Here is a 57,248-nt window from a genome sequence, read left to right on the forward strand (position 1 = left end):
CTCGGCACCGCCAAAGGTACAGTTGAATGTGCCGTCATCTTCTATGATCACACTTTCCAGTGGTGTATGGAAAACACATTGTCCACCCTGATTTTCAAGGTCGCCCTGCAGGGCCAGCATCAGGCCGTGGCTGTCTATAATTCCGGTGGAAGGCGAGAGCAGGGCTGCCTCGCAGTGCAGGCCGGGCTCCAGGGCCAGGACTTCCTGCCGGTTCAGTCTTTGAAGGTCATTCACCTGATTCGCTTTTGCCTGGGCCTGTATTTTGTCCAGTTGGTGCAGCTGCTCGCTGGAGGTGGCCACCAGCAGCTTGCCAATACGTTGGTGGGCAATACCGCGTTCTTCGCAATAGCGGTACAGCATTTCTTTGCCCTGTACGCATAAGCGGGCTTTCAGACTGTTGGTGGGATAATAAATGCCGGCATGGATCACTTCCGAGTTGCGCGAGCTGATGCCCATGCCAATGGCTTCCTCGGCCTCAACCAGCAATACTTCCTTGCCGGCCATGGCCAGTTTACGGGCCGCGGCAAGACCGACCACGCCGGCACCAATCACAATACACTCGATATCTACACTCATGGTCATTCCTTGTTGAGAATGGCTTGTGGGGTCAGGTCGAAACTGCCGGCATGGTAAACCAGGGGCAGGCTATGAGTATGACCGCAGCGCTCTACTTCACCAATCAGGATCATGTGATCGCCTTCGTGGTAACGGTTGCGGCTGTAGCATTCAAACCAGGCCGCGCAGCTTTCGTTGGCCAGTTTGGGCAGCCCGTATTCATTAAGCGTGTAATTGGCATCGGCAAAACGTTCTTGGGCTGTGCCTTTGGAAAAGCGGCGGGCCAGTTCAAGCTGATCGGCAGCCAAAACGTGAATGATATAGCGTTCGGTTTGCTCAAATGCCCTGAGATTGGAAGAGTCCTGGGTAAGACTCCACAATACCAGGGGTGGATTGAGCGATACCGAGTTGAAAGAGCTGACGGTTAATCCGACAGGATTGCCCGTTTCGGGATGCGTGGTGGTGACGATGGTAACACCGGTGGCAAAGCGGCCCAATGCCGTTCTAAATGCGGGAGAATCAAAATCGGGAGCGCGTAAGCTCATGGGTAAACCTTGTGAATCAGAAAAAAACGGTACTTCAGGGTGACAGGCGTGTGAACGTCCAGTTTCCATCATTGCCTTTGCTGTATTTGATGCGATCGTGCAGGCGTGAAGGCCGGCCTTGCCAGAATTCGATGGTTTCAGGAACAATCAGGTACCCGCCCCAGTAGGGAGGCTTGGGAATATCACTGCCGAACTTTTCCTTGAAATGCAGTTCCCGGGCCTCGAGTTCGGCACGGGTAATGGGCTGGCTTTGAATGGAGGCCCAGGCGCCAATGCGTGAATCTTCCGGACGGCTGTTGAAATACTCGGTGGATGCCTCTTCGGACAGCTTGACGACATGACCGTTGATATGGACCTGCCTTTGAAGGGGAAGCCAGCAGAAAAGGGCACTGATATTGGGGTTGCCGCTTAAGTCTTTGCCTTTGCGGGATTCGTAGCTGGTGAAAAACACCAGGCCCTCTTGGTCAAAACCCTTTAACAGGACGGTGCGGGAAGATGGCTTGCCTTCTGCCGAAACCGTGGAAACGATCATGGCATTGGGCTCGAGGATTTCCCCCTGGCGCGCCTCTTCAAACCAGTTTGAAAACTGGGTTATGGGGTCGGAGGCCAGCTGGGATTCGAGTAAAACGTTTCTTTCGTACTTTTGGCGCAAATCGGCAATAGACATGGCAGTGAAATGGATACGTAAAAGGGTTAGTTTACAGCATGGCAGTCACCGTGCTTACGGTTTGGCAATGCGTTGCTTAATAAGTTCGGCCAGTTCAAACAGGTTTTCATCTTTGATGCTTGCCTGGGCCAGTGCATTGGCGGTTTCCAGCACGTATTCGGGGCAGGGGCCACAAGAGCCGGTGGCATTAAGCACGATATCAACCGTTTCTTCCCGGGTAAGCCCTTGCACGTAGGCATGGCTGTTGATGTCCATGACGAAGGCAAGCGCAGTAATGGGGCCCATCATGGTTTCACACCTGATCCATTTGGGAATGTAGGCACCAGAGGGCATTTCGCGTTTCCAGAGCAGACGGAACTGTTCATGGATATTGTCATCATGCAGTTTGTAAACCTTGCCCTGGCAGGTGCCACCCACATCAAGACCGAAAACCAGGCCCGGCTGCTCGGGGGTACCCCGGTTGACACTGGACCACAGGCAGAGGGAGCGGTGATAGCCCTGCAGCGTGGCCAGGCGATCTTCCTGAAAGTTGAATTCGGGGCGCCAGATTAAGGAACCGTAACCAAACACCCAGATTTCTTCGGGGGACGGATGTTCGGCAAGCGTTTGCAACATGGACAGTTCGCGTTCTTCATCGGTCCACAGGCGGAATTTCTGGATATGTTCAATAGCTTTGTGCAAGGCAGTAGGAAGAGGAGTCTTCACTTTGAATTCGATTTAAAAATGTAAGTTAAAATAGCCTGACTTCAGTATAGGACAAAAGAGACACAAATGAGTATGCAGGAAAGTAATAATGAGCGTCGTTTTGGGGGCTTGCGCCGGCTATATGGTGAAAAAGCAACGCAGACCTTTGCCAGTGCTCATGTTATGGTGGCTGGTATCGGTGGTGTCGGATCCTGGGTGGTCGAGGCGTTGGCCCGTTCCGGTATTGGCCAGCTTATGCTGGCTGACCTGGATCATGTGGCCGAGTCCAATGTCAACCGGCAGATTCATGCCTTAAGCCAAACCATGGGCATGGCCAAGGTACAGGCGATGGCAGAGCGGGTGGCAGGCATTAATCCTGAATGTCAGGTATATCCGTTTGATGATTTTGTGGATGCCACCAATATTGATGAATTGCTGGATGGCAGGCGTCCCGATGTTTTTATTGACTGCACCGACCAGGTGTCGGCCAAGGTCGCCATGGTGCTTGCCTGTCGCCAGCGTAAGATCCCTCTGGTCATGTGTGGTGGAGCGGGTGGAAAAACCGATCCTTTAAGTTTGCGGGCCGGTGATTTGTCACAGGCCCGCAATGATGCCTTGCTGGCCCGCCTGCGTAATATCCTGCGCAAGCAGCACGGTTTTGCGAAGGGTTCTGACCATAATGGCAAGGCCCTGAAGCGCGTTCCCAAAATGAATGTGGATTGTTTCTGGTTTGACCAGCCTGCCATTTTGCCCGATTTATGGCTGGCAGGGCGTACTGATGCCGAACCGCAGGGGGCTGCCTTGCAGGGCTTGTCCTGTGCCGGCTATGGCTCCTGTGTCACCGTGACGGCAACAATGGGCATGGCGGTGGCCAATGCAGGTATTGCGCGATTGTTGAAAAAGTCCCGTTACTAGGTGTGAGCCTCCCGTTGCTTTATGCAACTACCCATAAAATCAAACAACACCTGACCGGTATGGGAGTTGTGCCGGGTTGCCATCAAGTCTTCAGGGGTACCGGTAGCCACCACTTCACCTCCTTCGGTACCCCCTTCAGGGCCCATATCCACAATCCAGTCGGCTTCGGCCATGATATCCAGGTTGTGCTCAATCACGACCACGGTATTGCCGGCCTCTACCAGACGGTGTAAAACGTGGATCAGCTTTTCCACATCGGCCATGGACAGTCCTACCGTGGGCTCGTCCAGCACATACAGGGTATGCGGGCGACTTGAGGCACGGCCGGTTTTAATGACGCCTTCGTCCATGCGTGCCTTGACCAATTCGGTTACCAGCTTGATGCGCTGTGCCTCTCCACCCGACAGGGTGGGTGAAGGCTGTCCCAGGGTCAGGTAGCCCAGGCCAACGTCCTGCAGCAATTGCAGGCTGCGGAACACCTTGGGATGGGCGGCAAAATAGGGCAGTGCATCATCGACTTCCATGCGCAGCACGTCGCCCACGGTTTTATCACGCAGGCGTATGCCCAGGGTGTCGCTATTGAAGCGGTTGCCGTTGCAGGCTTCGCAGTGTACTTTGACATCAGGCAGAAAGCTCATTTCAATGGTGCGCATGCCCTGGCCTTCACAAATCGGGCAGCGACCTTCACCTGTATTGAAGGAGAAGCGCGAGGCGTTCCAGCCGCGGATTTTGGCATCCCGGGTTTCGGCAAACTGTTTGCGCACGTCGTCCCAGAAACCCACATAGGTGGCAGGGCAGGAGCGGGGTGTTTTGCCAATCGGGGTCTGGTCCACTTCCAGTACCCGATCCAGTGATTCCCAGCCTTCAATTTGTTCACAGCCCCTCCATTGTGGTTCGTTTTTGGTGCCAATGAAGGTTTTCAGGTTGTCCAGCAGGACATCCCGGGCCAGGGTGGACTTGCCAGAACCGGATACTCCGGTAATCACCGTCAACCGGTTTAGCGGAACGGCTGCCGTGACGTTCTTCAGGTTATGCAGACGGGCATTTTTAACGGTAAGGAAAGCGTTGTCTTCGTTGACTGGACGGCGTGCCTGCATGGGGTGCGCAATGGGGTGGGCCAGGTATTGGCCGGTTAATGAAGCCGGGTTGTTGGCAATGTCCTGGTAGCTGCCCTGGACAACCACGGTGCCGCCCCGTACGCCGGCACCGGGACCGATATCAATGATATGGCTGGCGCGGCGAATAGTGTCTTCATCGTGTTCAACCACCACCAGGGTATTGCCATTGCCTTCAAGACGGGACAGGGCATTGAGCAGGATGCGGTTGTCGCGCGGGTGCAGGCCAATGGTGGGTTCGTCCAGGATATAGCACACGCCCTGCAGGTTGGAACCCAGCTGGGCTGCCAGCCGGATGCGCTGGGCCTCGCCACCGGACAGGGTGGGAGCGGCACGGTCCAGACCCAGATAGCCCAGTCCTACTTCTTCCATGAAGGCCAGGCGGTTTCTGATTTCAGACAGGATATCTCTTGAAATATCCGTTTCCCGTTTATTCAAGCTTAAATTGTTGAAGAAGGCCAGGGCTTCTGATACCGGCAGGGTGGTCAGGTCGGTGATGGCCTTGTTCTGCCATTGCACGGCACGGGCATTGCGGTTCAGGCGCAGGCCATGGCAGGAAGGGCAGTCCTGCAAGGCTGCTTCCTCCTCTTGACTGGTGTTGACCCAGCTGCTTTCCTCACCGGTTTGTTCGGCATCAAAACCGGTGATTTTCAGGCCGGTACCAAAGCAATCGGGACACCAGCCATGTTTTGAGTTGAAAGAGAACAGGCGTGGATCGGGTTCGGGAAAGCTGGTGCCACAGCATGGGCAGGCACGTTTGATCGAGAACTGCTGCTGGTTCAGATGGCTGGTTTGGAGGGGATTGTCCCTGTCCAGTTCCCAGATAATGCTCATGCTGCCCTGGCCATGCTCGAGTGCTTTGTGCAGGGCCGCTTTCAGTTCGCTTTCATTGTTGGCGTCCACGATGAAATCGGCAATCGGCAGTTCGATGGTGTGTTCCTTATAGCGATCCAGCCGTGGCCAGGGTTGCACGGGAATGAAGTCGCCATCCACCCGCAAATGGGTGTAGCCTTTGGCTTGTGCCCATTTGGCCAGGTCGGTGTAATAGCCTTTGCGTGCCGTGACCAGGGGGGCCAGAATGCCGATGTGCTGGCCTTTGTGGGCCTGCAGGATACGGGCAAAAATCTGTTCGGGAGTTTGCGGTTCGACCGGTACCTGGCAGTCGGGGCAGAACTGGGTACCCAGCTTGACATACAGCAGGCGCAGGAAATGGTGGGTTTCAGTCATGGTGCCCACGGTGGACTTGCGTCCGCCCCGGCTGGTGCGCTGTTCAATCGCCACAGTGGGTGGAATGCCGTAAATGGCGTCCACATCGGGCTTGCCGGCCGGTTGCACCACGGCACGGGCATAGGCATTAAGCGATTCAAGGTAACGGCGCTGGCCTTCGTTGAACAGGATATCAAAGGCCAGGGTGGATTTGCCCGAACCCGATACGCCCGTAATGACGGTAAAGGTATTGTGAGGGATATGGACATTGATGCCTTTGAGGTTGTGTTCGCGGGCATTCATGATGTCGATGTGATCGGGCCTGACAACGTTGCGGCCGGCTGGCTGGCGCAGGGCGGTTCCCAAATAGGACGGAGAGGCCTCGTTCAGCTTGCCTGGCACCGTGCTGAGTATGTTTTGTTCATACTCGCGCAGGGCATGGCCGGTATGGGAGCTGGCATGTTGCATGATCTCGGCGGGAGAGCCCCGGGCCACAATCTGGCCACCGGCTTCACCCCCTTCGGGACCCAGATCAATGATCCAGTCGGCCGCCCTGATCACATCCAGATTATGTTCAATAATCAACAGGGAATGGCCGGCAGCCAGCAGCTTGCGGAAGGCGCGCATCAGGCGGGCCACATCATCAAAATGCAGCCCGGTGGTGGGTTCGTCAAACAGGAACAGGCTGCCTTTTTTGGCCACCTTGGCGCTGGAAATGCCGCTGCGGGCCGCCGTGGCCAGGTGTCCGGCCAGCTTCAGACGCTGGGCTTCGCCGCCCGAAAGGGTGGGTACCGGCTGACCCAGTGCCAGGTATTCCAGCCCCACATCCGACAGCGGCATCAGGCTGGTTTGTACATCTCGCAAGCCCTTAAAAAATTCCAGGGCCTCGTGCACGGTCATGGCCAGCACTTCATCAATGGAAGCCTGGCGTCCCAGGTGCTCAACCTTGACTTCCAGTATTTCAGGCCTGAAACGTTTGCCATCGCAATCGGGGCAGCGCAGATAAACGTCGGACAGGAACTGCATTTCCACATGCTCGAAACCGGTGCCGCCGCAGGTGGGGCAGCGTCCGTCACCGCTATTGAAACTGAACGTGCCTGCCGTGTAACCACGCTCGCGGGAGACCACGGCCTGGGCAAACAGCTTGCGGATGGCATCAAAAGCGCCCACATAACTGGCCGGGTTGGAGCGGGCGGTTTTGCCAATGGGAGACTGGTCTACCATGACCACATCGGCCAGCTGTTCGGCACCCAGCAGGCGGGTAAACGGCCCGGGGGCTTCGGTGGGTTTGCCAAAATGCTTGAGCAGGGCCGGATGCAGCACATCCTGGATCAGGGTGGATTTACCGGAACCGGATACTCCGGTAATGCAGACCAGTCGGCCCAGTGGAAATGACACATCGCAGTGCTTGAGGTTATTGGCTGTCACGCCTTCAAGAATCAGCCGGGGCGTATTGCCACTGACCGGCATGGGACGGGGTGACTCCACTTTCAGTTTGCCGCCCAGGTATTGGCCGGTCAGCGAAGAGGCCGAGCGCAATTGCCCGGGAGTACCGTCAAAAATGATTTCACCGCCCCGTTCGCCCGGGCCCGGGCCAATATCCAGAATCCGGTCGGCCGCCACCATCACTTGCGGGTCGTGTTCAACCACCACCAGGGTATTGCCGGCATCGCGCAGGCGCAGCATGACCTCGATAATGCGGTGCATGTCACGCGGATGCAGGCCAATGGAGGGTTCATCCAGCACAAACAGCGTATTCACCAGCGAAGTACCCAGGGCCGTGGTCAGGTTGATGCGCTGTACTTCGCCACCCGACAGGGTGCGGCTTTGACGGTCCAGGCTTAAATAACCCAGCCCGACATCGCACAGGAATTTCAGGCGCGTGCGGATTTCGGTCAGTACCAGGGTCATCGCGGCATCGTTGTCTGTCCCCAGCTCCAGTTGCTGGAACAGGGCATGTACCCGTTCGATAGGTAGCTGCATCAGGTCATGAATGGCCAGGCCGCCCAGCTGGTTCAGTTGTGCTTCGCGCCAGGTGGCTCCTACTGGCTTGAAGCGTTTGTAATTGCCAGTAATCGGGTCGTTCTGGCGGGTATTGCCCAGGCGCCACAGGTTGGCATCGGGTTTCAGGCGTGAGCCATGGCAGGCCGGGCAGGGCGTGTAGCTGCGGTACTTGGACAGCAGCACGCGCACGTGCATTTTGTAGGACTTGGTTTCCAGCCAGTCAAAAAACCGTTGCACCCCGTACCACTGGTGTTTCCAGGCCGAGGCGCCGCCCTTCCATTCGGGGTCGCCATACAGGACCCAGTTTTTTTCGGCCTGGTTGAGACTGTTCCAGGGAGTTGCCGTGCGGATGCCAATTTTTTTTGCATATTGCATCATTTCGGTTTGGCATTCTTTGTAGCTGGGCGTTTGCCAGGGTTTGACAGCACCTTCTTCCAGGGACTTGCTTTCATCGGGAATCACCAGGCCAAAATCAATCCCCATGGCCCGGCCAAAGCCCCTGCAGGTTTCGCAGGCTCCCAGGGGGGAGTTGAATGAAAACGTGCTGGGCAAGGGGGCGGAGTAGCTGATATCGCAGTGGGCGCAATGCAGCTGGTCACTGAATTTCCAGGTATGCAGGGGGGTGTTTTCAGTGTCAAGCACGTAAACCGAACAGTGTCCGTTGCCATATTTCAGACAGGCCTCAAGCGCCTCCATCACGCGGGATTTTTCCGCATTTGAAAAGCGCAGCCGGTCTTGCACCACATACAGTACGCGCTGGGTTTCAGAAACCGGCTTTTCTTTCTTTTTCTTGTCTTTCACCAGGCGGGTGACCGTGCGGGTTTCCTCGACATGAATTCGCGTGTAGCCCTGTTGCTCAAGATAGCTTTTGATTTCTTCTTCGGAGTAATTAAGGGGCACAATCACCGGGAAGGTAATAATCAAACGGGGATCAGCAGTGGCGGACAGGCTGGCCAGTGATTGGTAGATGCTTTCCGGATTGTCTTTTTTGACTTCACGCGCGCAACAGCGGCAGTACAGGCGGGCGGCACGGGCATACAGCAGTTTCAGATGGTCGTTCAACTCGGTCATGGTGCCTACCGAGCTGCGCGAATTGCGGACCGGATTGGTCTGGTCAATCGCAATGGCGGGCAAAATGCCTTCGATGCGTTCCACCTGGGGCTTGTCCATGCGGTCCAGGAACTGGCGCGCGTAAGGGGAAAAGGTTTCCACATACTTGCGTTGGCCTTCGGCATAAAGGGTATCAAACGCCAGGGAGCTTTTGCCGGACCCGGACACCCCGGTAATGACCGTGAACTCACCGGTGTTGAAAGTGACATCGAGGTTTTTAAGGTTGTTTTGTCGGGCGCCGACGATCTTGATTTGAGAGCTCATGTGTATGGATACCGTTATGCTTGAAGGCTTTTGGACGGGTGGAAAAAAATAAGGGGAAAGGGGAATACTGTTCAAACATCCAGATTCATTATATGACGGCTTTGCCACCAAAGCCATGAAACCCTGCCATTAATAGGTGTGAATTTGTGCCTGAATGGCAGGGCTGAACTGTTAAACTTGGAAGACGGAAATCTTATTAATATGTAATACTGGCAATCTTGTTTATTGGAAGGGCGGAGTATGTCAGGCGAATCATTACAACAGGCGGCTTTGCCGCTGGGCATTACCATGGGGGATGCGGCCGGCATTGGCCCCGAACTGGTTGTGAAACTGTTTGCAAACGGCTTGCCGGCACCGGCGGTGGTGTATGGTGATACGGGCAGTCTGGCCAGGGCGGCGGGTTTTCTGGCACTGCCGCAGGTGCATATCCGGGAATTTGCCAGCATGAATAATTATCTTCAGGAAAGTCTGACGGGACATGTTGCAACGCCAGCCACATCGGATGCTGTTGTTATTCCTGTCATTAACTGCGCACCGCCCATTCCGGCCAGCCTGCCTCTGGGGCAGGTTAGCAAAGAAGCCGGGCAGGGGGCTTATGCCTATCTTTGCCAGGCTATTGATGATGCCATGGCGGGGCAAATTGTCGCCATTGTGACCGCACCCTTGCACAAGGTTTCTTTGAAAATGGCGGGGGTGGATCATCCCGGCCATACTGAAATCCTGGCGCAACGTTCGGGTGCGGGGCAGGTGGGCATGATGCTGTTAAACGACGAATTGCGGGTGTTGCTGGTGACGATTCATATCCCGTTGTCGGCGGTGCCGCAACAGGTTACGTATGAAAATGAATGCACGGCCATTCGGCTGGCACACCAGGCCTGTCGCCAGCTGGGCATTGAGCATCCGCGTGTTGCCGTGGCAGGTTTAAACCCGCATGCCGGTGAAGAAGGGCGTTTTGGGCTGGAAGATGTCAATATTATTGCCCCCGCCATTGAGTATATGCGTGAACAGGGCGTGAACGTCAGCGGCCCTTATCCCGGCGACACCATATTCATGCGCGCCCGCAAGGGAGAGTTTGATATTGTCGTGGCCCAATACCATGACCAGGGCTTGATACCCGTGAAATACCTGGGCGTGGATAATGGCGTTAACGTAACTGTTGGCTTGCCTTTCATCCGCACCAGCGTTGACCATGGCACTGCTTTTGACATTGCCGGGCAGGGGGTTGCCGACGAATCTTCTTTGCGGGTGGCGTTTGAGCTGGCCATGAAAATGAGGGTGGTCCCTGAGTAAACAAGTGGGGCTGCGTGAGAATGCATGGAGATTTATTTAATTTCTGCATGATGGGCTATCGATTGATAAGCAGGCATATTTCAAGTACACTAACGGGCTAACCAATTTATTATCTGGAGAATCTCATGGCTGAAATCAAGCGCGTACGTCGCAATACTCTTGAGCGCCGTTGCTTGGGTAAAGCTTTCAAACGTTTGTTTGTTAGCTCACCAAAAGGCGTGTTCAAAATGCTGGAAAAAGTGAAACGTGTTTAATGCCGTCATGGCATTAACCGTGCTTTGCCCGTATGGCAAAAATTTAAGGCCGTTGTCCCAGACAGCGGCCTTTTTCATGTAAAGCTCTGGCTTTTAATGTCAATTACGCATTTTACGATTCACTACATGTTAAGCATTATTAACATGGCAAACTAACCATGTTGTTTGTGGGTTCAGCGGCCATTAATAAAGCAAAATCGTTATTTACTTTCAGCCATGACAGATAATCAGTTTTCTTTTACTGTATTGACTCCGACTTATAACCGTGCACATACCTTGTTGCGCGCTTATGAGTCGTTGTGCAATCAGCAATTCAGCGATTTTGAGTGGCTCATTATTGATGACGGCTCTACCGACAACACCCGTGAGTTGATAGAGAAATGGCAAGAGGACTCTCCCTTTCCCATTCGTTATGTCTGGCAAAGAAACCAGCACAAAAAAACGGCCTTCAATAATGGTGTGAATAATGCCTGGGGGCGCTTGCTGGTTGTCCTTGATAGCGATGATACGCTGACCCCGGATGCCCTTAACCAGATGTGGGCCTGCTGGCGCTCCATTCCTGCCGAGCAGCGTGAAGGCTATATCGCCGTAACCGGTCTGTGTGCCCGTCCTGATGGCAGTATCGTTGGCGATAAATATCCCGAAGATGTCATGGATATGACGTCCATGGATATGACTTTCCGGCATTCGGTCAAAGGTGAAAAATTTGGCTGTATGCAAACGGAAGTGCTGAAGTACTTTCCATTCCCCGAGAATATAGATGGGTTTGTACCGGAAAGCCTTGTTTGGCGTGCCATTGCCCGAGAAGGATATTTAACGCGTTTCGTAAATCAGGTGTTTCGGGTTTATCATGAAACCGAAGGGTCCTTGTCCGAAGAAGGAGCGCAAACAGGAAGAAAACATGCGTTGGGCTTATTGTTGCTGGCACGGGATACCGTAGTGGAATGCCTGCCATGGTTCAGGTTCCAGCCAGTGTCTTTTTTAATGGCTGCCGCACGTTATACCCGTTTTCGTCTGCATTTGCGGGCAAGGGGCGTTAAGCTGCCCGGACTGGCTCAATTGCGCGGGTTGATGCCAACCCTGTTGGTGGCATCCATGTATCCCGTGGGTTTATTGCTTTATCTGCGCGATAAAAAACAGCATTAGTGCAGGGTTGGGGGTGGAGGTGTGATGTCGGGTTCGTCATCATCACCATCCTCATCATCCCAAATCTCTTCATCATTGGATAAGGCTTCATCGTTAATCGCAAACGGCAGCATTTCTTCCAGTGTTTCAGTCCATTGCACTTCTTCGCCCGTATAGTCAATACGAATAAAACGGATGTTGTCCTGGTCGGTTAGCTGGATGCCCCACAGAAACTCACAGGCATAAACCTCTTTTTGTCCATCATCAAGGCCACCGGCATTGCCCAGCAAGCGTGCGGATGGGCCACCCATCTGGATGTGAACGATCTCTTCATCCCCGGCTTCATCGTTGATGTCCAGTGGAATGCCGAACATCACCCATTCAAAGCCGTCTTCAGAGGTATCCACTTCGGCCAGAACCGGCTTGCCCATATAGGCACTAAGGGCATCGGCAGTTTTTCCAAGGAGTTCCAGTTCGTGTTCAGTAAAGGTAAGCATGTTTATCACTATAGGGTAAGCGTAGAGTCAATCGTTTGATTGTACTGGATTTTTAATGTGTGCCCGAGTGCCTGCCCAATTCCACAAACGGACAATACGGCAGGAAATGGCTACAATGAGTCCTTTTCATATTTACACATATAAAAATGGCCCAATACGTATATACCATGAACCGAGTCGGTAAAATCGTGCCCCCCAAGCGGCAGATTTTGCGTGATATTTCCCTGTCTTTTTTTCCGGGCGCAAAAATTGGCGTCCTTGGCCTGAACGGCTCTGGCAAATCAACCCTGCTTAAAATCATGGCCGGTGTTGATAAGGATATCGAAGGCGAAGCCATTCCCATGCCTGGGCTGAATATTGGCTATTTGCCGCAAGAACCCCAGCTGAATCCCGGGCACACCGTGCGTGAGTCGGTGGAAGAAGGCCTGGGCGAGGTGTTTACCGCCCGTAAACGCCTTGATGAGGTGTATGCTGAATATGCCGAGCCTGATGCCGACTTTGACAAACTGGCAGCTGAACAGGCCGAGCTGGAAGCGATTATCGCGGCAGCGGCAACCAGTGGTGCCGATGATATCGAGCATCAGATGGAGATCGCGGCCGATGCGTTGCGTTTACCTGCCTGGGATGCCATGGTTGGCCATTTGTCAGGCGGTGAAAAACGCCGTGTTGCGTTGTGTCGCCTGTTGCTGTCCAAGCCCGATATGCTTTTGCTTGATGAGCCGACCAACCATCTGGATGCGGAAAGTGTGGAGTGGCTGGAACAGTTCCTGCAGAAATTCCCCGGCACCGTTGTGGCCGTTACCCACGACCGTTATTTTCTGGATAACGCTGCGGAATGGATTCTGGAGCTTGACCGTGGTCATGGCATTCCGTGGAAAGGCAACTACAGCTCCTGGCTGGAACAAAAAGGCAATCGCCTGCAGCAGGAAGAAGCCGCCGAGTCCGCTCGTCAGAAAACCATTAAAAAAGAACTGGAATGGGTACGTCAGAATCCCAAGGGACGTCAGGCAAAATCCAAGGCACGTCTGGCCCGTTTCGAGGAATTGTCGTCGCATGAATACCAGAAACGCAATGAAACCCAGGAAATCTTTATTCCCGTGGCAGAGCGTTTGGGCAACGAGGTGATTGAATTTGTAAATGTCAGTAAGGCATTTGGTGATCGATTGCTGATTGATGACCTGAGCTTTAAAGTGCCGCCCGGTGCCATTGTGGGTATCATTGGTCCTAACGGGGCCGGTAAATCCACCCTGTTCCGCATGATTGCCGGGCAGGAGCAGCCCGACTCCGGAGAGGTCAAGATTGGCCAGACTGCCAATATTTCTTTTGTGGATCAGTCGCGCGAAGCCCTGAGCAATGATAAAAACGTATTCGACTTTATCTCCAATGGTGCCGACTTGCTAACGGTTGGAAAATTTGAAATGCCGGCCCGTGCCTATCTGGGACGTTTCAATTTCAAGGGCTCAGACCAGAACAAAATGGTTGGACAACTGTCGGGTGGTGAACGCGGACGTTTGCATCTGGCGGCCACGCTGATTAAAGGTGGCAATGTTCTGTTGCTTGACGAGCCCTCCAACGATCTTGACGTGGAAACGTTGCGTGCCCTGGAGGATGCTTTACTGGAATTTGCCGGCAGTATCATGGTGATCAGTCATGACCGTTGGTTCCTGGATCGTATTGCCACTCATATTCTGGCGTTTGAAGGGGATTCACAAGTCGTGTTTTTTGATGGCAACTATCAGGAGTATGAGGCCGATAAAAAACGTCGTTTGGGTGAAGAAGGTGCCAAACCCAAACGGATTCGCTACAAAGCCTTGAAGTAAGTTTCAGTGGATGTCAGAAAGCCTGTATATTTGAATTATTGATACAATTTAAATCGTAAATATATAGCCAAATGAGTGGTATTTTGAGAACCTGTCAGTAACAGGATAATGTTTTAATTGTTGAATCTCTGGCCAATGCCTGAAGGAGTTTAAAATGAAGGTACAAAACGTAAGCAAGGTAATGTTGGTTGCCGTTGTGGCCGCTGCATTAACCGGTTGTGGCAACATGAGCACACGTGATAAAAGCACAATTGGTGGCGCAGCCATTGGTGGTGTGGCAGGTGCCGTGTTAACGGGTGGCAGCGGCTGGGGTACTGTTGGTGGTGCTGCCGTTGGTGGTGTTATTGGTAACCAGGTTGGTAAATAAACGTCCATAAGTGCCCGATGAACAGAACAGGTCAGTTTTGACTTGCCTGTTTCAAATCAGAAACCCGAACATTGATCAATGTTCGGGTTTTTTATGGAAATTTGTTTTGAATAATGTTGTTGATTTATCAAAAATGTTAAGAATTGATAAAAAAATTGATACCCAGAAGAAATAACGGTTTGTGGGCGATCCCAAGCGGAGTGCCTCTCGCTCCCACGCTCCTGCGTGGTAGCGGGTATGTTTCCTGGCTCTGGCTTGGGCTTGCGTTCCCACGCGGAGCGTGGGAACGAGTACGATGCTCCTGCGTGGAAGCGGTCATGCCGTTTATTACTCTGTTTTTTTGTTTTTATCTTCCTGGGGCATTTCAATCTTAACTTCAAGTACTTCAAGGGTATCTTTGCGATCAAGATGAACCTTGATGTCATCAGCGTTGATTTTGATGTATTTGGAAATGACCTCAATGAGCTCTTTTTGCAATGCGGGAAGGAAGTCGGGCTCGGTGCTGCCCGGACTGCGTTCACGCGCAAGGATGATTTGCAACCGGTCTTTGGCTACACTGGCCGAAGACTTTTTTTCTCCCAGAAAAAACTTGAGGAATGACATATTATCTCCCCCCGAAGAGCCGTTTCAACAAGCCCGGTTTTTCGTATTCGGTAAATCGCAGGGGTTTTTCCTCGCCCAGATAACGGGCGACGATATCCTGGTAGGCTTCGGCGACGTCGGTGTCTTTCAGGTGAATGGCGGGCATACCCGCGTTGGATGCCTGAAGGACCGCTTCGGATTCAGGCACAACGCCAATCAGCTTGATGCGCAGGATATCCTCAATGTCTTGCAGGGAAAGCATTTCGCCCTCTTCGACACGTTTGGGGTTGTAGCGGGTCAGTACCAGGAACTCCTTGACGGGTTCTTTTGACTCCTCGGCGCGTTTGGACTTGGAGGACAGAATACCCAGGATACGGTCGGAGTCCCGAACGGATGAAACTTCGGGGTTGGTTACAACCAGTGCATCATCGGCAAAATAGGCAGACATTAAAGCGCCGGTTTCAATACCGGCCGGAGAGTCGCACACAATGTATTCAAAGCCCATTTTTTTCAGGTCTTCAAGTACTTTGCCAACGCCTTCTTTGGTAAGCGCGTCTTTGTCACGGGTTTGTGATGCGGGAAGGATAAACAGGTTTTCAAGTTGTTTATCCTTGATGAGGGCCTGATTAAGGGTAGCTTCTTCCTGGATCACGTTGACGAAGTCATAAACAACGCGGCGTTCGCAACCCATGATAAGGTCCAGGTTGCGCAGACCGACGTCAAAATCGATCACAACGGTTTTGTGGCCACGCATGGCCAATCCTGCAGAAAAGCTGGCGCTGGTGGTGGTTTTGCCCACACCGCCCTTACCTGATGTAACGACAATAATACGTGCCATGAAAAGATATTCCTGTAATCTTTAAATGGTCATTATCTTACTGCATAATGACCCTGTTAAACTGTAAAAAAAATTAAAAAAAGCCCATTGTTAATTATGCTCATTGTTGGCAATGAACGTGAGCGATTCATTTTCCAGTTCCACGATAACCGCCTGCTTGATGAGGTTCTGGTTAAAATCTGCGTCAATGAGGCGGTAAATACCTGCAATGGCCAGCAGCTCGGCATCCAGGTGAGTGGTAAAAATACGGGCTTGGGTATTACCTCTGGCACCGGCAATGGCCTTGCCCCGCAGGGGACCGTACACGTGGATGTTGCCATCAGCGATGATTTCGGCACCCCGGCCAACCGCACCAATAACGATCAGGTCACTGTTACGGGCATAAATACGCTGGCCTGAGCGAAGCTGACGTTTGATGACCAAGGAGGGTTCAAGCTGTGGTGTCTCGACCGGTTTGGCTTCCGGTTTTTCGGGTTTTGGCTGTGGTATGGGGGCAGCAGGTGGCTCGTGAGGCACACGCTCTGCATTGGACGGCGTGGAAAGGGTAACTGGCACCAGGCCGGCTTGACGCGCGCTGTCCAGAATACTTCCTTCGGCCATGACGCCAATCACCGGCAGGTGGTTGGCCTGCAGGTGACTGAGCAGCGCAGACCAGTCTGGCGCTTCATTAATCCGGGTTGCATCAAGCACAACAGCCTCATCCTTGAACAGGCTGCCGGCTTCCGTCATTTTACGGGTAATGGCTTCCTTAAGGGCAGCAAGATCGCTGCTATTGAGCACAATGCGTAATGCAAACAGGGAGGCACTTTTAAAGATGAGTGCGTTAGTTGTATTGGCTTTGCTTGTCACAGTAATGCCTGTTTCTGAAAAAAGTTAAATCCATGAGTCACGCAGAGTTACACTGCGGTTGATAACCGGTACCTCACCAGATTCCGGGTCTACGGTAAAGTAGCCCAGGCGCTCAAACTGCCAACGTGCACCGGGGGTGGTTTGGATGCCCGGCTCCAGCCAGCCCTGAACGGTTTGCATGGAGTTGGGGTTGATGCATGCCAGGAAGTCTTTGTCCTGGCCATCGGGATGGGCATCGGTAAACAGACGGTCGTAAATGCGGAATGTGGCCGATTGGGCATATTTGGCACTAACCCAGGTGATATTGCCCTTGACCTTGACGCTGTCTGCACCCGGTGTACCGCTTTTGGTGTCGGGCAGGTATTCGGCATGCACCTCGGTAATATTACCCTGTTCGTCTTTGATACAACCGGTACAGCGCACGACATAACCGTATTTCAGACGTACCTGGTTACCGGGGAACAGGCGGAAATATTTTTTCGGAGGCTCTTCCCTGAAATCATCGCGCTCGATCCAGAGTTCACGGGTAAACGGGAAAGTGCGACGGCCCTGGTCCGGATTATGCGGATTTTTTGGGGCGCTGCAGTCTTCCTGCTGGTTTTCAGGGTAATTGGTAATAACCAGTTTGAGGGGGTCAAGCACTGCCACGGCACGGTCTGCGATAGGGTCAAGGGTGTCGCGAAGGGATTGTTCAAGAATGCTGTAATCAATGCGTGAGTCTGATTTTGAAACGCCGATGCGCTCACAGAACAAACGCAGGGATTCGGGGGTGTAGCCTCGACGGCGCAATCCAGCCAGTGTGGGCAGGCGCGGGTCATCCCAGCCATTGACATGGTTTTCCTTGACCAGTTGCAGCAGCTTGCGTTTGCTGGTGACCACATGGTTAAGGTTAAGGCGGGCAAACTCATACTGTTTGGGCAGGGGCTCATTCAATTTGCCCAGGAAAACCAGTTTTTCAAGGACCCAGTCGTAAAAGGGGCGCTGGTCTTCAAATTCCAGAGTGCAAATGCTGTGGGTAATGGTTTCCAGCGCGTCTTCAATGGGATGGGCAAAGGTGTACATGGGGTAAATGGGCCACTGATTGCCGGTGCGGTGGTGCTCGGCATGGCGAATGCGGTAAATAACCGGGTCACGCATATTGATATTGGGTGAGGCCATGTCCACTTTTGCCCGTAGCGCCATACTGCCATTGGGGTGCTTGCCTTCACGCATTTCAATAAACAGCTGCAGTGATTCTTCAGCGGGGCGATCACGCCAGGGCGAATTGGTGCCTGGCGAAGTGAGCGTACCGCGGTTGGCCCGCATTTCATCGGGGCTTTGCATGTCTACATAAGCATACCCACCCATGATAAGGGCTTGGGCGAAGTCATACATGTAATCAAAATAGTCACTGGCGAAATACAGGTTTTCCTGGTCGTTGTTGCGCCAGGAAAAGCCCAGCCATTGGACGGTGTCCTTGATGGCATCAACATATTCCTGTTCTTCTTTTTCGGGGTTGGTGTCATCAAAGCGCAAGTGGCAAATGCCACCGTAATCCCGGGCCAATCCGAAATTAAGGAAGATACTTTTGGCGTGGCCGATGTGCAGATAGCCATTGGGCTCGGGCGGAAAGCGGGTACGGATTCTGGCGCTGTCTTTGGGTGCATTGGCCTGTACCGATGCAGGGCCGGGTACACCTGCCCATTTTTTGGATTGGTAGCGTCCTGCACTCAGGTCATTTTCAATAATGGTTCGCAAAAAATTGGAAACGGGTACATCAGTTGAGAAATCAGTCATACAGAAATTTATCAATAAATCATGAAATAGCATACATTCTGCCACGTTCAGGAGTTAGACTCACGGTGAATAATCATAGTTAAACAAAATAGTTTGCGAATTGTTGCTTATGCTTGAAATTTCCCCGCTTTTGCTCGCCGAATGGCAGTTTTTTGGCTCGTTAGGGTTTTTGTCAATATTTGTGTCCGTGTTGCTTACATCGGGCTGGATGCTGCTTTTTCTGAAGCTGGCCTGGCGCCGGACAGGGCAGGAAGCCTGGATTGGCGTTTATCGGTATTGGGTCAGGGTCTTTGCCCTTGCCATGATGGTTAGCATGGCCGTGATCGTGTCCCTGATGATACAGGTAGGCACTTTATGGCCGGCATTGCTGATGAAAATTGCAGGAGTGGCCGGGCCATTGGCCTGCTTGGCTGTTTTGCTGGCTTTTGCCTGTAAATTGATTTTCCTTAATGGCATGCTTTACCGTCAGGGAAAAATGAAAGAGGGGTGGCATACGGCCTCGGTCTTTATGTCGGCGTTGAGTGTAACCGCGATTGTTTACCTGGTACTGGCTTTGCAGTCATGGATGAACGCGCCGCAGGGAACCATCAAGACAGAGAGCAATATTGTTGTGTACGATTGGATGGCGATTGTGTTTCATCATGAAATTGTCTGGCGCCTGCTGCTGGTTTTTGCCGGCTCCAGCCTGTCCATGGGGTTCATGATGATGGGAGTCAGTGCATGGCAGGCACGGCAACGGCCGTTGAGCCGGGCTGAAAACCTGAGTTTCCGGATTGGTCTGGTCATGGCCTTGTATGGTTTTGTCGTTTTCATTGTTCCCGGTTTTTTTGCCCAGGATACCTTGTTCGTGGCTTTCTCCACCGATGGCTGGCGAAGTGTGTGGTGGGGTGTCATTCTATTGCTGGGTATGATGATGTCAGTATTGGCTGTTTCATGCTATTACCTGTTGGGCAAAAAAAGGGAAATAGGTAAAACACCGGTGTTTTTGCAAAAATGGTGTTCAGGCATGACATTTTCGGGGTGGTTGCTGGTTTTGCTAATGACGCTCTTGTCTTATGTTCGAAACTTGCCGTTCATTGTGCAGGGAGAAATTGCCCTGCAGGAAGTGTTTCGGCCCATTGGTACCCAGGCACTGGTGCTGTCTTCGGTGATGTATCTGGTGGTCTATCTGGTGATTGTGGCCAGTTTTATACAAATGTTTTACCAGGCAGCCCGCTATGGGGTGGTGCCGGTGCGTAAAACTGTAGGAGCAGCGGCATGACGGAACTGGCAAACTTGTTGGGTTTGAGTATTTATGATCCGGTGTTCTGGATGCCATTGGCCTGCATGGCGGCATTTTTCTTGCTGGTACTGATGGGTGCCATCCTGGATGGTTTTGATCTGGGGGTCGCCTTGTTGTTGCCATTTGCCGGTGAGCATCGTGACCGTATGGTGGGCCTGCTGGGACCATGGCGCAATGTCAATGAGTTTTGGTTGTTGTTGGGAGTTGTTTTTTTCATGGCTGTTTTTCCCAAGGCCTGGGCTTTTATTTTTGGAGTTCTGTATTGGCCCATGATTGCGATTGCCCTTGGGGTATTGCTGCGTAATATTGCTTATGAGTTTCGACTGAGGTCTGCCGGTTGGCTGCGTCGTTGCTGGACCACCCTGTTTTTTACCGGTTCTTTGTCTATGGTGTTGGGGCAGGGCTGGGTCTTGGGGAAATTCGCGGTTAATTTCCAGGATGAGCCTGGTTACGAATTGTTTGTCTTGTTCATTGCCCTGAGTGTTGTCGCCCTGTATGCCCTGTTGGGGGCACTTTGGCTGGTGATGCGTGTAAGTGCTTCACAAGGCTCCCTGCAGGAAATGGCGATTAAATGGGCACGTCGTACGACAAGACTGGGTGCAACGGGTTTGTTTGCTTTAATGGCTGCGCTTGGATTTAGCAATACGGGTATTTTTTATAAGTGGGCGCTGTTTGATACCTTGGGTATTGTTTTGCCTGGCTGGCTGTTGATGTTAAGTCTGTTTGTCATGATTGAAATTTTGCTCAGGCATGCGCATAAGAATGACTGGCTGGGGCGCTTGCCCTTTATTTTGTTGTTATTGGTCATTGTATTGGTGGTGGCCGGTTTTGCTTACAGTTATTTTCCGTTTCTGGTTTATGATGAATTAAGCCTGTGGGACAGTATCGATTCGGTGACTACGATGCGTTTGCTGGTGGGGTGCATGGCTTTTGTCTTGCCCGTCATGCTGGTGTATTTTAGCTGGGTCTACGGGGATATTTTCGATAAACTGCGTTAGCTTTCGGCCAGGGGCAGCGTGATGTCCACACGCAAGCCACCCGACTCACCGCTACCCAGCTCCAGAGAGCCATGATGTGCTTTGGCAATGGTGTCGGCCAGTGCCAGCCCCAGGCCCACACTACCGGTTTTGGTGCGTGCGGAGTCGAGTCGGGAGAATGCGCGCAGGGCTTCGGTACGACGTTCAAGCGGAATACCTTCACCATGATCACAGACAGAGATCACCACTTTTTTCCTGTCAGCGTGCACATGGACTTCAACCGGTGGCTGGCCGTGCTTCAGGGCGTTGCTAATCAGATTGTCCAAAAGCCGCCCCAATGCCAGGCCATCGGCATGGATATAAATTTTGTGTGTGGGCATGGATTTCAGGAAAACGGGGCTGCCAGCACCTTCCCAGGATGAAACCCGTTCATCGATCCAGGCATTGAGCTCCAGTTTGGTGAAGGTGTAGGTGCCTGGGTCTGAACCGCGGACATAGCCAATGAATTGATCGATCATGCGCTGCATATCTTGCACGTCGTTGCGCATGCCTTCTTTTAACGCCTGGTCATCGGTCATTTCCAGCCTGAGCCACATGCGGGCCAGCGGACTTTTGAGGTCGTGTGGCAGACCTGCCAGCAGGGTTTGCTGGACCAGCTTGGATTCCTCAAGGGCATCCAGCATGGCGTTGAAGCGTTCACCCAGCGAACGGGTTTCGGTGGGGCCTGCTGGCGTTACCCTTTCGGGGCGCCCTTGGGCAAGTTGGTCTGCCGCTCTGCTCAGGCGGGTAAGCGGGCGGGTGATATGCCAGGCAAAACCGGCCGCCATGGCAATCAGTAACAGGTTAATGCTTAGCCAGGCCATCATGATGGCCTGCATATTGGGTGGTTCTATCCGGTCAAGCGGAATTACCAGCCATTCCCGTATCACGGTATTGTCAAACTCGTTAAGCTGTGGCAAAAGGGAAATGTACATGCGTGGCTCTTCACCACGGGACAGTCCCACCCGGGTGCCGTCATTCAGGGCACGGTTCAGGTGATTGATAATGTCCTGCAGGTTGTTGCGCAGGTCACCCGTTGGGTATTCCGCCATTTTTTCGTGACGCGGGGCGTTTTCAGCACCCCTGCGCAGAGGTTGTGAAAAACGGGTGTCTTTGGGAAGCTGACGCGACCATAAACGCCATTTTTTTTGTGAGGCTTCTTCAATAAAGCTGGCCCTGTTTTCTGCCGGTATCTGGGCGACGGCCGCCCTTAAGGTGCGAATGGTGGTGGTCAGGTAATTAACCACCACGTCTTCCATATAACGTTCCCTAAGGTAATTGCCAACCGATAGGCTGCCAACCTGGACCAGAATGATTGTGCCCAGCATCATGAGGATCATTTGCAGGCGCAGGGAGCGGGGCCACAGCTTGAATTTTTTCATGCATCAGGGGAAAACCGGTAGCCGATTCCCCATACGGTTTGTATCCAACGCGGGTCTTTGGGATCGTCTTCGATTGCCCGGCGCAGGCGCAGAATGGCAATGTCGATGGCACGGTCGTTGCGTTCTCCTTCATCGTCATCGCGGGCCAGCGCCAGCAGACGTTCGCGGGACAGGGGTTTGCCCGGATTTTTGACCATGGCCTCGAGCAGGTTGATTTCACCGCCAGTAAGCTTAACGACAGTTTCACCCTTGAACAGTTGGCGACGTGCCGGGTCAAAGGTGAAGGGGCCAAAACTGATGGGGGTTTCCTTGACCAGTGCCGAAGGACCTTTTTTACGGCGCAAGACGGTTTCTATGCGGGCCAGCAATTCTCGCGGGTCAAAAGGTTTGCCCAGATAGTCGTCCGCCCCTGACTCAAGACCGATAATGCGATCAGCGGTTTCATCGCGGGCAGTCAGCAAAATAATGGGAATGTCTTCATTTTGGCTGCGTAGCTTGCGACAGGCTTCCAGGCCGTCTCCACCGGGTAACATGCGGTCAAGCACGATAAGGTCGGGTGAGAATTTGGTAATGCGCTGAGGCAGGTCTGTGGCATCCGGGGCCAGTAGCGTATCGTAACCGTGACGGTTAAGGTACTCGGCCAGCAGCTGCCTGAGTGCCGGGTCGTCATCCACAACGAGAATTTTAATAAGCTGTTTTTCCATAGTATTCACATCTTGCCAAAGTGTGTGTCATTAGGCAAGTGTTGGAAATGAATTGAAATTGAATGACGACTGAAAATCAGCCCCGCCTGTAAAAGGCAGGGCTGATAGGGATTACCGTATATTGAAAGTGCGGTTGGCCTGGGTTTTCTGGTCGTCGATACTGCGAACCCGAATCGTGACTTTTCTTGGGGTCAGGGTGGGGGGCAATGTCAGGCTTCCGCCGACTTGCTGGAAATTGGTGATGTTGATATCGGTAGGAGGTATTTCGGCATAGCCGGTTTTGCCATTACGGTATCTGCCTTCTACAATAAACTCAAGTTGAGCTTTGTAATCAGGTTGGGCATCATCGCTTTTCATGATGAGCAGTTTGTAATCAAGTTTACCCATCGAACCATCAAATTCGGCGGCACGGATGCCCAGCGGGTTGCCACTTGGGTCGGCAGGAATGGCTTTTTTGATAAGTTCCAGATCGGCCGTTAGCTGCTGGATACGTTCCTGGCTGCTTTTCAGGGTGTTGCCTTGGGCGGAATTGCTTTTTTTCAGGGCGTCAAGATCCAGGGTGGTTTTTTCCAGTTCGGCCTGAAGACGTTGTTTTTCCTGGGTCAGCATGCTGATCTCATTGGTCAGGCTGTTGGATTCCTCAACGCTAAGACGTTTGGGACCATAGTTGGTTTGCAAAAACCAGAATCCGCCTGCGCCCATGATGACACCAGTAAACAGGATCACGAGCCAGCGAGGCATGCGCTTGCCGCGACGGCTGCTACTGCTTTCATAAACGGAGGGTTTGAAAACGGCTCTTTTTGAAGATCCAAACATTACTGAACTATCCTTTGGTTACGAAATGAAGTGATTTCATCGGGGTTGAACGGAGGAGGCAAGGGCATTGCTGTCATATTGTAACTGCTGGTCAAGCAGTGTCAGCCTTTCAGGGGTGCCAACATCAATCCATTGTCCGGTATGAAGGCTGCCTGCCACGAGACGGCTTTGCATGGCCAAACGCAGCAGGGGGGCCAGTGGCTGCGACTGTTTTGGGTTGACGCCTCTGAAAAAGGAGGGATGATATACACCAATGCCGGCAAAAGTGTGATTAATGGTCTCTGCGGTTTTGTTGTGCAGGAACCCTTGACGATCCAGATGGAAATCCCCTTCGGGGTGGTGAGGGGGATTATCCACCATGAGCAGCCATGCTTGTGTTGATGCATGCTGCAAATGGTCAGTAATTGTAACGGCTTGCGTGGGGTTCCAGTCACACCAGATATCGCCATTGATGACCAGAAAAGGCTGTTCGCCCAGCAGGGGCAGTGCATTGGCAATGCCGCCTGCGGTTTCCAGGCCTTTGGGGGATTCGGCCGAGTATTTAATGGTAACGCCAAATTGGTGGCCATTGCCCAAGGTCTCTTCTATTTTGTGACCCAGCCAGGCATGGTTGATGACAATATTGCTTATTCCGGCACTGGCCAGACGTTCTATGTGCCACACAATAAGGGGTTTTCCACCTGCGCACAGCAGTGGTTTGGGCAAGGTATCGGTGAGCGGGCGCATGCGTTCGCCACGGCCGGCAGCCAGAATCATGGCCTGAATCAAAACGTATACCCCACTTTGTGTTCGATGTTGTCCAGACGATCCAGCAGTCTTAACAGGGGTTTGAAAACAAGATAGCGGTTGGCAACCTGGCGCACATAGGCGTTGACACGGGGCATGTGCTGCAGGTAATGATCTTTGCCATCACGAATGGAAAGTCGCGCAAATACACCCAGGATGCGTAAATTCCGCTGTAATCCCATGAACTCGTAATCGGTGTGAAAATTGGCGAAGTCATCGGGGACCGCCAGTTTTGCATCCCGTGCCATTTGCCAGTAACGAATAGCCCAGTCCAGTTGCTGGGGCTCCTCCCAGGTGGTGCGGGCATCCATGACCAAAGAAGCCAGGTCATAGGAAATGGGGCCGTTGACCGCATCCTGGAAATCGATGATGCCGGGGTTGGGCCCATACATGTCCTGGTCACACACCAGCAGGTTGGGGGAATGGTAGTCGCGATGCACGAATACGCAGGGCTGTTTGGCATTGTGGGCCACCAGCAGGCTGAAGGTTTTTTCAAGTGCGTTTTTTTCATCATCGCTTAACTGGCTTTGGCAATGTTGATGAACGTACCATTCGGTAAACAGCTCAAGCTCATCGCGCAAACGTTGCGCATCATAGGCGGGTAATCCCTGGACACTGGCCTGCTGCATTTGTACCAGGGCCTGAAGGGCATCACGGTACAGGGATTGCAGGGTGGCGTCATCAATTCCTTGCTGAATGCGCTGGTAATAGGTGTCGTTGCCAAGGTCAGTGAGTAGCAGCCAGCCGTTTTCCAGATCTTTTTCAAGGATAGCCGGTACATTCAGTCCCGCTTTGGCCAGTTTGCCAGCGATATCAATAAAGGGCGTGCAGTTTTCGTGCTGTGGTGGAGCATCCATGATGATAAGGGGAGCCTGGTTGGTATCGACACGGAAATAACGCCTGAAACTGGCATCGCTGGATGCCGTGCGCAGGCTTGAGATTTGAATGTGATGGGTATTTGCAATGACAGCCAGCCATTGTTGCAAGGCATCTTTGCGGGGATCTGCGGAAACGTTTGAGGGCATAATTATAAAAAATGAGTATTTCGCGACAAGTGGGTGACGAAACCTGAGTCCTGAATGTAAAATCGGTTTAATTTCAGTGAAAGAATTAAAAAAGCCGCTTTAAATTAAAGAGCAACTACTATAATTGGTCGTTTCGACGTGGCAGTTACTCTGGGAAGACCTATTTTAAGCTTTTTAACCGGGTTTTGTCTTTGCTGCATCAATAAATAGTCTGCAGGAGTAATGTCATGGGTGGTCGTTTGCAACCGGGAATAAAATTGTTTGTGTTCCATATAAATAGAATCTTGAATGGATTTGTTTTTTGTGCGTAAAGTTTGTGCTCTTACTCTGCTGGCGCTTGCCGCATTTGCCAAGACCGGCTTTGTGCTGGCTGCCCCCGGGATTCGTATTGATGAATACCCGACTTTGCAGGATTCATCTTTGTTGCAGGTTACCACCGGGAATAAAAACAATACCGTTACGTTTACTGATAGCGAAAAGGCGGGTTACGACAACAACAGCAGTGATATTACCCTGCATGGACTGGCGCAGGTGCGGCGTACGGATGCTATCCTGAAAAGTGATCAGATCCGTTATAACACGGATAGCGGAGAGATGACGGCAAGCGGCAATACCCGCTTTTTCAAGGATGGCACCCTGATTACCGGTACGGGGCTACATTACAATATCAATACGGACAGTGGCAAGTTTTATGAGCCTGTTTTTAATCTGGCTGGCGGTGGAAGCGGTACGGCCAGCGAGGCCGAAGCGCTTGATGAAAATCACACCCGGTTGCTGGATGTCATTTATTCAGGTTGCGATTGCCCTGAGAAGTTCTGGACAATCCAGTCGCCACAGGTTGATATTTACGAGGATGAAAACGAAGGGATTGCAAAAAACGGGGTACTGTATATCAAGGGGGTTCCTGTACTTTGGTCGCCCTACCTTACCTTCCCCGTCAGGGCAGAAAAGAAAACGGGTTTTCTGACACCTACTTATGGTTATACCTCAAGAGGTGGTTATGATCTGGCTGTTCCGTATTTTTTCAATCTGGCGCCCAATTATGATGCCACAATAACTCCCCGTTATTTAAGCAAGCGCGGATTACTGATGGGTGGGGAGTTCCGCTATTTAATGCCAGGTTATTCGGGTATTGTTTCGGGTACCTATATTAACAAGGATATGGATACCCGTGATAAACGCTGGTCGTATTCCATTTTGCATGACCAGCATCTGGGCCAGTTCCTGGGGCTGAAATTCAATCTGGATCTGGATTGGAATGGTGTGTCTGATGACAACTATTTTCGCGACTTTACCAGTATGGGTCTGAATGAGGCAGACCAGACCTATTTATCAAAACGGGCTAGCCTGAACTGGTCGGGGTACGACTATTGGAGCGGTTATTTAACGCTGCAAAAATACCAAACCCTGCAAGATGACACGCTGGGATACTTATATGGGCAATATGAAAAAGTACCCGAGTTCAAGGTGCGTGGCAGTCGATATGACTGGAACGGGTTTGATGTGGAAACCGACAATACCCTTACCCGTTTTGAGTTTCCCACCTACTTTGGGGATATCGCTGATTTTTCCAGAACCGATGGCCACCGGGCCCCTGATGGTACGCGTTTTTCATCCTATAACGCGATTAGTTATCCCATTGTCCGTCCTGGCTGGTATGTCACGCCCAAGGCGGCCTTGCATGCCTCTCATTATTCGACGAACTGGTATGAAGAGTTCGGTAAATATGGTTTCAGAAGCCAGGCGGGTACGCAAAAGGGGTCGATTAACCGGGTTTTGCCCATCTTTTCCCTTGATAGTGGCATGACGTTTGAGCGTAACACCACGTTGTTCGGCAAACCGTCCCTTCAAACGCTTGAGCCCCGTCTTTATTACTTGAATATCCCCTATAAAAACCAGGCGGATATTCCTGTTTATGATACCTCCATCAGTCAGTTCGGTTTTGGTTCGGCTTTTGCTGAAAACCGTTACAGTGGTGGCTGGGATCGCATTAACGATGCCAACTTGCTTACCTTGGGAATAACCAGTCGCTGGTTTGACGAGGATAGCGGTTTCGAGCGATTGGCTTTGCAACTGGCGCAACGGTTTTATTTTGAAGACCAGAAAGTAACCCTGCCGGGAGAAGAGGCCCGTAAACGCTCCAAATCGGATTATCTGGCGGGTTTAAGTGCCGCGCTGACCGATACCCTGAACACCGAACTGGCCGTGCAGGTGGATTCGGCTGACCAGAATGTGGTGCAGTCTTACGCCTCTTTACACTGGAAACCCAAGCGCCTGACCAGCGTTTCCATGTCTTACCGTTACCAGCAGGATCCTTTCCTTGATGAGACTGGCAATCCGTTACGTTATCAGTTAAAGGGTAAGGAAACCACCAGCCTGTCGGCACAGTGGCCATTTACAGAAAAAATATCCGGTGTTGGTCGTATCGATTATTCCATTCAGGATAAAAGGGTAACGCAATCCATTCTTGGGTTTGAATATAAAGGCAACTGTTGCTGGACCGGCCGGGTTGTCATGCAGCGTTATGCTGTTTCAAAAGAAAAAGCAAATTCTGCTATATTCTTACAATTGGAATTATCCGGTCTTGGATCTCTGGGTAGTGATCCAATGGGTTTGTTAAGAGAAAATGTGCGGGGCTATGAATCAACAACGGTCCCGGTTCCAGTAAAATCTACATTTGAAAGGTATGAATAATGCGTAGACTAAAACGCGTACGCCAACTCGCATTTGCAACCATTCCCGTTTTTTGCCTTGCTTTGCCAATGGTGGCGCAGGCAGCACCGGGTACAGCAGGCAAAACTGCGAAAACACAAGCTCAGTTTGGTGATGGCATAGCCGCGGTAGTCAATACTGAAATTATCACCATACGCGAGCTGGACAATCGAATGGCGTCCTTGCGAATCAGCGGGCAGGGCGGTGCGACCCGGGATCAGGTGCTGCAGTCCATGATTGATGAAAAACTGATGAAGCAGGATGCCGAACGGCTTGGCGTCAAAGTTACCGATGCCCAGTTAAATCAGGTGCTGGCAACGATCGCTCAGCGCAATAACATTCCTGTTGAACGTCTGAAAGAAGAAGTCAGCCGTTCTGGCATGAAATGGGATGAGTACCTGCAAAACCTGCGCAGTGAAGTGATGATGGATCAATTGCGCAACCGTATTATTCAAAGCCGTATCAGTGTGACCGAATCTGATGTGGATGCTTTTTTGAAGCAGCATCCCACCGGCGTGCTACCTAAAAAAGAGGTTGCTTATACGCCTCCTCCTCCCCAGAAACAGGTCGTGATTGAGCGTTCTTTTGAGCCTAAAGCCGTTGCCTTGCAGCATATCTTCATTCGTGTCCCCGATAACGCGTCTGCAGACGTTGTGGAGGCAGCCCGTAAAAAAGCCAATGAGGCAATGAGTAAACTCAGACGGGGTACCAGTTTTGCTGCGGTCGCCAAAGAATATTCCGATGCGCCGGAAGCGGCTAATGGTGGCCAACTGGGAATCCGGCTGTTTGAAGACTGGCCTTCCCTGTTTGTGAACGTGACCCGAAACGTGGCGGATGGACGTACGACCGGGGTTTTCAAGGCACCTAATGGTTTCCATATTTTGAAGGTGATCGAGCGTCGTGGCTTGATTAAAGAAAACAAGCGTGTCGTGAATGTCCAGCCACCACCACCGCCCAAACCACAGCTTTCTCCCATGGAAATAGCTGCCAAACAGCAAGGGCCGGTTGAAGTGACTGAATCCAATGTCCGTCATATTCTTGTCAAGACCAGTCCTGTGGTGTCTGACAAGCAGGCTTATGAGCGGATCCAAAGCCTGCATAATCGTTTAAGCAATGGCGAGGCTTTTGAGGATGTGGCGCGCAAGTTTTCGCAAGATACCTCGGCGCCACTGGGGGGAGAAATTGGCTGGATAGCGCCAGGTACGGCCGATCCTGAATTTGAAAAAGCAGTGGCCAATTTGCAGCCGGGTCAAATCAGTAATCCAGTGCGCTCCGCTTTTGGCTGGCACATTATTGAAGTGCTTGATCGACGAACCGGAGACAAACAGCCTGAAATCCGTCGTATGTTGGCTCGCCAGACCCTGTATGAGCAACGGGCAGAACCTATTTTTGAAGACTGGTTGCAGCAATTGCGTTCACAGTCGTTTATCGATAATCGCCTGAGCGGCTCCATTTCTGCCAGAAACTGATTATGACAGCACATCAGGCAAGAAAGCGGTTTGGCCAGCATTTTCTGGTGGATGAAAGCGTAACTGAGGCGATTGTCCGTGCAGTCAATCCTGACCGTGGTGACAAGGTGGTGGAGATCGGGCCGGGGCTGTCAGCCCTGACGGCCCCATTGCTGGCTTGCCTTGATCACCTGACGGTGGTTGAAATTGACCGGGATCTGGCACAGCGGCTACGCAATACGTTTAGTCCCAAAAAAATAACGGTCCATGAGGCCGATGCCTTGACGGTGGACTTCAGTCAGTTTGGTTCTCCTTTAAGGGTAGTGGGAAATCTGCCTTACAATATTTCCAGTCCCTTGCTGTTTCATTTAATGGACTATGCCAGTCATGTGCAAGACCAGCATTTCATGCTGCAAAAAGAAGTGATTGACCGAATGGTGGCCAAGCCGGGTTCGTCCGATTATGGCCGTTTGTCTGTCATGTTGCAGTCACGCTATAAAATGCATTGGCTGTTTGATGTTCCCCCCGAAGCCTTTGATCCTCCCCCGAGGGTGATGTCGGCAGTGGTGCGAATGGTTCCATTGCCTGACTCACGTCCAGCGCCGAAACAATGGCAGGTGTTTGAACAGGTGGTTGCCCGTTCTTTTTCGCAACGCCGAAAAATGTTGCGTCGCTCTTTGGCTGACTGGGAAATAGACTGGGATGTAGTGGGTATTCAGGAAACGGCTCGGGCTGAAGCCTTGAGTGTGGCTGATTTTATCCGTCTTTCCGACTATTTGCTGGATAGCGGTAAATTCAACCGGGTTTGAAGTGTGAAATAGCACTCGTTCCCACGTGGGAACGAGTTTGAGTTGCCTGGTTTTTAATTGTCCAACATTGGGGACTAATTGTTTAAACTTATAGTTTTATCTCCCGTTTTTTATCTGCTTGGCCATGAAAACCCGCATAATATCCCGACTGCGATCCTGAAGCAGGCTCGAGGTATGTTGCATGGCGTCCTGTAACGTGATGGGACCGTTACACAGGCTGAAGGCCGCGGTCATTCCCTGGCTGTATAAAGCCTGGTAATTGCTACCAAGGGTACCGGCAATCACAATCATTGGAACCTGATGCATTTGTGCCAGGGCGGCTATGCCGGCCAGGGCTTTACCTTGCAGGGTTTGATCATCCAGCTTACCTTCTCCTGTAATAATCAGATCGGCAATTTCAATCAGATCGGCCAGGCCCGCAAATTCGGCCACTATTTCCACCCCTGGACGAAATCGTGCATTCAAGAAACTCAATCCGGCAAAACCAAGGCCACCTGCTGCACCTGCACCCTGTTCATGACGCCTGTCTCTGCCAAGCGTGATCGCAGTAATATCGGCATAATTCGCCATGATCTGGTCAAGGAGCCGAGCCTGTTCTGGCGTAGCTCCTTTTTGTGGACCAAAAATCGCAGCAGCGCCATGGGATCCACATAAGGGGTTGCTGACGTCAGAGGCCAGGGTAAATGCTGTTTGCGCCAGGCGTGGCTCCAGACCTGAAAGATCTATTTTTTCCAGTCTGGACAGCGCTTCGGGTACGGGTTCCAGCAAGACATTGTTTTTATCCTTAAACTGAATGCCCAGGGCGGCAAGCATGCCAGCACCGCCATCGTTGGTGGCTGAACCGCCCAGCCCCAGAATGATGTGTTTGACATTTCTATTTAAAGCCTCAAGGATAAGTTGGCCAACGCCAAACGTATTGGCACGCAGTATATTTCTGTGCTGGGGCTGGATTTGCTCAAGACCGGCAGCACTGGCCATTTCTATAATGGCAGTGCCGGTGTCGTGCATGGCCCAGGTGGCTTGCACCGGGTGGCCCAAGGCATTGCGAACGGTGCTTTGCATGAGGGTGCACGGCGTGCTTTGGGCAATGGCCAGGACGGTACCTTCACCGCCATCGGCCATCGGGACGCAATGGATATTGGCATCGGGAGCTGCCTGCATTACGCCTTTGGCAATGGCTTTGGCCACGTCATGGGCTGGCAGGCTTTCTTTAAAAGAGTCGGGGGCGATGATGATTTTCATGGGATGTATGCATTCCCAACGCGGGAGCGTGGGAACGAGTATGCTCCTGGGCGGGAAAAAATCAAGTTTAAATTAATTGACACAGATCAGTTTCATGCTGTTGGTGCCGTTGCCGGGGGCTGACAGGTCTCCGTTGGTCACAATGATCCAGTCACCGCTGTTTAGCGTTTGGTGTTTTTTCAACTCATCAAGGGCGGCTTGCATAAGTATCGCAGGATCAAGATGGCTGTTGTCAAAATTTACCGGGTAAACGCCCCTGAAAAGGGCAACGCGGTTTTGGGTTTCTTTATGACGGGTAAAACAATAAATGGGAACGCCTGAACGGATGCGTGACATGATAAGTGGTGTATGGCCACTTTCGCTAAGGGAAATAATGGCTTTTACGCCAGGGAAGTGATTGGCGGCATACATGGCGGAAAGCGCGATGGCTTCATCACAGCGTGGAAAAACCTGCCCCAGTCGATGACCGGATTTATTTGACGTAGGATGTTTTTCGGCTCCCATGCAAATGCGTGACATGGCCGTGACGGCCTCAACCGGATAATTGCCCGATGCACTTTCGGCCGACAGCATGACCGCATCGGTATAGTCCAGAACAGCATTGGCGACATCAGACACTTCAGCGCGAGTGGGGATGGGGTTGGCAATCATGGACTCCATCATTTGCGTGGCCGTTATAACCACTTTATTCAGAGTGCGTGCATGCAGGATGATTTTTTTCTGTATGCCCACCAATTCCGCATCACCGACTTCAACCCCCAAGTCGCCACGGGCAACCATGACGGCATCACTGGCTGTAATCAACTCATCCAGGGCCTGGTCATCAACCACGGCTTCAGCGCGTTCAATTTTGGCCACAATCCAGGCGTGGCTACCGGCCTGGCGGGCAAGTTGCCTGGCATGCTCAATATCGCTGCCATAGCGGGGAAAAGAAACAGCGATATAGTCGGCATGAATGTCGGCAGCCAGTTTAATGTCTTCTTCGTCTTTAGCTGTAAGGCTAGGAGCGGAAAGACCGCCACCTTTGCGGTTGATGCCTTTGTTGTTGGAAAGCGATCCACCGCTCACGACTCGGGTATGCACTTCCTGGCCTTCAATGCCGGTAATTTCCAGCACGACCCGGCCATCATCAAGAAGCAGTTCATCTCCGGCCTGGCAGTCCGTCACCAGGGCTGGGTAGTCAATACCGACAATATGTGCCGTGCCTTCATTGTATGGATGGGTGTTGGATAGAACAAAGGGTTGTCCAGCCTGTAATGTAACCTGTCCGTTGATGAATCGGGCAATCCTGATTTTGGGGCCTTGCAAATCAACCATGATGGCAATATGTTTTTGCAGCTTGCGTGCGATTGCCCTGATGGTTTGGGCCTTATGGCGGTGTTCTTCGTGGTTGCCATGAGAAAAATTTAGCCTCGCAACGTTCATGCCAGCCAGAATCATCTTTTCAATTTGATCGGGCGTTTGGGTTGCAGGCCCCAATGTCGCCACAATTTTAGTGCGTCTTAGGTTCATTTTATTATTTTCTCATCATGTAATAATTTTGTTTGTGTTACAAAAAAGTAAGAAAATATCAATTAAAGTGTTGAAAACTTTATTGATTCATGTAGAATTAATTTCAACAAAAGCAGGTATGCAGCAAATAAATAAGGTTCAGGCAAGTACTGAGCCATCATACATAAATTATTAACTACTATCAGCAATTCAAAATCCTTTGGCAGTATAAGTTTTAGAAAACAAATATATATAAGTTTCAACTTTCACTGTTTCTGTACTTTTATCAGGACGAATGTATCACTTCCCTTCAATGTTAGGGAATATGTAGTCCGTTTCACTATCTAATTATGTGGCAATGTAACAAATTAAGAATTCAGCAATTTGATGGTTCAAGTTGCTGAGATTGGTGGGATGATCTCCCTGTTCGATATTGCATATATATGAGTAAATTGACTGGGTGGGATATTCCATTTTGCAGTAACCGTGCCGGACGGCATCCGGTTCGAAAAATGTATCCGTAAAGGAGCAGCAAAATGAAAAAACTACTACTTATCTCTGCGTTGACTTTGGCATCTGGTACGTTCATGGCTACCAGCGCACAGGCACAAACTTTTAGTATTGGGCTTGGCGGTTTTGGTGCAGGAGGAAGTGCAAGCAGTTCCACTAGTGGCGCATCTGGTACAGGAGGCACACAGGGCTCATTTGGTTTTGGGGCTGCCGGCAATCAATCCGGAGCCTTGACTCAGTCAAGCGGTACTGCTGCAGTTACCATGAGTCCTGTTGGAGTGGGTACATCTACAGGTGGACACTCTACTACTGAGCAATATGGTAACGGTTTCTCTTTAGGAGGAGCTGCCCAAGGTACATCTTCAAATGCCGGTAGTGGCTATAGTACCAACGCTGGCGGTTTTGGCGGTTTTGGTGGCTTTGGTCTGGTTGGTGGTCTCTGGCCATAACCCAGGGCTCAATCGCCTTAAAAATTATAATATGCATATTATTCTTGGAGGGGGTTTCCCCCTCCGAAAGGAATCGCCATGAAAAAAATATTCACTGCAATTGCACTATTATTTGCATCGGGTCAGGTACTGGCACAGGTTAACGTGGGTGCCGGGGCAGAAGCTTCTGCGGGGTCATCTTCCGGAGCCTCTTCAAGTGCAAACGTCACTTCGGGAGGAGCGGCCATTATTGACCTTACCTTTGGTGGATCAGAACAAAGGAAATCCCAGCGTATACACACGACCCCTAACGTTTATGCACCTGCAAGCATGTTTGGCGGGGCCAATAATTGCGGTCAATCCAATACTATTGGCGTCGGTTTTACCGGTTTTGGAATAGGTGGTTCGATGGCAGGTGAATCAGATGCGTGTAACGCACGAGAGGATACCAGTATTGCCTATAAACTGGGTTATAAGGAAGTTGCGGATATGCGTTTTTTCTGTTTTGGTGAAGACGTGAACCGCATGGCTTATGAGGCTACCGGACGGCGTTGTCCAAGCACGGCGACCGCCAAGGGTTTGCCAGAAAATGAGGTGGTTGCCAATCGGGTATCAGCACCTCCTGCAGTTGTGGTGAACAATCCTGGCACCAATGCAGTTGTAGCTAATACTGCCCGTACAAATTCTCCCAGGCAGGTCAGGGCCATTGCCTCAGGCAATGAGCTTGACGAGCAACGCTTGCGGGCTTTTTATGGCAATAATTAAGGGTTTGTTTGGTAAAGATGATTTCTACCTGAAAGAGACGTTATTAACAGGTGATTTTGGGGTATCACCTGTTAATAAGCAAGAAGATCTGATCGCGCTCTGTTGCTAATTAATTCAAGTTTGTATTAATTGGCAGACGAACAGTGAGGTATTGTCGGGTCATTGCTGTTTCGCTTTCAAACTCATGCATTTATTCTGCAGGTTCGGTCTCAGTCTCGTTTTCAAGGGCTTGAAATAGCTCCTCTTCGTTTAGCAACGCAGGGGCAGCCGATGTGCCTGCCAAGCCAAGCAGGGAGGATGCTCTCATGGCGAACTCATTCAAGCCCATTTTTTTGCCATTGAAGTCAATCTGACTGTCTTCGGGTTGATCGGCATCATAGGTGACTGAAGACGTGGTTTTGCCATCTTTGTAAATAGCCATGCCGGATTGTTCCGCGACAAGGTTTGCCATGGCAGCAAGGATTTGTGCTTGAGCATCAGCTTCGGCCTTGTCTGTACCTTCGGAGATCTGAATAATGCCTGAGCCATATTCTTTGATAAGATTGTCATCAATAGAAAAGGATAGATTGGCTTTGCGCAATGATTCAGCGGCAAATAATTCCGGAGACTCCCTTGATTCGGCAGAGGCTTTTTCTCCGTTAAAAGCAACTCCGAAATTCAGCGATGCTTCGCCGGTTGTCGCTTTTATACGGAAGGGATCAATATGGAACTCAAATTTGTCATCAGCCAGTTTGACAAACAGGGTTTCGAAATGATCGGCCAACTCTTCTTCCTCGAATGAAGCAGAACTCAGATCCAGGCTGGCTGTTGCGCGGCTAAACTCATTAAGCGCCTTCATGTCCAGGTTGTTCACGGTCATCTTCAGGGCTGTGGTGCCAAAATCAATTTTGTTGACGTTGATATTATTCACGGAATAGGTGATGTCACCATTGAGCAGGCCTGCGGAAGATTCAGTCGTGCTGGCATTGACGTCGACCGAGTCGATGGCAATGGATTGGTCCGAACTGGTAATATTGAATTTTCCAAATGTTAAGGAAGTATCACCAATATAATTTTTGTGGGCGGTTCGGGTTGTTTTATTGCTAAGCTTAAAGCCGTCCGTAGACAGACTGCTGGTGCTTTTTCCCGTTGCTTTCATCGCGCCACCCATGGCTTCTGTATTGAAAAAAGCGTAATCAAGATTCGTGTGCGTAATCGCCTGTATCGGTTCGACCATGATTTCAACATCCTGATCATCGAATTTCAGTGGTGCGGTTTCAATCGTATTGGCAATTTCCTTGGCAAAAGAAAGCACGCTGCTGGATGTAAACGGCTCCTGTCCATTGGCGGCATCAAACAGTATTTTTGTATTGTCATTGTTAATGAGCGTGGTTTTGCTAATGGCCAAGGCGGGCGTAAAACGACCTTCCTGAATTAATGGCAGGGGGCCGTGAAAAACCTGGTTCAGGAACGTAATATTGGAAAGTTCTTGGGGCAGATCAGGTACATCTATGTTGAGCTTATAAATCCCGGTAGAGGAAAGAAAGCCTTTTTCATAGCTGACCTCACTCAGACTGAGATAGGGAGAGGTGTGTGCCAGAAATTCATTGAGATTACTGATGGATTTATCGATCTCACCTTTGGCCTGTTGGCCAACGTACCAGGTAGAGCCTCCCCATACGACACCGGCAGCAACAAGCGCGCCAATAACAATATTTGTTGTTTTCATAATGTACCTTTTTAACTTTATGGTTGTTTAACAGGATTTATTCTGCATGCAAACCAGTGCCTGAAGCTTGCATGTTTTTGCGTTCGATCAGCTCGATCTTGTAGCCGTCGGGATCTTCAACAAAAGCAATAACGGTGGTGCCACCCTTAACCGGACCGGCCTCACGTGTCACTTTGCCTCCGGCAGCCTTGACGGCTTCACAGGCCTGGCCGGCATCTGGCACGCCAATGGCAATATGGCCATAGGCGGTACCCAGTTCATAGGAGTCAACACCATGGTTATAGGTCAGTTCCAGTTCGGCCTGATGGGGGTTGGCCTCAAAACCCAGGAAAGCCAGACTGTATTTGTATTCGGGGTTTTCCGAACGACGCAGCAGTTTCATGCCAATTACGTTTGTATAAAATTCGATGGAACGCTCAAGGTTGCCGACTCGAAGCATGGTATGTAGAAATTGCATGATGACTCCTGGTGGAAATGGTTACAAACGGACTATTTTAGCAAACCTGTCTTTACCCAATGATGGGTGCAGTATATTTAAATGACGGGTACTGTAAGAAAGATACAACGGCATTATATAGATGAAAACTGAAGGCGGGTGAGCGCTTTCATACCTATCTTAAAGGATGGGGAGCGTACGCAGGTTTTTTTGTTTCAGCCTGTTTTTGGCGGCTTCATAAGTGGGCAAAATGCGTTTGACTTCGGCCCAGAAGCGGGGACTGTGATTCATTTCTTTCAGGTGAGCAAGCTCATGGGCAATGACATAGTCAATCAGATCCGGGCACAGATGGATCAGGCGCCAGTTCAGGCGAATCTGCCCATTGGCGTTGCAGGAGCCCCAACGGGTTGTGGCACTGGACAGGCGCAGGCACTGGGGTTTTGTGCCGCTGCTTTGCTGGAAATGTCTCAGACGGGTTTCAAACCAGGCCAGGGCACGCCCCTGAAACCATTGGGTGCAAGCTGTTTTAATGGCCAGGGCATTGGCGGTGGATGGCAGGTTGAGATAGAGAAGATCGTTATCTTGTGCCAGATTGTAATTGCCCTCATAGCGGCATGAAGCCAGCTGCGGGTCAAGTTGAACAATAATTTGCCGGCCCATATACGGCAATTGCGTGCCATTTTGCCAGCGGATGGGGGTGGGGGATTCTTGTTGCCATTGCAGCAACTTGCTTTGGATCCAGGTTCTTTTTGCCTGGATGGCCTGATCGATGACGGTTTGCGAGACCCATTTTGGCGCGGTAATTTTCAGTCCTTCAGCGTTAACCGTAAAACCAATGCTTTGCCGATTGGAACGCTGAAGAGTGTAAGTAATTCTATCCATGGGTAGTGTTGATAAAGGATAGTTGATTCATGGATATTATTGCCTTTGTGGAGCGTCAGGTCTTGTCGGTGTAACGATGTGGACTCAGTACACGCATTTCCCCTTCAATCCATTCTTCAACTTTGCGGTTAAGTTGGTCGTGGGTAAGGCCTTCGGATGAAATGGGAGGGCCAAACGAGAAGGTCACCAGACCGGGTTTTTTGAGGAAAGAATTGCGCGGCCAGACTTCTCCGGCATTGTGCGCAACCGGAACGACCGAGGCACCGGCATGGACGGCAAGACGAGCCCCACCTGATTGGTAGCGGCCTTTTTGTCCGACGGGTATCCGGGTTCCTTCGGGGAACAGAACCGGGCTGTGGCCTTCGCGGATGCGCTTGCTGCCAATGTCCAATACCTGTTGCATGGCACCCTTGCGATCGGAGCGGTTGATGGGAATATTGCGCAGGCTGGCCAGCCCCCAACCGAAAAACGGGATGTAGTTCAGTTCTTTTTTATAAATGAAACAGGCCGGCTTGGGTGAGAACCAGGGGAAAAGCAGGGTTTCATAGGCAGACTGGTGTTTGCTTAGAAATACCACCGGTGTAGTGGGAATATTTTCCCTTCCCTTGATTTTCCATTTGATGCCAAGAATATATTTGGCTCCCCACATAAGCAGATGGGGCCAGCCTACCGTGAAACGGTATCGCCATTTGAAGGGAAAAGGCAGCAGCAGGAAACACCCGAGTGCGAAGGGAATGAGAGTAACGGCTTGAAAAACCAGAAACAGCAGGGCACGTAAAAAAGACATGATGATTAATTTTCCCGCAACCATTCATTGACAATATCCGCCAGGCTGGCACGGATTTGCGTGCCGGGTGGCAGATTGGGGTCATTTTTTGTTTTAAGGCCATTGCCGGTTTCCACCAGCCAGGGCTTCATGCCTGCGATCTGTGCGGCTTGCAGGTCGCGCAGGGAATCACCAATCACTGGAACCTGTGCCGGATCTATCTCGTAGCGGCGAATAATATCGTGAAGCATGCCTGGCAAGGGTTTTCGGCAATTACAGCCATCTTCCGGCTTGTGCGGGCAAATGAAAATGGCATCCACCTGCCCGCCCAGCAAAGTGAGCTCCTGATTCATTTTGGCATGCATGGCATTCAGATCGCTCATGCTGAACAGGCCCCGGCCCAGGCCGGACTGGTTGCTGGCAATCACCACTTTCCAGCCTGCCCGGTACAGGCGGGCAATGGCTTCGAGACTGCCGGGCAGGGGAACCCATTCATCGGCCGATTTAACAAAATCGGTACGATCCTGGTTGATGACGCCGTCCCGATCAAGAATCACGAGTTTCATTGCGCCAGCCTGGAAATGTCGGCCACCAGGTTCATGGTGCCATGTAACTGTGAAAGCAAAGCCAGACGGTTATTGCGGATGTTCGGGTCTTCAGCCATGACCATGACATCGGTGAAGAAGGCATCAACCGCTTCACGTGTGCTGGCAATGCTGCGTAAGCTGGTCTCAAACTCACCTTTGTTAAAGTGATCCAGAGCAACCGGCTGGATGGTTTCAATCGTGCCTGCCAGGGCTTTTTCTGCCGGCTCAAGCAGAATGTCGGCATTAATCGCAGGCAGTGATCCGTCGACTTTTTTCAGCAGGTTGGCAATCCGTTTGTTGGCGGCAGCCAGACTCTCGGCTTCGGGTAATTGTGCAAAGGCGGTAACGGCCTTGACCCGGTCGATAATTTCATTCAGTGGCGGTGCCAAAGCAATAACAGCATCTACAACTGAGCGGTCATACTCGTTATTGAGCTGATTGCGGTAACGTTCGTAAATGAATTCCTGTACTTCGGTGACCGTGTTCGGGTTCAGGCTGATGTTTTCAAACGTGCCAGCGGCAAATTCAAGCAATTCATTCAGGGACAGCCTGGTTTGCAGGTTCAGGAACTGGCCGGCGGCCAATTGCTCAACCGCACTGATCAGGCCCAGCGCGGCACGGCGCAAGGCGTAAGGGTCACGCTCACCGGTGGGAACCAGACCAATCCCCCAAATGCCAACCAGGGTTTCGGCGCGTTCGGCAATAAACAAAATGGCCGAGGTCAAGGTTTCCTGGCTGACGGGCTTGTCGTAACGCACGCGGTACTGGTCTGCCAGGGCTGTCACGATTTCTTCGGGCTCGCCATCGGCCTTGGCATAGTAGGCGCCAATAATGCCCTGCAGTTCAGGGAATTCACCCACCATGTTGGAACTTAAATCGGCTTTGGCCAAGAGGGCGGCACGGTCGGCCAGCGCGACATTGGCGCCAAGCTGCTGGGCAATGTAAGCGGCAATTTTCCGGACCCGTTCGGAGCGGTCCAGCTGGGTGCCCAGTTTGTTGTGGTAAACAATGGTGGCCAGTTGCTCGACACGTGCGGCCAATGGCATTTTACGGTCGGTATCGAAGAAAAATTCGGCATCGGCCAGGCGCGGGCGCACGACCCGTTCGTTGCCCTCGATAATCTGTTGTGGGTTCTCGATGTCCATGTTGCTGACAATCAGGAAGCGGTGTGTCAGCTTGCCAGTGGCCGGGTCGAACAGGGGGAAATATTTCTGGTTCAGGCGCATGGTCAGGATCAGGCATTCTGGTGGTACGGCCAGGAATTTTTCCTCAAACTGACCGATATACACGGCTGGGTATTCCACCAGTGAAGTGACTTCGTCGAGTAGCGCGGTGACCTCGGGATCGTTGCCAATAGTGGCACCCAGTGAGGCCGCTTTTTCAGCCAGCAGGGCACTGATCATGTCGCGACGTTCTTCATACGAGGCAATGACCTTGCCTTCTTCGCGCAGTTGCTGCTCGTAGGTGTTGGCATGGTTTAACTGAACCGGTGCCTGGCTAAGGAAGCGGTGTCCCCGGGTTACGTGGCTGGATGAAATGCCCAGCACGCTAACTGGCAGGACCTGGTCACCAAACAGGACAACCAGACCATGCACGGGGCGTACGAAGCGGACACTGGTTTGTCCGTCGGCCAGTTGATAGCGCATGACTTTGGGAATGGGCAGGTTGGCAATCGCCTCATCAATGGCGGTTTGCAGGAATGCGGCCAGTTGTGCGCCGGGGGCGGTGCCTTTGGCGATTAAATATTCCTGTTTGCCATCGGATTCGCGAGTCAGGTCAGCAACACTCAAGTGTTCCAGGCCTTTGGCGGCCAGTTTTTTTTGCAGGGCGGGGCTGGCATTGCCGTTTTCGTCAAGGCCGATTTTCACAGGCATGAGTTTTTCTGCAAAGGCCTGTTCGGGAGCCTGCGCCAATACCTGGCTTAAGCGGACACCAAGCCGGCGTGGTGTGGCAAAGGACTCAAGCGCGCACTGTTCACCCAGAAGGTGTTGTTTGTTCAGGGACTGGTAAACACCTTGGGCAAATGCCTTGCCCAGCTTTTGCAATGCCTTGGGAGGCAGTTCTTCGGTAAGTAATTCGATCAGTAAAGGATTCGTTGACATTTATGCAATCTCTTGTTTTTTCAGCATCGGGAAGCCAAGCTGTTCACGGGAGTCGTAATAGCACTGGGCAACTGCACGGGACAGGTTGCGGATACGGCCAATATAGCTGGCCCGTTCGGTAACGCTAATGGCGCCCCGGGCATCAAGCATATTGAAAGTATGGGCGGCTTTCAGGACGACCTCGTAGGCAGGCAGGGCCAATGGGATCTCGACCAGTTTTTTGGCTTCGGCTTCGTAGTCATTGAAATGCGCAAACAGCATTTCTGTTGAGGCGTATTCAAAGTTGTAGGTGGATTGTTCAACTTCATTCTGGTGAAACACGTCACGGTAATACACGGTATCGCCATTGGGACGACGGGTCCAGACAAGGTCATAAACACTTTCCACGTTTTGCAGATACATGGCCAGGCGTTCAAGACCGTAGGTGATTTCACCGGTGGTGGCCGGGCAGTCAAGGCCGCCTACCTGCTGGAAGTAAGTGAATTGCGTGACTTCCATGCCATTGAGCCAGACTTCCCAGCCCAGGCCCCAGGCACCCAGCGTGGGGTTTTCCCAGTCATCTTCAACGAAGCGGATATCGTGTTCCAGGGGGTTGATGCCCAGCGCTTGCAGCGAACCGATGTAAAGATCAAGAATGTCGGGTGGAGCCGGCTTGAGCACAACCTGGTACTGGTAATAGTGTTGCAGGCGGTTGGGATTTTCGCCATAGCGGCCATCTTTGGGGCGGCGTGATGGCTGCACATAAGCGGCATGCCAGGGCTCGGGACCGATGGCGCGCAGGAAAGTGGCTGTATGGGACGTACCCGCGCCCACTTCCATGTCGTAAGGCTGGAGCAACGCACAACCTTGTGCGTCCCAGTATTCCTGAAGTTTTAAGATAATTTGCTGAAAAGTAAGCATGAATTCGACTCTAGCATCGGATGAATAACCAAACCTTGGATTTTAGGGTATTTGTTGCGGTTCTAGGGATAATTTGTGGTTTGAAAGGGTAAAATGCCTCAATAACCCCGAACCTACAGGAGACAACTGTGACAGAATTGGTGAAATCAGAAATCATTGGCCGGGTATTGGTCATTACCATCAACCGACCTGAAGCCCGCAACGCCCTTACTTACGATACTTCTTTTGCGCTGGCTGCCGCGCTTGACCAGCTTGACGCCAATGATGACCTGACGGTGGGCATTCTTACCGGACAAGGCAATACGTTTTGTTCGGGCATGGATTTGAAAGAGTTCGCCAAAACCCAGCGCCGTGCCGTGGTGCCGGGCCGCGGTCTGGGTGGTTTGTGTGAGGCACCGCCTCAAAAACCCCTGATTGCCGCCATCGAGGGCTATGCGTTGGCCGGTGGCTGTGAATTGGCGCTGGCCTGCGATTTGATCGTGGCCGCTGAAAATGCCCAGTTTGGCTTGCCTGAAGTAAAACGTGGCCTGGTGCCCGGTTCGGGTGGCATGCTGCGCCTGCCGCAAAGGCTGCCGTACCACGTTGCCATGGAGATCTTATTAACCGGTGACATGATTCCCTCCACGCGTGCGCACCAGCTTGGTTTGGTCAATCAACTGACAGAACCGGGCAAAGCGCTGGAAGCTGCGCTAAAATTGGCTGAGAAGATTGCAGCGAATGGCCCTCTGGCCGTACGTACGGTCAAGCAGGTGGTGGTGCAGTCACAAGACTGGCGCCAGGAAGACATGTTTGCCCTGCAACAGCCACGCATGGCGCATATCTTTGTTTCAGAAGATGCCAAAGAAGGGGCTACCGCATTCGCCGAAAAACGGGCTCCGGTCTGGAAAGGCAAATAAACCGTAAAGTTGTTAACCGTTAGTTTTTTGAAAAAGTTGATTGAACAATGACTACCATTATCAAAGAAGAGGACCTGATCCAATCCATCGCGGATGCGATCCAGTTCATCAGTTTTTACCATCCTGCCGACTATATTCAGCATCTGGCTCGTGCCTATGAGCGCGAAGAAAGCCTGGCAGCTAAAGATGCGATTGCCCAAATTCTGACCAACTCCCGCATGTGCGCGGAAGGGCATCGCCCCATTTGTCAGGATACCGGCATTGTGAACGTTTTCCTGAAAGTGGGTATGGATGTCAAGTTTGATCTGAAAGGTACGCTGCAAGAGGCATGTGATGAAGGCGTTCGTCGCGGTTATCTGGATCCTGACAACAAGCTGCGTGCTTCCGTGCTGGCTGACCCCATTTTTGAGCGCAAGAATACCAAAGATAATACCCCCTGTATCCTGAGCGTTGAGCTGGTTCCTGGTGACAAGGTTGACGTTCAGGTTGCGGCCAAAGGCGGTGGTTCAGAAAACAAAACCAAGTTCGCCATGCTCAACCCCAGTGACTCGATCGTTGACTGGGTACTGAAAACCGTTCCGCAAATGGGGGCCGGCTGGTGTCCTCCAGGCATGTTGGGTATAGGGGTGGGTGGTACCGCTGAAAAAGCCATGTTAATGGCCAAGCAGTCACTGATGGAAGACATCGACATGTACGAGTTGCTGGCCCGTGGCCCGCAAAACAAACTCGAAGAGTTGCGTATCGAGCTGTATGAAAAAGTCAATGCCCTGGGAATTGGTGCCCAGGGTTTGGGTGGCCTGACAACCGTGCTGGATGTCAAAATCAATACTTACCCAACCCATGCCGCCTCTAAACCCATCGCCATGATTCCAAACTGTGCGGCAACCCGTCATGCCCACTTTGTACTGGATGGTTCAGGCGTTGCCGTGTTAACACCGCCTTCTTTGTCTGATTGGCCAGATGTGCAATGGGCACCCGATTACAACAAGTCCAAACAGGTGAATCTGGATACCCTGACCAAAGAAGAAGTGGCCAGCTGGAAACCCGGTCAAACCCTGTTGCTGTCCGGCAAAATGCTGACCGGTCGTGATGCCGCCCACAAGCGCATCCAGGACATGTTGGCCAAGGGCGAGTCATTGCCGGTTGATTTCACCAACCGTGTTATTTATTATGTTGGCCCGGTTGATCCGGTGCGTGATGAAGTGGTTGGCCCTGCAGGCCCCACCACGGCAACCCGTATGGACAAATTCACCGATATGATGCTGGAAAAAACCGGCCTGATTTCCATGATCGGCAAGGCCGAGCGCGGACCGGTCGCGATCGAGTCCATTCGCAAGCACAAATCGGCTTATTTAATGGCGGTGGGTGGTTCGGCTTACCTGGTGTCCAAAGCGATTCGTAGCGCTAAAGTCGTGGGCTTCGAGGACCTGGGCATGGAAGCCATTTACGAGTTTGAAGTGAAAGACATGCCGGTAACCGTCGCCGTTGATTCCGAAGGTACCTCTGTTCATAAAACAGGTCCCAGAGAATGGCAAGCCAAAATCGGTAAAATTCCAGTAGCGGTAGAAGAGTTGTAAGCCGTTTCTGTTGTTGAAGACAAAAACACCGGTCGGGTTTTATTATCCGCCGGTGTTTTTTTATGTGCTTAATGTGGTGTTTTCACGTTTGCAACGGTTCGTATGCCTTGATAATGAAAGATATGTTGATTCAGGTTTAAAGCAGTTCAATGCCCTGGTCTTTGCACTGCTCCAGCAGGGTGTCAAGGGTACCTTGAGCCAGAACAATGTCTGGTGCCAAGTCTTGCAGGGGCAATAACACAAAGGCCCGTTGGTGCATGCGCGGATGCGGCAGGGTCAGTTCAGCCGAATGATTGATTTCATCGTTGAATAGCAGGATGTCCAGATCCAGTGTGCGGGGCGCGTTTATATAGGGCCGTTCCCGGCCATAGCGGTTTTCAATTTCTTGCAGCAGATGCAGCAGCGCCAATGAGCTTAATGAGGTTTCAAGCCGGGCGACCGCGTTGACATAGTCGGGCCCTGATGAATCGACCGGGCTGCTGCGGTAAAAGCGGGAACACTCCAGCTGGTGAATGGACGGATGGTCGGCCAGATTGACCAGTGCCTGTTGCAGGATATTGCGACTTTCACCCAGATTGGAGCCAAGGCCGATATACGCGATGTTCATGAAATGTCCTGCTGTGGCAAAGCGGCTTTCTTGCGGGCAGGCGAACGACGCTTGCGACGTTTGCGTGCGGTACCCGCCGAACCGGGGGTGCCTTTCAGTTTTTGCGTCAGTTCTTCAATCATCCGGGTTTTGCCAGCCGCATCGGTATCTGCCAGATCCATCCACCATTGAGCCTGAACGCTATCGAATTCACCGCTGGCTGCACGCAATTGCAGAAAATCACAGGCGGCCCGAAAACGGGGCTGCTCGGTCATTTTCCAGATCTGGCGTGGAACGGGATGTTCAAAGCGGGGCTGCATGAACCAGATTTCACGCATATCGGTGGTGTGACGCCGCTGGATGGCCAGTTTGTGAACCTGGTCTTCAAGCACCTGGTCTGCCGCATGAATCAGTGCCTGCATGGGCGGTTCTTTTTGCGCAATATTACGTTTCCAGTACACATCCACCAGGCGCCATAACAGCGCGGCATAAAGGAAACTGGGGCTGACCGACTTGCCCTGACGGACCCGGTGATCGGTGCGGTCAAGAGTCAGTTCGACAAATTTCTGGCCACCTGGCTGCTTCAGGACCACATCCAGCAGGGGCAGGGTTCCTTCGTGCAGGCCTTCTTCGCGAAGCTGTTTCAGACAGGCCAGGGCATTGCCGCAGGTCATGAGTTTAAGGGTTTCATCAAACAGGCGCGAGTCGGGCACATTGGAAATGAGATCGGCCAGTCGTTTGATGGGTTCCTTGGTGTGGGGCTCGATAGTGCCATTCAGTTTGGCGGCAAAGCGTACCGCCCGCAACATGCGGACCGGATCTTCGCGGTAACGGGTTTCAGGGTCGCCAATAATGCGTACGATGTGCTTGCGAAGATCTGACAGGCCATTATGGTAGTCGATCACCTGCTCGGTAAGCGGGTCGTAATACAGGGCGTTAAGGGTGAAATCGCGTCGGGCGGCATCTTCTTCCTGGGTGCCGAAGACGTTGTCGTTGAGGATGCGGCCGTGTTCATCGGTTTTGTTCTGGCCATTGCTATTGGCCCTGAAAGTTGAGGTTTCAATGATTTCGGGGCCAAAAACCACGTGCACCAATTGAAAGCGCCGGCCAATAATGCGGGCTCGCCGGAAAGAGGCACGGACCTCTTCGGGGGTGGCATTGGTGGCCACATCAAAATCCTTGGGCTCCAGGCCCAGGATAAGATCGCGCACGGCACCTCCTACGATAAAGGCCTGGAACCCTTTCTGGTTTAATACCTCGCAGACCTTGATGGCGTTGCGCGAGACAAGCCGGCGATCAATGCCGTGTTGCTCCTGGTGGTAAATCCGGGCTTTGGTTTTTTTTGTGTCGCTGGCCGGGGAATTGAACAGGCGGCTGACGAAGCTTTTAATGGTGCTTTTGATCATAGGGACGAAATAAATGAAGATATTGTTATTTTAAAGCAAACAGATCAAGAACTGGCCAGCCGTTTTCATGTGCTGTTTTACGCAGGAACTCATTGGGGTTGGTGGCAACCGGGTTACTGACAACTTCAAGCAGGGGCAGGTCATTTTGCGAGTCGCTATAAAAATAGGACTCGGTAAAATCGTCCAGTTTTTTGCCCATGGACTCAAGCCACATGTTAACGCGGGTTACCTTGCCTTCCTTGTAACTGGGGACGCCTTGCACCCGGCCGGTAAAGCGGCCGTTGACATATTCGGGCAGGGTGCCGATTAAATGTTCGATACCAAACGCACGGGCTACCGGGGACGTGACGAAAGAGTTGGTGGCCGTCACAATGCAGCACAGATCACCGTTTTCCTGGTGCTGGCGAACCAGGTCGATGGCACTGGCCTGAATGGTGGGACGCACCACCTCACACATGAATTGCTCATGGAACCGGGCCAGGTCATAAGGGCTGTGCATTTTAAGAAAGCTCAGCATGAACTCGGCAGATTCCTCTATTTTCAGAATACCTGCCGTGTATTTTTCCATCAGTTCATGGTTTTTTTGCTGGATGGCGACAGGATCACCGGCCAGATTGTTGCGAGCTAAAAAATCAACCCATTCGCGATCAGTGTCAATGGGGAGCAGCGTATGGTCAAGATCGAAAAGGGCCAGATTGGTAGATGTCATGATTTTGTTTTAATGAAAAAAGCTTTAAGTAAAGGGACGGTAATAGGGCGTCTTGTAGACAGTGAATAGGTGTCCAGGGCATCGAGCAGGTTGAAAAGGGCGGCAATATCACGCGAATAATGGGTGAAAATCCAATGCGTGACTTCGTGGCTTAATTGCAAGCCTTTTTCGCGGGCACGATGTTGCAAAGCGGTAAGGCGTTGCTCGTCACTGAGTTGTTCGAGCCGATAGACCAGTTCCCAACCAAGTCGGGTTCGCAGATCTTCACGGATAGGCATGGCCAGCGGAGATACATTGCCGGAAACCAGCAGTATGAAGGCATCGGGCGTGTTCTTGCGCAGTTTCCATTCATTATACAGACTGAACAGTTCGGCCTGTTGGTCTTCGTTTAAGGATTCAATGTCATCAATGGCCACCAGGGGTGGGGTATTCTGGAAAGTAATGGATGCCAGAAAGGGGTGGCTTTCATGATTGAAATAAGTGCCCTGGTGGCAGGCAGCCATCGCTTTGAGTAAATGGGTTTTGCCACAGCCGTTGCTTCCCCAAAGATAGAGTGATTGCCCCGGCTGGAGGTGACGCAGCGTGGTAATGGCTTCAGCGTTTTGCCCCACGATGAAATTGTCAAGGGTGGGCTCGGGAACCGGAGAGACTTCAAGCGTTAATTGTTCATTCATTTTTATAAAAAGTACTATTCAGGTATTGACCATAAACGCGACGGACCAATACCGACAGGGCTGCACTGATCGGCAGGGCAAGCAGAACACCAAAAAAGCCAAAAATTTCGCCAAATACAAACAGGGCAAAAATGATGACCAGTGGATGCAAGCCAATTCGGTCACCCATAATCTTGGGGGTTAAATATAAGCTTTCGAAAACCTGACCTATGCCGAACACAATAGCAACGGCAATAAGACCGTAGTAACCCTCGAATTGTAATAGAGCCGAGAGGATTGCGAGCAATAATCCCAGTCCGAAGCCCAAATAAGGGATAAAAACCAGTAATCCGGTAATGACGCCAATGGGAATCGCACTGTCAAAATCGGCAATGGACAGGCCAACGCTGTAATAAACCGCCAGAATCAGCATGACCAGAATTTGTCCGCGCAGGAAACTGGACAGCAGTTTGTCTATTTCATTGCCGATATCAAGGGCGGTATTCAGAAAGCGGCGTGGAATGATTTCACTGAAACGGTGGAGGAAAGTGTTCCAGTCAAATAACAGGTAAACCAGCACAACCGGGGTGAGCATGCCACTGGCAATATAGAAAACCAGGGTGGAGCCACTGGCTTTCAGATAATTGAGTGCCGTCGTGAAAAGGCTGTCGGTGCCGGTGACGGCATCTTGCAGGAGCAGGCGGATGCGGGAGATATCCAGTTTGCTGTCTACGCCAAGCCATTCATCAATGTTGGGAGCCAGTTGGGTATTGTATTGATGAACCCATATTGGCAATTGCCCGATAACCAGATTGATTTCCCGACGTAACAGCGGAATAATGATCAACATGATGCCCAGAAGGACGGCAAACAGTAAAAACACCATGAAGAACACGGCCAGCCAGCGTGGCAGATGTAAACGGACCAGCAACTCTACACCGGGGGCCAGAATATAGGCCAGCGCCAGTGCCAGCATGAACGGAGTCAGCACCGGAGACAGGATATAAAGTAGAATTAGCAGGCATATTCCAACTCCTGACCACAAAAGTGTCTGATTTCTACGTAAATTTTTCTCATTCATCGTAAAATTGCGTTTACTCCATTTGATTTATGACATTTTTACATATTTAGGCTCGTTTCTCATGACAAATTCAACAAAATCCTCTTTGACCTATCGTGATGCAGGTGTGGATATTGATGCTGGCGACGCATTGGTTGATCGCATCAAGCCATTGGCTGCCAAAACCATGCGCGAAGGTGTGATGGCCGGGATCGGCGGTTTTGGGGCTTTGTTTGAAGTACCCAAAAAATACCAGGAACCCGTTCTTGTTTCCGGCACCGATGGTGTGGGTACCAAATTGCGTCTCGCGTTTGAGTGGAATCGCCACGATACGGTAGGTATCGACCTGGTAGCCATGAGTGTAAACGATATCCTGGTGCAAGGGGCCGAGCCATTGTTTTTCCTTGACTACTTTGCCTGCGGAAAACTGTCCGTGGATACCGCGGCCAGCGTGGTAGGAGGTATTGCCAAGGGTTGTGAGCTTTCCGGCTGCGCCCTGATTGGTGGTGAAACCGCGGAAATGCCCGGCATGTATCCGGACGGTGAATATGACCTGGCCGGTTTTGCCGTGGGTGCGGTTGAAAAATCCAGGATCATCAATGGCAAGTCCATTCAGGTCGGTGACCGTATTCTGGGCCTGGCATCCAGCGGTGCACACTCAAACGGTTTTTCCCTGATCCGTAAAATTATTGAACGTGCCGGCGCCCAGCCCAATGACGACTTCCACGGTCAACCCCTGGTTGATGTTGTCATGGCGCCGACCCGTATTTATGTTAAACAGGTGCTGGCTGCACTGGCCAAGCATGGTACCGATATCAAGGGCCTGGCCCACATTACCGGTGGTGGCCTGTTAGACAACGTACCCCGTATTTTGCAACCTGGTCTGTCCGCCCGTTTAAGCAAAGACGCCTGGGAATTGCCTGAACTGTTCAAGTGGCTGCAACAAGAGGGTAATGTTGAAGACACCGAAATGCATCGTGTATTCAACTGTGGTATTGGCATGGTGCTGGTGGTTTCCGCCAGCCAGGCCGCGGACATTACTGCCACCTTGCAGGAGCAGGGTGAAACCGTTTATCAGCTGGGTGAAATCGTTCCGCAGGAAGATGGCATGGAACAGACCGTCGTTGTTTAAGTTATAAAACAACGCAAAAAAGCAATAAGGGCTTGCCGTGGCAAGCCCTTGTTTTATTGTTGGAGGGAGGTCTCCAGGTCATGGGCAATGGCGTCTATGACCTGCACTGCCACGTTATGGGCCATGCAATCAATCCGGATTCGGTCGGGTTGGGCGCGCAACCAGGTAATTTGGCGTTTTGCCAGCTGGCGCGTGGCGGCAATGGCTTTTTCACGGGCCTCTGGCAAATCATAGTCGCCATTCAAGTGTGACCATATTTGCCGGTATCCCACGCAGCGAATGGATGGCAGGTCAGCGTGCAGCTCGGGGCGTTGTTTAAGCTGTTGGACTTCCTCAACAAACCCCTTTTCAAGCATCTGATCAAACCGGGCGGCGATGCGCTCGTGCAGATCCAGGCGGTTGGCTGGCTCAAGGCTGATGGTTTTGTACAGAAAATCACCGGCTTTTTCTGCCGGCTGCTCAAGCAGTACAGACATGGGCTTGCCGGAAATGCGATAAATTTCCATTGCACGTTGTACCCGCTGGCTGTCATTGGGAGCCAGGCGGGCAGCGGTAACGGGATCGACCTTGGCCAATTCAGCATGCAGGGCGGGCCAGCCGTGCTGACGGGCAAAATCCTCCAGCTCCTGGCGAATATCCTCATGGGCAGCCGGCAATTCATTAAGCCCTTCGCGCAGTGCCTTGTAATACATCATGGTGCCACCGGCCAGGATTGGAATCCGGCCCCGCGCCTGAATGGCGGAAATAAGTTCTGCGGCATCCCGGGTGAATTCGGCGGCACTGTAGGTTTGTGCCGGATCACGGATGTCCAGCAGGTGCTGGGGGGTTTGTGCCTGTTCTTCCCGGGATGGCTTGGCGGTGCCAATATCCATGCCTTTATAAATAGTGGCCGAGTCCACATTAATGATTTCAATGGGCCAGCGTTGGGCAATGGCCAGTACACTGGCGCTTTTACCGGATGCGGTGGGGCCTGCAATACAAATAATGGCTGGGTGCCTGGTGTCCTGAGTTGGCATGGTCTTGGATGGCAATGGGCTGTTATGAAAAAAACACAAAAAATAACAGGCAGTGAGTTTTCTGCCCGTTCAAGGGGTAGTTTAGCATTAGCCGAAGCCTGATTATTGGGAACCCCGATGCTTTTTGCTGCTTTATTGCCCGCGCATGAACAGTTTATCCAGGTCGTTCATGGTCCATTGGAACCAGGTGGGGCGGCCATGGTTGCACTGGTTGGCCCTTTCGGTCTGTTCCATTTGGCGCAGCAGGGCATTCATTTCTTCCAGGCTTAAACGGCGATTGGCCCTGACGGAGCCGTGGCAGGCCATGGTGGAGAGCAACTCATTGCGCTGTTCGGTCAGGTGTCTGGATACACCGGCCTGGCTCAAGTCTTTCAAAACATGCAGTACCAGGGATTCAATATCGCCATGGGCCAGCAAAGCGGGTACCGAGCGCACGGTAATGGCACGTGGGCCGGCAGCCGTCAGGTTAAGTCCCAGCGCATGCAAGGCTTCGTGGTGTTCCTCCAGCAAGGCCACTTCTTTTTCAGAGCAATGAAAAACAACCGGCACCAGCAGGTCTTGTCTGGGCATGCTGTGCGTGTCCAGGGCGGTTTTCAGCTTTTCATAAACCACCCTTTCGTGGGCGGCATGCATGTCTACCAGCACCAGTCCCCTGGAGTTTTGAGCCAGGATATAGATACCATGCAACTGGCCCAGTGCCATGCCCAGTGGAAATGTATCTTCTTCGGGCAGGGAAGCGGGAGGTGTTTTACCGGCTGTGCTGGCCGGGTAAGCAGGGGGATTGAAAACGGCTCCCACCGTGCCGGTTGTATTGTTTCCCGGTGCGTTTTCATTGAAGTGGCTGGCCGGCAGCTGGTCGGAAGATGCTAGTGGACGGTAAGCCTGGGTCCAGGCCTGTTGATGGTCCAGGCTCAAAGGTGTTTGCCGCTGATAGGGGTTGAAGCGGGCGGCTGGCTGGTTGGCCGGGGAAGTGCCGCCATTGTGACTGGTGGTTGTTGATGTGTCAGGCAAGGTGGCTGGCGCAAGTCCGGCAGGCAGTTGGGCCGGCAGCCGGTTCATGGCATCTTGCTGGCCGCCTGCACTGGCCAGTGCAGCGGCAACGGTTTGCGAAACACAACGGTAAACCGCGCCACCATCCCTGAATCTGACTTCATGTTTGGCGGGGTGTACGTTGACATCGACCGTATTGGGATCGATATTCAGGAACAGGACATAGGCCGGCTGGCGGTCACCGTGCAAGACATCGGCATAGGCAGTGCGAATGGCATGGGACACGGTGCGATCGCGTACATAGCGGCCATTCACATACAGGTATTGTTTATCGGCACGGCTGCGGGCGGCATTGGGTTGGGTGATCAGCCCGTGCAGGCTGGCCAGGCCAACGTCGGCATTCACGGGAATGCCGGCATCGATAAACTCGGCTCCCAATACATCACGGATGCGCTGAAACGAATCGGTGCTTACCCATTGGCGGTAGGCCTTGTCGTTATGAAAAAGGCGAAAAGCCACTTCCGGGAACGCCATGGCGATTCTTTCCACGGCATCCAGGCAATGCCCCAGTTCCGTTGTTTCCGATTTCAGGAACTTGCGGCGGGCCGGGATCCGGTCAAACAGCTGGCGCATGTCGATGGTGGTGCCATAAGCGCCAGAGGCCGGTGTTATTTCATTGTGAGCCGCATCTATTTGCCAGGCGTGATCATCGGTCTGTGTGCGAGAGGTAATGACAAGTCGTGACACCGAGGCAATCGAGGCCAGAGCCTCGCCCCGGAAACCCATGGAGTTGACCGATTCCAGTTCCTCAAGTGAGGTGATTTTGCTGGTGGCATGGCGCATGAGGGCCAGTGGCAACTCGTCCCTGGGGATGCCGGTACCGTCATCGGTGATACAGATTCGCTTGATTCCTCCACCTTCAAGGCGGATTTCAATGGCGCGTGCCTGTGCATCAATGGCATTTTCAAGCAATTCCTTGAGGACTGAGGCGGGGCGCTCGATGACTTCACCGGCCGCGATCTGGCTGATGAGTTGATCGGGAAGGGGGGAAATATGGCGTCTTGGCATGTTGCCTAAAGGAAAATTTCAGCTAAATGAAAAAGGGAGCCGTAAACGGCTCCGTAAAGGTACTGCAGCAAAATGCATGCGCTACTATCGCATGCATTTTCATTTTGCCTTAAAAGCAACAATGTGTCTACCCTATACGGGCAAGTGGGGGGTTTGTTGCAAAATAACCCTTGACCCCAGATAAAATCGCGCTGGCAATTTGTTGCTGGTTGTTAGTGTTTCTTAGGAAGCGTTCTTCTTGCGGATTGGAAATGAAGGCGGTTTCAACCAGGATGGAAGGGATGTCTGGTGCCCTTAAGACCGCAAAACCGGCCTGTTCAACGCGCCGACTCTGGATGCCGTTAACCTGGGCCAAAGAGTTAAGCACGCGGTGACCGATATCCAGGGAATCCTTGATTTGGGCGGTCGTTGACATATCCAGTAACACGCTGGCGGTGTGTCTGTCGTGATTGCCAATATCGATACCGCCAATCAGGTCGGCGGCATTTTCTTTTTTAGCCAGCCAGCGGGCAGAAGCACTGGAAGCGCCACCGCGGGAAAGCGCAAAGACAGAGGTTCCGCGTGCGGATTTGTTGGTGAAGGCATCGGCGTGAATGGAGATGAAAAGGTCGGCCTTGACCCGGCGGGCTTTCTGGACACGAACATGCAATGGGACAAAAAAATCGGCATCGCGGGTCATGTAGGCACGCATATTGGGCTGTGCATTAATAAGATTGCGCAGGCGACGGCCAATGGCCAGGACGATATCTTTTTCTTTGGTACCCATGCCGCCAATGGCGCCAGGATCTTCTCCACCATGCCCCGGATCAATGGCGATAAGAATCGGACGGTTGGCACCGCCACGATTTCCGGTATTAGCAGGCTGGCGCGGTTGTACCTGACCGTTGACGGAGGGTACAGGAGCGTTGTTGCGGTTTTGGGCAAGTTTATCCAGGACGCTGGCCAAGGGGTCGTCACCGGCCATGTTCGAGCTGAGCGCCAGCAAGGGGTCTTTGGCTACCTTGGGGTATAAATCCAGAACCAGACGGTATTGGTAATCGCCAATGGGTTTGAGGGTAAAGACCTGGGGGGCAATGGCTTGTTTTAAATCCAGGACGAGACGAACAACGTCGGCACGGTTTTGGGCGACCCGTACGGCAGAAATATAAGGGTCATTGGGTTTGATTTTGGAAATGAGCGAGTTAAGGGCTGTACTCATGGTGAGACCCTGCAAGTCAACCACCAGACGATTGGGGTTGGACAGGGTGAAATGCTCGGCCTTGAGAGGAGCGTTCAATTCCAGGGTAACTCGCGTGTATTCATCGGCCGGCCAGGTACGCACGGCCAGAATCTGGCTGGTGGCTGCCTGGGCTACTTTGGAAATGACGGGAAGTGACAACAGAGTAGCAGCTGTTGCCAGAATACGACGACGCGTCATTGGACGAGTGTTTGTATATTCATTTGTTGTAGCTGTTTTATCCATGATTGACCCTTTTCCGAAAACGCTTGTATTTTTGCATCGCGACCTGAGGAAGCGTAATTGAGTGACAGTTCAATATCGGGGGGAGGCAGGCTTGAACCCGCTTTTTCGGCCCACTCGATGAGGACGATGGCATCTTCAAGCAAATTCTCACGGAACCCTGCGTCCTGCCATTCGTTTGTGTCACTAAATCTATAAAAATCAAAGTGATACAAGTATAAGCTAGAAACTTTATAGCTTTCAAGCAGGGTATACGTAGGGCTTTTGATGCGCCCGGTTACCCCCATTGCCCTTAAAAAAGCTCTTGCAAAACTTGTTTTTCCTGCTCCCAGATCTCCTTTCAAGTGGATGTGTCCCCCTTTTTTTAAGTGGGGATCATGGTGGCAACCATTTGATATTTCAGTGCTTATTAAGGTCGCGAGCTGTTGGGCCAGACGATCGGTAGCGCTTTCGTCTGGTAAATAAACAGTTATAAAATTGTTAAGTTCGCTGGACATAAGACCTGAAAATGTGGTTTTTTTAATACTTTTATTATAAATTCAGTTAAAGTAAATTCTGGAAAAAAACAAAAAATTGTCTAAAAACAACAGTTCATGGCTGTTTTTTCATGCATTTTCACGATTGGTTTTGCTGGTCGTGGTGTTTTTCAGGATTGACAGGCTGATTTCCGTCTTTCCAATGAGAAATGCGGGTTCTTGGGAAAAACGGAAATCATGGCAGTATCGCAGTTATGCGAAGCTTCCATTCAGGAAGTGTCTGGCCTTAAGTGAACAGTTGCTGGGTCACATAAACCCAGAATGGAATGGTCAGGACGCTCAGAATGGTGCCTGCTGAAATGGTAAAGGCCACCAGGCGGCCGTCACCCCCCATGCGGATTGCCAGAATATAGGCTGCGGAAGCGGTGGGAAGGGCGGCAAACAGTACAAACATTTGGGTATCAATAAAGCTAAAGCCCAGCGTCATCGCAATTATCATGGCAAATACGGGCATCAGGCCCAGACGGATGGCCAGGATCCAGCCCACCAGCCTGCCGTCACGGCTGCCACCCTGCAACGAAAGGCTGGCACCGACGCAAAGCAGTCCCAGCGGAATGGAGCTGTGACTTAGCTTGAGCAGTGTGGTGTCCAGGATAGTGGGCAGGGAAGAACCGCTAAAACTCAATAAAAGACCGGCAAAAGTGGCCAATACCAGTGGATTTTTAAGGATTTCCATGAACAGGTTGCTGCCCTGGTGACTGGCCAGGGATTTGACCGCCAGTAGATTAACAAAGGGAATGGCAAATCCCACAATCACGGCCATGCTGGCCAAACCTTCCTGGCCGGCCAGTGAGGGTGCTAAAGATAATCCGATATAGGTGTTGAAGCGGTAAGCACATTGCCCCACCGATGCCAGGGCAATGGGACGGGGATTTAAAATCGGCTTGGCCAGCCACACGCATAAACTGGCTATCATGGCCAGGGCCGTGGTCGCCAGCAGGAAATTACCGGTGGTAGCCAGTGACATGGGCGTACTGGCAATAGAGCGAACCAGCAAGGCAGGGAAGAGAATGAAATAAACCAGTTTTTCAAGCCCTGAAAAAAACTCTTTGGAAAAGTGTAGTTTGTTATACAGTATCCAGCCTAAAATAACGATCAGACAATCAGGTAAAACAAGAAAGGCAATCTGCATACACGGCACTTTAATGAAAAACAGGTTAAGGGTTTTGTGCCAACAGGCGCAACCGCCTATCATAGAACACAATGGGGGGGTGCGTCTTTTGTATTGCAAACAGGTGTATTCAATAAACCCAAAGGCTGTATGAATAAAACATGAAACAAACAGACATAGATGCATTCATCGATTCAATCTGGCTTGAGGATGGGCTGTCGGACAATACCCTGGCGGCTTACCGGCAGGACCTGAACGGATTTGCGGATTTTCTGGGTAAGCAGGGTCCCGCCAAATCATTAATCGATGCCGGTAGCAATGATATTCAGGACTGGTTTGGCAGCAAACATGACAGCAGCAAGGCAAGTACGGCCAATCGGCGTCTGGCCTCGCTTAAACGGTATTTTGCCTGGGCCCTTGATGCGGGCTTGATACAAAAAGACCCATGCCTGGAACTGCAATCTGCCAAACAGCCCCCGCGTACCCCCAAAACCCTGACGGAGAGTCAGGTGATGGAATTGCTGGAATCCCCCGATATTGAAACCCCGGGTGGCCTGCGTGACAGGGCCATGCTGGAAACGCTTTATGCGACCGGGTTGAGGGTGACAGAGCTGGTTACGCTTAAAGTACTGCATTTAAGCCTGAATGAGGGCATCGTGCGGGTGGAAATGGGTAAGGGAGGCAAAGACCGTCTGGTGCCGCTGGGCGCGGAAGCCGTGCATTGGTTGGAGGCCTACCTGAAAAACAGCCGCAGCCTGTTATTGGGTAATCGGCCATCCGATGACCTGT

General features: G+C 51.9%; 52 protein-coding genes (2 of these 52 running past the window's edge). 17 read left to right on the forward strand and 35 right to left on the reverse strand.

Going from position 1 to position 57,248, the window contains the following annotated elements; translation table 11 throughout:
- The 4 genes in view from HCX92_RS04930 to HCX92_RS04945 are tightly spaced (at most 54 nt apart) and all read right to left on the reverse strand, a layout consistent with a single transcriptional unit that may run on beyond the window.
- Positions 1 to 576, reverse strand: the 5' portion of a protein-coding gene (locus tag HCX92_RS04930; protein WP_169293818.1) for an NAD(P)/FAD-dependent oxidoreductase. The gene continues 543 nt to the left of window position 1, outside the view; only the first 576 of its 1,119 coding nucleotides appear in the window; its start codon is at positions 574 to 576; its stop codon lies off the left edge, out of view.
- Positions 577 to 578: 2 nt separating this feature from the next.
- Positions 579 to 1,100 carry a flavin reductase family protein gene (locus HCX92_RS04935; protein ID WP_169293819.1) on the reverse strand — a complete coding sequence of 174 codons (522 nt, stop codon included), beginning with the start codon at positions 1,098 to 1,100 and terminating at the stop codon, positions 579 to 581.
- Between the two features lie 34 nt (positions 1,101 to 1,134).
- A complete protein-coding gene (gene pdxH / locus HCX92_RS04940; RefSeq protein ID WP_169293820.1) occupies positions 1,135 to 1,767 on the reverse strand; it encodes a pyridoxamine 5'-phosphate oxidase in 633 nt (210 codons plus the stop codon).
- 54 nt (positions 1,768 to 1,821) lie between these two features.
- A complete protein-coding gene (locus HCX92_RS04945) occupies positions 1,822 to 2,382 on the reverse strand; it encodes a gamma-glutamylcyclotransferase (protein WP_169293959.1) in 561 nt (186 codons plus the stop codon).
- 162 nt (positions 2,383 to 2,544) lie between these two features.
- On the opposite strand from HCX92_RS04945, the gene HCX92_RS04950 reads away from it, so the two are divergent.
- Complete coding sequence (locus HCX92_RS04950; protein ID WP_169293960.1) at positions 2,545 to 3,366, forward strand: ThiF family adenylyltransferase; 822 nt, start codon at positions 2,545 to 2,547, stop codon at positions 3,364 to 3,366.
- Here HCX92_RS04950 and uvrA read toward each other — a convergent pair.
- Positions 3,363 to 9,065, reverse strand: a complete 5,703-nt coding sequence (gene uvrA / locus HCX92_RS04955; RefSeq protein WP_169293821.1) for an excinuclease ABC subunit UvrA — start codon at positions 9,063 to 9,065, stop codon at positions 3,363 to 3,365. The two genes, HCX92_RS04950 and uvrA, sit on opposite strands and share 4 nt — an antisense overlap.
- Before the next feature lie 240 nt (positions 9,066 to 9,305).
- On the opposite strand from uvrA, the gene pdxA reads away from it, so the two are divergent.
- The 3 genes from pdxA to HCX92_RS04965 all read left to right on the forward strand — a co-directional run bounded on the left by pdxA (position 9,306) and on the right by HCX92_RS04965 (position 11,755).
- Positions 9,306 to 10,355: a 4-hydroxythreonine-4-phosphate dehydrogenase PdxA gene (gene pdxA / locus HCX92_RS04960; RefSeq protein ID WP_248289999.1), complete on the forward strand. Its 1,050-nt coding sequence runs from the start codon at positions 9,306 to 9,308 to the stop codon at positions 10,353 to 10,355.
- 125 nt (positions 10,356 to 10,480) lie between these two features.
- Entirely contained in the window at positions 10,481 to 10,609 is a 129-nt protein-coding gene (locus HCX92_RS14965; RefSeq protein WP_256368576.1) for a hypothetical protein, read from the forward strand.
- A gap of 216 nt (positions 10,610 to 10,825) precedes the next feature.
- Complete coding sequence (locus tag HCX92_RS04965) at positions 10,826 to 11,755, forward strand: glycosyltransferase family 2 protein (RefSeq protein ID WP_169293822.1); 930 nt, start codon at positions 10,826 to 10,828, stop codon at positions 11,753 to 11,755.
- Here the strand turns inward: HCX92_RS04965 and HCX92_RS04970 are convergent.
- A complete protein-coding gene (locus HCX92_RS04970) occupies positions 11,752 to 12,231 on the reverse strand; it encodes a hypothetical protein (protein ID WP_169293823.1) in 480 nt (159 codons plus the stop codon). The genes HCX92_RS04965 and HCX92_RS04970 overlap by 4 nt on opposite strands.
- A gap of 146 nt (positions 12,232 to 12,377) precedes the next feature.
- Between HCX92_RS04970 and ettA the strand changes: the two genes are divergently transcribed.
- Positions 12,378 to 14,051, forward strand: coding sequence for an energy-dependent translational throttle protein EttA (ettA, locus tag HCX92_RS04975; protein WP_169293824.1), 1,674 nt, complete (start codon positions 12,378 to 12,380; stop codon positions 14,049 to 14,051).
- Between the two features lie 154 nt (positions 14,052 to 14,205).
- Positions 14,206 to 14,418, forward strand: a complete 213-nt coding sequence (locus HCX92_RS04980; protein WP_169293825.1) for a glycine zipper 2TM domain-containing protein — start codon at positions 14,206 to 14,208, stop codon at positions 14,416 to 14,418.
- Between the two features lie 327 nt (positions 14,419 to 14,745).
- On the opposite strand, the gene minE is transcribed toward HCX92_RS04980, so the two are convergent.
- From minE to HCX92_RS05000, 5 genes are all read right to left on the reverse strand, one after another.
- A complete protein-coding gene (gene minE, locus HCX92_RS04985) occupies positions 14,746 to 15,021 on the reverse strand; it encodes a cell division topological specificity factor MinE (protein WP_169293826.1) in 276 nt (91 codons plus the stop codon).
- A 1-nt stretch (position 15,022) separates the two neighbouring features.
- Positions 15,023 to 15,838, reverse strand: a complete 816-nt coding sequence (gene minD, locus HCX92_RS04990) for a septum site-determining protein MinD (protein WP_169293827.1) — start codon at positions 15,836 to 15,838, stop codon at positions 15,023 to 15,025.
- Positions 15,839 to 15,928: 90 nt separating this feature from the next.
- Positions 15,929 to 16,687, reverse strand: coding sequence for a septum site-determining protein MinC (gene minC / locus HCX92_RS04995; protein WP_169293828.1), 759 nt, complete (start codon positions 16,685 to 16,687; stop codon positions 15,929 to 15,931).
- Positions 16,684 to 16,728: a CRISPR-associated DxTHG motif protein gene (locus HCX92_RS15030; protein WP_353851140.1), complete on the reverse strand. Its 45-nt coding sequence runs from the start codon at positions 16,726 to 16,728 to the stop codon at positions 16,684 to 16,686. The genes minC and HCX92_RS15030 overlap by 4 nt, the downstream gene beginning before the upstream one ends.
- Positions 16,712 to 18,463, reverse strand: a complete 1,752-nt coding sequence (locus tag HCX92_RS05000; RefSeq protein WP_169293829.1) for a glutamine--tRNA ligase/YqeY domain fusion protein — start codon at positions 18,461 to 18,463, stop codon at positions 16,712 to 16,714. The genes HCX92_RS15030 and HCX92_RS05000 overlap by 17 nt, the downstream gene beginning before the upstream one ends.
- 109 nt (positions 18,464 to 18,572) lie before the next feature.
- Between HCX92_RS05000 and HCX92_RS05005 the strand changes: the two genes are divergently transcribed.
- Both HCX92_RS05005 and HCX92_RS05010 read left to right on the forward strand, forming a co-directional pair.
- Complete coding sequence (locus HCX92_RS05005) at positions 18,573 to 19,724, forward strand: cytochrome ubiquinol oxidase subunit I (RefSeq protein WP_169293830.1); 1,152 nt, start codon at positions 18,573 to 18,575, stop codon at positions 19,722 to 19,724.
- Entirely contained in the window at positions 19,721 to 20,743 is a 1,023-nt protein-coding gene (locus HCX92_RS05010) for a cytochrome d ubiquinol oxidase subunit II (RefSeq protein WP_169293831.1), read from the forward strand. The genes HCX92_RS05005 and HCX92_RS05010 overlap by 4 nt, the downstream gene beginning before the upstream one ends.
- Here the strand turns inward: HCX92_RS05010 and HCX92_RS05015 are convergent.
- From HCX92_RS05015 to HCX92_RS05035, 5 genes are all read right to left on the reverse strand, one after another.
- Positions 20,740 to 22,143, reverse strand: coding sequence for an ATP-binding protein (locus HCX92_RS05015; protein WP_169293832.1), 1,404 nt, complete (start codon positions 22,141 to 22,143; stop codon positions 20,740 to 20,742). The genes HCX92_RS05010 and HCX92_RS05015 overlap by 4 nt on opposite strands.
- A complete protein-coding gene (locus tag HCX92_RS05020) occupies positions 22,140 to 22,847 on the reverse strand; it encodes a response regulator (protein ID WP_169293833.1) in 708 nt (235 codons plus the stop codon). Before HCX92_RS05020 ends, HCX92_RS05015 begins: the two co-directional genes overlap by 4 nt.
- A gap of 111 nt (positions 22,848 to 22,958) precedes the next feature.
- Complete coding sequence (locus HCX92_RS05025; protein WP_169293834.1) at positions 22,959 to 23,663, reverse strand: DUF6776 family protein; 705 nt, start codon at positions 23,661 to 23,663, stop codon at positions 22,959 to 22,961.
- Positions 23,664 to 23,699: 36 nt separating this feature from the next.
- Complete coding sequence (murU, locus tag HCX92_RS05030) at positions 23,700 to 24,428, reverse strand: N-acetylmuramate alpha-1-phosphate uridylyltransferase MurU (RefSeq protein WP_169293962.1); 729 nt, start codon at positions 24,426 to 24,428, stop codon at positions 23,700 to 23,702.
- Positions 24,428 to 25,474 (reverse strand): aminoglycoside phosphotransferase family protein, encoded by a 1,047-nt coding sequence (locus HCX92_RS05035; protein WP_169293835.1) that lies wholly within the window; start codon positions 25,472 to 25,474, stop codon positions 24,428 to 24,430. The genes murU and HCX92_RS05035 overlap by 1 nt, the downstream gene beginning before the upstream one ends.
- A gap of 288 nt (positions 25,475 to 25,762) precedes the next feature.
- Between HCX92_RS05035 and HCX92_RS05040 the strand changes: the two genes are divergently transcribed.
- Genes HCX92_RS05040 through rsmA form a run of 3 tightly spaced genes read left to right on the forward strand, consistent with a single transcriptional unit; the run spans position 25,763 to position 30,443 of the window.
- Positions 25,763 to 28,168: an LPS-assembly protein LptD gene (locus HCX92_RS05040; RefSeq protein WP_169293836.1), complete on the forward strand. Its 2,406-nt coding sequence runs from the start codon at positions 25,763 to 25,765 to the stop codon at positions 28,166 to 28,168.
- Entirely contained in the window at positions 28,168 to 29,655 is a 1,488-nt protein-coding gene (locus HCX92_RS05045; protein WP_169293837.1) for a peptidylprolyl isomerase, read from the forward strand. Before HCX92_RS05040 ends, HCX92_RS05045 begins: the two co-directional genes overlap by 1 nt.
- Before the next feature lie 2 nt (positions 29,656 to 29,657).
- On the forward strand, positions 29,658 to 30,443 hold the full coding sequence (gene rsmA, locus HCX92_RS05050) for a 16S rRNA (adenine(1518)-N(6)/adenine(1519)-N(6))-dimethyltransferase RsmA (protein ID WP_169293838.1): 786 nt from the start codon (positions 29,658 to 29,660) through the stop codon (positions 30,441 to 30,443).
- A 96-nt stretch (positions 30,444 to 30,539) separates the two neighbouring features.
- Here the strand turns inward: rsmA and HCX92_RS05055 are convergent, their stop codons facing one another.
- The gene (locus HCX92_RS05055) at positions 30,540 to 31,685 is read right to left on the reverse strand and encodes a glycerate kinase (protein ID WP_169293839.1); all 1,146 of its coding nucleotides are present in this window, start codon (positions 31,683 to 31,685) and stop codon (positions 30,540 to 30,542) included.
- Positions 31,686 to 31,757: 72 nt separating this feature from the next.
- Complete coding sequence (gene pyk, locus HCX92_RS05060; protein ID WP_169293840.1) at positions 31,758 to 33,197, reverse strand: pyruvate kinase; 1,440 nt, start codon at positions 33,195 to 33,197, stop codon at positions 31,758 to 31,760.
- Between the two features lie 515 nt (positions 33,198 to 33,712).
- Between pyk and HCX92_RS05065 the strand changes: the two genes are divergently transcribed.
- Together HCX92_RS05065 and HCX92_RS05070 are read left to right on the forward strand one after the other, a co-directional pair.
- Positions 33,713 to 34,135, forward strand: a complete 423-nt coding sequence (locus tag HCX92_RS05065) for a hypothetical protein (protein WP_169293841.1) — start codon at positions 33,713 to 33,715, stop codon at positions 34,133 to 34,135.
- A 78-nt stretch (positions 34,136 to 34,213) separates the two neighbouring features.
- Positions 34,214 to 34,879, forward strand: coding sequence for a hypothetical protein (locus HCX92_RS05070; RefSeq protein ID WP_211182278.1), 666 nt, complete (start codon positions 34,214 to 34,216; stop codon positions 34,877 to 34,879).
- 190 nt (positions 34,880 to 35,069) lie between these two features.
- Here the strand turns inward: HCX92_RS05070 and HCX92_RS05075 are convergent, their stop codons facing one another.
- The 7 genes from HCX92_RS05075 to glyQ form a co-directional block, all read right to left on the reverse strand.
- Positions 35,070 to 36,587, reverse strand: coding sequence for a YdgA family protein (locus tag HCX92_RS05075; protein ID WP_169293842.1), 1,518 nt, complete (start codon positions 36,585 to 36,587; stop codon positions 35,070 to 35,072).
- A gap of 37 nt (positions 36,588 to 36,624) precedes the next feature.
- Complete coding sequence (gloA, locus tag HCX92_RS05080; protein ID WP_169293843.1) at positions 36,625 to 37,044, reverse strand: lactoylglutathione lyase; 420 nt, start codon at positions 37,042 to 37,044, stop codon at positions 36,625 to 36,627.
- Between the two features lie 159 nt (positions 37,045 to 37,203).
- Positions 37,204 to 37,905, reverse strand: coding sequence for a M48 family metallopeptidase (locus tag HCX92_RS05085; protein WP_169293844.1), 702 nt, complete (start codon positions 37,903 to 37,905; stop codon positions 37,204 to 37,206).
- A gap of 55 nt (positions 37,906 to 37,960) precedes the next feature.
- The gene (locus tag HCX92_RS05090; RefSeq protein ID WP_169293845.1) at positions 37,961 to 38,692 is read right to left on the reverse strand and encodes a 1-acyl-sn-glycerol-3-phosphate acyltransferase; all 732 of its coding nucleotides are present in this window, start codon (positions 38,690 to 38,692) and stop codon (positions 37,961 to 37,963) included.
- Between the two features lie 5 nt (positions 38,693 to 38,697).
- Positions 38,698 to 39,237: a D-glycero-beta-D-manno-heptose 1,7-bisphosphate 7-phosphatase gene (gmhB, locus tag HCX92_RS05095; protein ID WP_169293846.1), complete on the reverse strand. Its 540-nt coding sequence runs from the start codon at positions 39,235 to 39,237 to the stop codon at positions 38,698 to 38,700.
- Complete coding sequence (gene glyS, locus HCX92_RS05100; RefSeq protein WP_169293847.1) at positions 39,234 to 41,360, reverse strand: glycine--tRNA ligase subunit beta; 2,127 nt, start codon at positions 41,358 to 41,360, stop codon at positions 39,234 to 39,236. Before glyS ends, gmhB begins: the two co-directional genes overlap by 4 nt.
- A complete protein-coding gene (gene glyQ / locus HCX92_RS05105) occupies positions 41,361 to 42,260 on the reverse strand; it encodes a glycine--tRNA ligase subunit alpha (RefSeq protein WP_169293848.1) in 900 nt (299 codons plus the stop codon).
- Positions 42,261 to 42,388: 128 nt separating this feature from the next.
- Here glyQ and HCX92_RS05110 point away from each other — a divergent pair, with 128 nt between their 5' ends.
- Complete coding sequence (locus tag HCX92_RS05110; protein WP_169293849.1) at positions 42,389 to 43,156, forward strand: crotonase/enoyl-CoA hydratase family protein; 768 nt, start codon at positions 42,389 to 42,391, stop codon at positions 43,154 to 43,156.
- 47 nt (positions 43,157 to 43,203) lie between these two features.
- The gene (locus tag HCX92_RS05115; protein ID WP_169293850.1) at positions 43,204 to 44,733 is read left to right on the forward strand and encodes a fumarate hydratase; all 1,530 of its coding nucleotides are present in this window, start codon (positions 43,204 to 43,206) and stop codon (positions 44,731 to 44,733) included.
- 136 nt (positions 44,734 to 44,869) lie between these two features.
- Here the strand turns inward: HCX92_RS05115 and folK are convergent, their stop codons facing one another.
- Genes folK through HCX92_RS05140 form a run of 5 tightly spaced genes read right to left on the reverse strand, consistent with a single transcriptional unit; the run spans position 44,870 to position 49,132 of the window.
- Positions 44,870 to 45,340, reverse strand: coding sequence for a 2-amino-4-hydroxy-6-hydroxymethyldihydropteridine diphosphokinase (folK, locus tag HCX92_RS05120; RefSeq protein ID WP_169293851.1), 471 nt, complete (start codon positions 45,338 to 45,340; stop codon positions 44,870 to 44,872).
- On the reverse strand, positions 45,337 to 46,725 hold the full coding sequence (gene pcnB, locus HCX92_RS05125) for a polynucleotide adenylyltransferase PcnB (protein ID WP_169293852.1): 1,389 nt from the start codon (positions 46,723 to 46,725) through the stop codon (positions 45,337 to 45,339). Before pcnB ends, folK begins: the two co-directional genes overlap by 4 nt.
- Before the next feature lie 25 nt (positions 46,726 to 46,750).
- Positions 46,751 to 47,434, reverse strand: coding sequence for an HAD family phosphatase (locus HCX92_RS05130; protein WP_169293853.1), 684 nt, complete (start codon positions 47,432 to 47,434; stop codon positions 46,751 to 46,753).
- Positions 47,431 to 48,108, reverse strand: coding sequence for a DnaA regulatory inactivator Hda (gene hda / locus HCX92_RS05135; RefSeq protein ID WP_169293854.1), 678 nt, complete (start codon positions 48,106 to 48,108; stop codon positions 47,431 to 47,433). Before hda ends, HCX92_RS05130 begins: the two co-directional genes overlap by 4 nt.
- Positions 48,101 to 49,132, reverse strand: a complete 1,032-nt coding sequence (locus HCX92_RS05140; RefSeq protein WP_246587444.1) for an AI-2E family transporter — start codon at positions 49,130 to 49,132, stop codon at positions 48,101 to 48,103. The genes hda and HCX92_RS05140 overlap by 8 nt, the downstream gene beginning before the upstream one ends.
- 97 nt (positions 49,133 to 49,229) lie before the next feature.
- On the opposite strand from HCX92_RS05140, the gene purM reads away from it, so the two are divergent.
- Entirely contained in the window at positions 49,230 to 50,279 is a 1,050-nt protein-coding gene (gene purM, locus HCX92_RS05145; RefSeq protein ID WP_169293856.1) for a phosphoribosylformylglycinamidine cyclo-ligase, read from the forward strand.
- 53 nt (positions 50,280 to 50,332) lie between these two features.
- Here the strand turns inward: purM and miaA are convergent, their stop codons facing one another.
- The 5 genes from miaA to HCX92_RS05170 form a co-directional block, all read right to left on the reverse strand.
- Positions 50,333 to 51,295 (reverse strand): tRNA (adenosine(37)-N6)-dimethylallyltransferase MiaA, encoded by a 963-nt coding sequence (gene miaA / locus HCX92_RS05150; protein WP_169293857.1) that lies wholly within the window; start codon positions 51,293 to 51,295, stop codon positions 50,333 to 50,335.
- Between the two features lie 132 nt (positions 51,296 to 51,427).
- Positions 51,428 to 53,353 carry a DNA mismatch repair endonuclease MutL gene (gene mutL / locus HCX92_RS05155; protein ID WP_169293858.1) on the reverse strand — a complete coding sequence of 642 codons (1,926 nt, stop codon included), beginning with the start codon at positions 53,351 to 53,353 and terminating at the stop codon, positions 51,428 to 51,430.
- Between the two features lie 127 nt (positions 53,354 to 53,480).
- Positions 53,481 to 54,815, reverse strand: a complete 1,335-nt coding sequence (locus tag HCX92_RS05160) for an N-acetylmuramoyl-L-alanine amidase (protein ID WP_169293859.1) — start codon at positions 54,813 to 54,815, stop codon at positions 53,481 to 53,483.
- Positions 54,767 to 55,309, reverse strand: coding sequence for a tRNA (adenosine(37)-N6)-threonylcarbamoyltransferase complex ATPase subunit type 1 TsaE (gene tsaE, locus HCX92_RS05165; protein WP_169293860.1), 543 nt, complete (start codon positions 55,307 to 55,309; stop codon positions 54,767 to 54,769). Before tsaE ends, HCX92_RS05160 begins: the two co-directional genes overlap by 49 nt.
- Before the next feature lie 265 nt (positions 55,310 to 55,574).
- On the reverse strand, positions 55,575 to 56,480 hold the full coding sequence (locus HCX92_RS05170) for an AEC family transporter (protein ID WP_169293861.1): 906 nt from the start codon (positions 56,478 to 56,480) through the stop codon (positions 55,575 to 55,577).
- 140 nt (positions 56,481 to 56,620) lie between these two features.
- Between HCX92_RS05170 and xerD the strand changes: the two genes are divergently transcribed.
- Positions 56,621 to 57,248, forward strand: partial view of a site-specific tyrosine recombinase XerD gene (gene xerD / locus HCX92_RS05175; protein WP_169293862.1) — the 5' portion only. The gene runs 266 nt beyond the window's last position; the window shows 628 of its 894 coding nt (coding positions 1-628); its start codon is at positions 56,621 to 56,623; the stop codon falls past the right edge of the window.

Origin of the sequence: Advenella sp. EE-W14 (genome assembly GCF_012923605.1) — a bacterium.
GTDB lineage: Bacteria > Pseudomonadota > Gammaproteobacteria > Burkholderiales > Burkholderiaceae_B > Advenella > Advenella alkanexedens.

Bases quoted from the DNA above. Each gene is read 5' to 3' on its own strand.
- HCX92_RS04935 (WP_169293819.1), bottom strand. From the start codon at position 1,100: ATGAGCTTACGCGCTCCCGATTTTGATTCTCCCGCATTTAGAACGGCA.
- pdxH (WP_169293820.1), bottom strand. From the start codon at position 1,767: ATGTCTATTGCCGATTTGCGCCAAAAGTACGAAAGAAACGTTTTACTC.
- HCX92_RS04945 (WP_169293959.1), bottom strand. From the start codon at position 2,382: ATGTTGCAAACGCTTGCCGAACATCCGTCCCCCGAAGAAATCTGGGTG.
- HCX92_RS04950 (WP_169293960.1), top strand. From the start codon at position 2,545: ATGCAGGAAAGTAATAATGAGCGTCGTTTTGGGGGCTTGCGCCGGCTA.
- uvrA (WP_169293821.1), bottom strand. From the start codon at position 9,065: ATGAGCTCTCAAATCAAGATCGTCGGCGCCCGACAAAACAACCTTAAA.
- pdxA (WP_248289999.1), top strand. From the start codon at position 9,306: ATGTCAGGCGAATCATTACAACAGGCGGCTTTGCCGCTGGGCATTACC.
- HCX92_RS14965 (WP_256368576.1), top strand. From the start codon at position 10,481: ATGGCTGAAATCAAGCGCGTACGTCGCAATACTCTTGAGCGCCGTTGC.
- HCX92_RS04965 (WP_169293822.1), top strand. From the start codon at position 10,826: ATGACAGATAATCAGTTTTCTTTTACTGTATTGACTCCGACTTATAAC.
- HCX92_RS04970 (WP_169293823.1), bottom strand. From the start codon at position 12,231: ATGCTTACCTTTACTGAACACGAACTGGAACTCCTTGGAAAAACTGCC.
- ettA (WP_169293824.1), top strand. From the start codon at position 12,378: ATGGCCCAATACGTATATACCATGAACCGAGTCGGTAAAATCGTGCCC.
- HCX92_RS04980 (WP_169293825.1), top strand. From the start codon at position 14,206: ATGAAGGTACAAAACGTAAGCAAGGTAATGTTGGTTGCCGTTGTGGCC.
- minE (WP_169293826.1), bottom strand. From the start codon at position 15,021: ATGTCATTCCTCAAGTTTTTTCTGGGAGAAAAAAAGTCTTCGGCCAGT.
- minD (WP_169293827.1), bottom strand. From the start codon at position 15,838: ATGGCACGTATTATTGTCGTTACATCAGGTAAGGGCGGTGTGGGCAAA.
- HCX92_RS05000 (WP_169293829.1), bottom strand. From the start codon at position 18,463: ATGACTGATTTCTCAACTGATGTACCCGTTTCCAATTTTTTGCGAACC.
- HCX92_RS05005 (WP_169293830.1), top strand. From the start codon at position 18,573: ATGCTTGAAATTTCCCCGCTTTTGCTCGCCGAATGGCAGTTTTTTGGC.
- HCX92_RS05010 (WP_169293831.1), top strand. From the start codon at position 19,721: ATGACGGAACTGGCAAACTTGTTGGGTTTGAGTATTTATGATCCGGTG.
- HCX92_RS05015 (WP_169293832.1), bottom strand. From the start codon at position 22,143: ATGAAAAAATTCAAGCTGTGGCCCCGCTCCCTGCGCCTGCAAATGATC.
- HCX92_RS05020 (WP_169293833.1), bottom strand. From the start codon at position 22,847: ATGGAAAAACAGCTTATTAAAATTCTCGTTGTGGATGACGACCCGGCA.
- HCX92_RS05025 (WP_169293834.1), bottom strand. From the start codon at position 23,663: ATGTTTGGATCTTCAAAAAGAGCCGTTTTCAAACCCTCCGTTTATGAA.
- HCX92_RS05035 (WP_169293835.1), bottom strand. From the start codon at position 25,474: ATGCCCTCAAACGTTTCCGCAGATCCCCGCAAAGATGCCTTGCAACAA.
- HCX92_RS05040 (WP_169293836.1), top strand. From the start codon at position 25,763: ATGGATTTGTTTTTTGTGCGTAAAGTTTGTGCTCTTACTCTGCTGGCG.
- HCX92_RS05045 (WP_169293837.1), top strand. From the start codon at position 28,168: ATGCGTAGACTAAAACGCGTACGCCAACTCGCATTTGCAACCATTCCC.
- rsmA (WP_169293838.1), top strand. From the start codon at position 29,658: ATGACAGCACATCAGGCAAGAAAGCGGTTTGGCCAGCATTTTCTGGTG.
- HCX92_RS05055 (WP_169293839.1), bottom strand. From the start codon at position 31,685: ATGAAAATCATCATCGCCCCCGACTCTTTTAAAGAAAGCCTGCCAGCC.
- pyk (WP_169293840.1), bottom strand. From the start codon at position 33,197: ATGAACCTAAGACGCACTAAAATTGTGGCGACATTGGGGCCTGCAACC.
- HCX92_RS05065 (WP_169293841.1), top strand. From the start codon at position 33,713: ATGAAAAAACTACTACTTATCTCTGCGTTGACTTTGGCATCTGGTACG.
- HCX92_RS05070 (WP_211182278.1), top strand. From the start codon at position 34,214: ATGAAAAAAATATTCACTGCAATTGCACTATTATTTGCATCGGGTCAG.
- HCX92_RS05075 (WP_169293842.1), bottom strand. From the start codon at position 36,587: ATGAAAACAACAAATATTGTTATTGGCGCGCTTGTTGCTGCCGGTGTC.
- gloA (WP_169293843.1), bottom strand. From the start codon at position 37,044: ATGCAATTTCTACATACCATGCTTCGAGTCGGCAACCTTGAGCGTTCC.
- HCX92_RS05085 (WP_169293844.1), bottom strand. From the start codon at position 37,905: ATGGATAGAATTACTTACACTCTTCAGCGTTCCAATCGGCAAAGCATT.
- HCX92_RS05090 (WP_169293845.1), bottom strand. From the start codon at position 38,692: ATGTCTTTTTTACGTGCCCTGCTGTTTCTGGTTTTTCAAGCCGTTACT.
- gmhB (WP_169293846.1), bottom strand. From the start codon at position 39,237: ATGAAACTCGTGATTCTTGATCGGGACGGCGTCATCAACCAGGATCGT.
- glyS (WP_169293847.1), bottom strand. From the start codon at position 41,360: ATGTCAACGAATCCTTTACTGATCGAATTACTTACCGAAGAACTGCCT.
- glyQ (WP_169293848.1), bottom strand. From the start codon at position 42,260: ATGCTTACTTTTCAGCAAATTATCTTAAAACTTCAGGAATACTGGGAC.
- HCX92_RS05115 (WP_169293850.1), top strand. From the start codon at position 43,204: ATGACTACCATTATCAAAGAAGAGGACCTGATCCAATCCATCGCGGAT.
- folK (WP_169293851.1), bottom strand. From the start codon at position 45,340: ATGAACATCGCGTATATCGGCCTTGGCTCCAATCTGGGTGAAAGTCGC.
- pcnB (WP_169293852.1), bottom strand. From the start codon at position 46,725: ATGATCAAAAGCACCATTAAAAGCTTCGTCAGCCGCCTGTTCAATTCC.
- HCX92_RS05130 (WP_169293853.1), bottom strand. From the start codon at position 47,434: ATGACATCTACCAATCTGGCCCTTTTCGATCTTGACCATACGCTGCTC.
- hda (WP_169293854.1), bottom strand. From the start codon at position 48,108: ATGAATGAACAATTAACGCTTGAAGTCTCTCCGGTTCCCGAGCCCACC.
- purM (WP_169293856.1), top strand. From the start codon at position 49,230: ATGACAAATTCAACAAAATCCTCTTTGACCTATCGTGATGCAGGTGTG.
- miaA (WP_169293857.1), bottom strand. From the start codon at position 51,295: ATGCCAACTCAGGACACCAGGCACCCAGCCATTATTTGTATTGCAGGC.
- mutL (WP_169293858.1), bottom strand. From the start codon at position 53,353: ATGCCAAGACGCCATATTTCCCCCCTTCCCGATCAACTCATCAGCCAG.
- HCX92_RS05160 (WP_169293859.1), bottom strand. From the start codon at position 54,815: ATGGATAAAACAGCTACAACAAATGAATATACAAACACTCGTCCAATG.
- tsaE (WP_169293860.1), bottom strand. From the start codon at position 55,309: ATGTCCAGCGAACTTAACAATTTTATAACTGTTTATTTACCAGACGAA.
- HCX92_RS05170 (WP_169293861.1), bottom strand. From the start codon at position 56,480: ATGCAGATTGCCTTTCTTGTTTTACCTGATTGTCTGATCGTTATTTTA.